Source organism: Plantactinospora sp. B6F1, from assembly GCF_040120695.1.
Classification (GTDB): domain Bacteria; phylum Actinomycetota; class Actinomycetes; order Mycobacteriales; family Micromonosporaceae; genus Plantactinospora.
In genome coordinates, this window is the sequence record NZ_JBEEAC010000009.1 from 1 (window position 1) to 57,064 (window position 57,064).

Here is a 57,064-nt window from a genome sequence, read left to right on the forward strand (position 1 = left end):
ACGCCGGACCCGGGCTGCCGCGTTCATGCCACCACCAGCCGGATACCTCATCACCCCGACCTACCCAAACCATCGACGCGGATCACGCGGACACGTCGAGGGACGTCAGCCTTTCAACCTCTGTAGCAATTGGCGGCTGCCGTACTAGCCATTCCGCGTAACGATGGGTTGCGCTGTATGGTCGACCGTCGGTGGGTGCGGCGACACGCCGGATCCGTTGTGATGCAACGAGAAGACGCAGAACCCCAGTATGAGGGTGTCCCTCATACTGGGGTTCTGCGTCAACCCCGGCCGCGAGCACGACACCACCGCGCTGCGTGCCACGCCGAGATCCTGCCCAGCCTCGTCCAGGCCGGCGATGACCTGCGCGCGCTGGGAGATCTGGGCCACGAAAGGCGGTCCAATACGATCACCGTAGGTTCAGAAAACCTAAGACCGTTGACACTTCACCAAGCTGTATCAGCAGCTCAACAAGGCCCGCAACAGCATCCGGGCGATCGGCGAGTGCGGCAACTCGCTACATGCCGCCGATCGTGCGTGTGGGCCCAGTACGGTCGGCGCCGCGTGTAGGCGGCTGCCGCCGGACCGGGCGTCTCGTCCACCCGGTGAATGCGAATCGCCGGATGCCTCAGCTCAGGGATGGGGGCCTGAGCGGCGCCCGGTGCCGCCGTAGAGGTGTACGCGGTGGTCGGCATCGCGGTTCGGCTGGCCGCGCACGAAGCGGTCGTGGGTCACCTGGCCGTGGCTGACGTGCACCAGCCAATCCTCGTAGTACCAGCTCGGGTCGCAGGCGCAGCCGGTGAACCGGAAGTTGGCCCGGTAGCGGCCAACCTGCCCTGGAGTCAGCGCGAACAGGCGAGTTGACGCAAACGGGCGCGGATAGGCCGCCGAACCGGGTAGCCGATCGACGGTCACCGACGCCTCGTCACGGCCCAGCCAAAGACCGACATTGCGAGCCTGCTCAACACCTCCGGCCAGTACCAGGTCATAGCGTTCGTAGTTGACCGCCTCGTCAGCCAGGACCTCGTGGATGACCACGTCGGTCTCCGGCATTGGCCGGGGCAGGGCCATCGCCTGGTCGAGGCCGCGACGGGCATTCGCGGCCGGCGCACCGCGTGCCGCAGCCGTCCACCGCACACGAACCCGCTGGATGACGATCACACCCCAGCTTCGCCGAGCCCGCGTTCCACACGCTAGCCAGTTTCCGCACATACCACCGATGTACGCTGCCTCGCTGCCGGAGCGCTTGATCAGGTCCACGCCACATGCCGCCGTCCGTGCGCGCCGCCGGAGCTAGAGCCGTTACCGGACGACTTCCAGGATCGCGGATCTGAAGCGTTAGCTGCGCTGTTCGACAACCTAGCGGCAGTCGGGTCGAGCTGCCTACTTCACCATCCGCACCGGCTGACCGGCTAGGATGCCATAACCGACACCAACAAGGGTCACGACGCCGACCGCAGCGAGGACCCCGCCAATCAGCCGTTCCAGCAGGATGAAACGCGCTAGACGCTTCTCGTACGGGACACCTAATGACCAGCGCCACGGTGGCACCCGACGCAACACGCTCGCGGTCGCCATCGACTGCCGCACGTGCCACTCTGTCACGCCACGGAAGTTGGTAGCCAAGGCGACGCCGACGAGACCCACGGCCACGCTCATCGCGGCACCTGCCAGGAGACGCCACATCTGCATCTGACTCCTCTCCGGCGCGGTCACCGGGTCATAGACAGCGATTCCTACCTCGCAGCTGTGCCGCCGCATCCCCCGTTCATCGAACCCGTACTCTCGACAAGCTCGTTCGGCGAAAACTTCAGCCGGAAACTCTGCGTGGCGGGCGGCGCCGAGCACGGCGGACCGCTCTGCCGCCGGATCTTCCGCGACCCGGGCGGTTGCGCAGTATAACCAGCTTCGGGCTGCACCTCCCGTAAGAGCCGTACGGCTCGCCGTAGCGTCGGGAAGTCTCGGGCCTTGACGCATATTCGCATCGGGTGTCCTGCCGCCCGGCGTCCTCCGGCACCCGCGCCTATGCCGAGCCCTCCTGCGCAGGCTCGTCGACTGTGGTCGTCGTCGTACGCGACGACAACGCCTCGGCGATGGCAGTGAACTCGCGCAGAGCCGCCTCCAGGTCCTCCACGATTTCCTGGGCGATCACCTCGGGCGGCAGCAGTGCGTCGGCGTCCTCCAGCGAGGCGTCCTTGAGCCAGGTGATGTCGAGGTTGACCTTGTCGCGGGCGATCAGCTCGTCGTACCCGAAGGCTCGGAACCGCTCGTTCGCGACCCGCTCGGCGCGGTCCTTGCCGGGTAGGTAGCAGTCGACGAAGTCCTGGAGGTGTTCCCGGCGCAGCGGGTTCTGCTTCAGCGTGAAGTGCTGGTTGGTCCGGAAGTCGTACACCCAGAGCTTGGTCGTCCACGGCTCCTCGCGGGCGCGCTTGCGCTCGAAGAAGAGCACGTTGGCCTTGACCCCGCCGGCATAGAAGATCCCGGTGGGGAGCCGGAGCAGGGTGTGCAGGTCGTACTGCTTGAGCAGCCGGCGCCGGATCACCTCGCCCGCGCCCCCCTCGAAGAGCACGTTGTCCGGCAGCACGACGGCGGCCCGGCCGTCGATCTCCAGCAGGGATGCGATGTGCTGGACGAAGTTGAGTTGCTTGTTGGCGGTGGTCGCCCAGAAGTCGTCGCGTTCGATCTCCCGCTCCTCGCGGGTCGCCCGGCCGTCCTCGCCGACCATCCGGATCGAGGAGCTGCGCCCGAACGGCGGGTTGGCCAGCACCAGGCTGGCCCGCCGCTCCGGCTTCTTGCCGAGGGCGTCCCGCACCTCGATCAGCGACGGCCCGTTGGGGGTGCCGATGCCGTGCAGCAGCATGTTCATCGCGGCCAGCCGAGCGGTGCCGTCGACCAGCTCGGTGCCGTGGATCGCGCCGTGGGCGAGCCGGCGCCGCTGGTCGGGCGTGAGCGCGGCGCCGTGGTGGCGCTGGATGTGCTCGTACGCGGCGAGCAGGAAGCCGCCGGTGCCGCAGGCCGGGTCGGTGATCGTGTCGTCCGGGGTCGGCAACATGCAGTCGACCATCGCAGCGGTCAGGGCGCGCGGCGTGAAGTACTGCCCGGCACCGGACTTGGTGTCCTCGGCACCCTTGGCCAGCAGTTCCTCGTAGGCGTCGCCCTTGACGTCGACGCCCGCCTGCGACCACTTCTCCTTGTCGATCAGGTCCACGATCAGCCGCTTCAGCTTCGCCGGATCCTGGATCTTGTTCTGCGCCTTGCGGAAGATGGTGCCGAGGGTGCCGGGCTCGTGCGCCAGCCCGGTCAGGATCTTCCGGTACTGCACCTCCAGGTCGTCGCCGTCGGTGTCCAGCAGGGTCTGCCAGCTCAGCTCGTCCGGGACGATCTGCTCCGGCTTGATCTCCCGCTTGGCCCGCTCGTCGGCCATCTTCAGGAACAGCAGGAACGTCAACTGCTCGACGTAGTCGATTGTAGACACCCCGTCGTCGCGCAGCACGTCGCAGTAGTTCCAGAGCTTCTGCACCAGCCGGCGCGGATCCACATTGCTCACAGCGGCAGCTCTCCCTGCTGGTAGTCGCGGCCGATCACCCTGGTCGGCGGCGCCGGCTTGTCTTTCTGCGTACGGCGCCCGCGCGCCGCCCGCTGCTTAGGTGGTACGGCCGCCCGCTCGGCCCTGATCCGCGCCAACAACTCCGACGCAGGCTCGTCGTTCGGGTCCTGCGGCACGAGGCGCCCGGCGAATGCTGTCGCCAGTAGAGCAGTGCGTAGCCCGTCAGCCTTGAGACGGGCGGACTCGATAGCCTTTTCCATCCCGTCCAACAACGACAGGTATTTTTCTGCCAACTCGACCAGGTAGGACTGCTCGACCAACGGCGGGACAGGGACAGGGAACTCTTTCATTTTGCGCAAGCTAATCGAGGCTAGGTTAACGCTCTGGAGCCCGTTAACCTCGAACCATCGTCGCCCGAAGCCGTTCGCGTGCCACGCTAGCAGTTTGGGATGAAGGACACCCCCGGAGATCCGGGCGCGGAATACATGGTTCTGGTGGATGCAGCCGGGCACCTGATTCTCCCAGATCCACCCTCGCCCAAGCTTGTCCCGATCGCCGCCCTCATTGAGGAGCACGTCCCCTTGCCGAAGCCGCAACTGCTCAGCCTTCTGCGGCGAGACCCGAATATGCGCTACTTCGGTAAGGTCCAGATAGGCCCGTTGTACGTTCGCAACCCGGAGATACGGGACCTCGACGAAACTCGGATCAGATTGCCGTTTGTTGTCCTTCGTAACTCCGCCCACAACGTCAGCGATCTCCCGCAGGCGCATCCATTTCCATGCTTCGGGAATAGGCGGCAGCTCACCGTCATCAACGCCGGCTGGGGCGGGACGGGACGCTGTTACGCGATCGGGCCCCAGGCTGAGCTGACCGGTACTTGCAGCGAGCATAACCTGATCACGAAAGCGGTTTATGCGTCCGGTAAGCGCAGATAGCTGCGCAATCCCCGAATCAACAACCGAGAGGTGATCTTCGAGAGTGGCTACGATGCGGCGCTGCTCGGCGAGTGGCGGAACCGGGATGGGAACCTTACGGATTTCGCCCAACCCAAGGCGGGGCCTGCCGACGCCGCGAATGCGGTTGGCAGCATATCGCCGAGTCGTCGGCGCCATCATGGCGTAGACAACCCACTTCGCCACCACCCCTGAATGCAACCGGACCCGAATACAATCGGCTTTCACTATCGCTGGCCCGTCGAGCGTCGGCGCCAAACACACTCTCGGCAACTCTTGCCCTAAAGATGCGACAAGAAGATCACCCTGGCGCACGTTATGTACGCGCAGCTTCTCGTAGTGATCAAGGCTTATATACGCTCTCTCGTTAACAAACTGACCATCGCCGATATTCTGAAGCCTTATGACTCGTGCGCCTTCATCTGTATAGTGCGCCGAAGTTAGATTCGAACCGAACGGACCGTCTGTGATCGCGCGAGGCTCGGAGGCTTGCAGCTCGTCCAGAGTTGCCCAGACCCAGCCAGAAGGTAGATCGTTCACGCCGACAGCTCCTGGTTGAGTTCGGTGATCAGGGGGGCGGCGCGGGGGCCGAAGGCGTTGACGAAGCCGTCGACGCCGCCGCGTTCGGTGAAGGGGGCGCCGTCCAGGTCGTCGGGGGTGAGTTCCACGCTGACCGCTATCACGTCCTTGATCCTTTCCAGCCACCACACCTGGTCGGCTGTGAACGTAGCCCCGCCCTGCTTCTGCTGGTGCAGCCACCCTCGGAAGCGCTCCTCGACCAGCGACCGGTACGGCTTCAACTCCTGGTCGATCCCCAACTCATACCTGACCAACGAGATCAGGTCGGTGACACCCCGGTGCCCCGGCGCATCCGCCGTCCTCCCCAGCAGCACGTACGCCTGCCAGAGCGAGTCGGGCGTCCACGCCTGCGGGGGCCGGGCGATCCGGGCCGCCAACTCCTTGAGCTGGTCGAAGCCGACCCGCCCCTCCCCCTCGTAGAAAAGCTGCAACGCGGTGATCTCGTCCCGGTGCTGCTCGATGTAGTCGTGCCAGCTTCGCACGGTCACCTGGGCCCGCTCCTCCACCGGTACGCCGCGAGCCTCCAGCAGCGTGTCTACGTTGCCCTCGTCGATGACGATGTCGTGCGCCCGCCGGATCTCCATGATCCGCTCTCGCAGCTCCGGCTTGGCGGCCAGTGGGCGCAGCGCGGTCGCCATCAGTCCGCGTACCGCCTCCGGGCCGGCCTCGCGGGCCGAGTTCAACTGTTCCGGTGCCACGGCGTCGACCAGGCCGCGCACGATCTCGGTCATCGGCTGACCGGCCAGCTCGTCCAGTTCGCGCTTCTCGTCCTCACTGAGCTGCTGGTTGAGCCGCGACAGCCGGGACGCGAGCGTAGCGACCTCGTTCGGGGTGGCGCTGAGCCGGCCGGCCTTGCCGAGCAGTTGGCTCAGCGACACCTGCCGCTCGGTGTGCCGCTCCAGCGGTACGGCCTCGTCCAGGTCGGCATCCGTCACCCCGACCGCGTCGACGATGACGAACCGCTCCTTCACCTCGGCGTCTTCGGTGACCGCCTGGAACTCGGCGGGGTCGATGGTCCGGGCGCCCCGCCCCTTCATCTGCTCGAAGTACGTGGCGCTGCGCACCCGACGGAGGAAGAAGACACACTCCAGCGGGCGTACGTCGGTGCCGGTTGCGATCATGTCGACGGTGACCGCGATCCTCAGCTCCGGGCTGTTCCGGAACGCCTGGATCAGGTCGTCGGGGTTGTTCCCCTCCCGCCGGGAGGCGTAGGTGATCTTCTGCGCGAAGTCGTTGCCCCTGGCGAAGACCTCCCGGACCATCTTCACCACCTCCTCGGCGTGGTTGTCGTCCCGCGCGAAAATCAGCGTCTTCGGCACCTTCGACCGCCCGGGGAAGATCTCGGTGAAGAGCCGCTCCCGGAAGGTCTCCAGCACCAGCCGGAGCTGTCCCCGGGAGATGACCGACCGCCCGACCTGGCCGCCCTCGTACGCGAAATCGTCCTCCAGTTCCTGGTAGCGCTCGGCCCGGGTCCGCCGGTCCCGCATCGGCACCACCGTGCCGGCGTCGATCCGCTCGCCGGCCTCGGTGATGTGCGTCTTGATCCGGTACACGTCGAAGTCGACGTTGACGCCGTCGGCGACCGCCTGCTCGTAGGTGTATTCCGAGACGAGGTTCTGCTGGAAGAAGCCCATGGTCTGCTTCACCGGGGTGGCGGTCAGCCCGACCATGAACGCGTCGAAGTATTCGAGCACCGCCCGCCACTTGCCGTAGATCGAGCGGTGGCATTCGTCCACCACGATCAGGTCGAACGTCTCCGGCGGGATCTCCGGGTTGTAGCCCACCTCGGCCGGCTCGTCCAGGTCGTAGTCGTCGTACGCCTGGTCGTCGGAGTCGACGTCGGGCAGCTCGCGCCCGCTCAGCGCCCCGTAGAGGCGTTGGATGGTGGAGATGACGACCTTGGACGAGCCGAGCATCCCCGCCCCGGAGAGCCGGTCGACGTTGTACAGCTCGGTGAACTTCCGCCCGTCCCCGGGCGTCTGGTAGGCCGCGTACTCCCGGAGAGTCTGCTTGCCGAGGTTGTTGCGATCGACCAGGAACAGGACCCGATGGGCCCGCGCGTGCTTGAACAGCCGGAAGCTGCTGGTCACGGCGGTGAAGGTCTTGCCCGCGCCGGTCGCCATCTGGATCAGCGACCGGGCGCGGTCCTCCGACAGCGACCGCTCCAGGGCCCGGATCGCGTCGAGCTGGGCGGGCCGCAGTCCGTCGCCGTCGAGCGCCGGCATCCGGCGCAGCCGGGCCCGCAGCGTCGGCGTCGCCGGGTCGTCCTCGGCCTCCCGCATCCACCGCGCCAACGTCTCGGGCCGGTGGAAGGCAAAAACCTCCCGGGTACGCGGAGACGGGTCCAACCCGTTCACGAAGGCCGTCTCGGTGCCGGTGGCCAGGTAGCCGAAGGGCAGCGGCTCGTCCCGCCGCCATGCCCGCATCCGCTGCTCGGCGGTCAACCCGCCCCGGTAGCGGTCGAGCTGTGCCTCCGCGCCCCGCGGTGCGGTGCCCTCCCGCTTCGCCTCGATGACGCCGACGAGCTTCTGGTCGACGTACAGCAGATAGTCGGCCCGACCGGTGGCGAGGGTGACCTCGCGGACGGCCACGCCCGGCCCGGCGAAGAGGTTGAGCTGGTTCTCGTGCTGGACGACCCAGCCGGCCGCCGACAGCTGGCGGTCGATCTCCGCCCGGGTCTGCAACTCGTTGAGCGGCTCCCGGGACGCCCGGCGGGCCCGGGAGATGAACTCCTCCCGCTTGGCCGCCGAGACCTTGACCGGCTTGCGGCTGTCGAACTCGCGCTGCGCGTACTCGGCCTGAGCTTCGAGGGTGGCCACCAGGTCGACCGTCGTCTCCCGGCGCGCGTCCGACTCCCGCACCGCCCGGTCCGCCGCCGCGACCGCGTCCGCCTTCGCGACCGCCAGGGACTTCTTGCCGGCGAGCAGCAGTTTCGTCTGCGCGAGTTCCTCCTGGTAGCGGCGCAGCTCGGCGTGCAGGCCATCCACCACGGACTGCGGCACCTGCTGCGGAGGCGGGCTCGGCGGCACGAAACCGATCGGGGTACGGTCTCCGGTCAGGGCGCGGTGGAACCACACGCCGAGGTCGAAGCTGGTACGCAGCAGTTCCAGGGCGCTGCGCAGCTCGTCCAGGTGATCGTGCACCGCCTTGTTGCCGACGTTCCGGAGGCGGTTGAAGGCGGCGAAGATGTGCGGCACCAGCGCCCCACTGGCGTTCAGCGCCTGCACCTGGTGATAGAAGCTCCCGCTCACCGGCTGCGCCCCGGTACGCCGCACCAGTTCCCGGGCCAGTACGTCGCCGAAGGTGCGGGTCTTGAACATCGCCGCCTGGGCGTCCACATAGATCAGTGATTCGGCACTGGCGCCGTACCAGAGCAGCAGTGGGTGCGCCTCCAGGAAGCCGAAGTTGGCGGACTGCTCCGCCAGTTTGCGTGTGTACCGAGGATCCATGAGTCCCACTCGCTCCGTAGCCGTCGGCGAACAGGCCAGGATAAGGGCCGTCGATCGGAGCCGAAGACCCACGAACGACCCACATCTAAGTCGTCTCGGGCCGCCCACTCCTTACCGAAGGAATGAAAAGCACCTGCTCAGACACTTGTTGATCAGTGTCTCGACCGACTCTCCACTGCGACCGTCGGGGCGGAGCAGCACTGTCGAAAAGCTGACACCGGACGGTCCCGACCGATCAGGCACGGCTGACGGGAGTTAGCTCGACAGGGCGAGGAATGGTGTCGATCAAGTCGACGGACGCCATCTCCAGCGGTCGGCCGCCGTGCCGACGGTGAACTCGGGCGACCGGTGCGGGGGTTCACCGTACGTGAGGACGCACCCGGTACGCAGGCCGCTCAGCTTCCGCATCCGAGTTGAGTGCGCTCGATCTCGCCAAGTTGAAGGACGAAATCGTCGCTGCGTGAGCCACCGAGCACGACTCGCGTGCTGCCGGCCTCCATGTGGCCCTGCGTCGCCTCGGTTTTGACCGCGACGACGTTGTGGGCGCCCATCAGCTCGCGGTAGTCGATCGTTGTAGTGCCGGTGAAACTGTCCCACTTCGAGGATTCGACATGCCGCAGGGGATAGTCGACGAGCCATTCGACGGCGGAGATGAACGCCTCGAACTGAGCCCGTGCGTCGCGGACGAATTCGCGGATCTCGTGCACGGCGGGACCGCGGCCGTGCGTCCCCTGGGGTCGGGCGAGCGTCCGTTGACTGGACCTACCGATGCCCGAGCGCGGCGGGGTGGGGACTGTGTCTGCCGCTTGAAGTCGATATGAAACCAGCCGAGCGTAACGTTCCGTCCGCCACCGGGCCCAAATCGTGGCCGTTACCGCGGGCTGACGACTGGCTTGATTCGCTCGCGTTATCGCGGGCCAACACGAAGGGAGGCCGGATTCTGGCCGACTCAACCGCGCCAACAGCGCTGACGAGAGTGTCCGAACCGAGCACATCCGACAGGTCTAGGCCACGAGTTGGTGGACCTGACAAATACGGGAGAGGCACAAGCATGAGGAAAGTAAGAGCCTTGATGTTGGTGGCTGCTGTTCTGGCGTCGATGCTGTCGACGACCGGCACCAGTCACGCCAGCGCGGGCGACGACAGGACCACGCCCACCGCATCGCCACTGGTCCTGGACGCGGCGGCCCCGATTTGCCCGGCTGGGTACGTGTGCCTGTTTGTGGACGTCGATCAGAAAACAGGCGGGTACATGTGGGCGGCTGGTGCTTACCACAGCAACTTCACACAACTTCCGTGTGAACCAGGTTGGAAATGCAAAACCCTCGGTGACTTCAACGATGAGGCCAGCTCCTGGCACAACAATACAAACAGGACCTACTGCGTCTCCTGGGGCATAAACGGCGGCAACCCCGACAACAGCATGCCCCCGGGCACCTACGGGAACTTCACCACCACCGGTTGGAACGACGAGGCTTCGTCGATCGGCTTCATCGGCTGCCCGTAGCCCGGGCGATGCGAGCCCCAGCCAGAGGAACGGCCTCTGCTGGGGCGCGCACTCCGCAGCCCCCGTGTCACCACCAGCAGCCCAGACGGCCTGATCGGATGTAGTCAACACGGCCGGCGCGGTCGAGGACCATCTCATCGGCCAGGGCAGGTGCGGCGAGTTGCCCAGAACGGGACGGAACCCGCACGGGCTGCCAGCTACCCGTGCCGGGGTGCTCCGGACAGCACTCTCGTCACCGATCCTTCCGGCCGAGCCGGACGGCGACGATTCCGATGATCAGTTGGACGACCACGGCGCGGGCGGTGACGTCGAGCAGGCTGTCCGGAACGGTCCGCCACGGCCCGGAGAGGTTCAGGGCCAGAGCCGACAGCCGCATCGCCGCGAGGATCAGCAGGGCCACCCCGGCGGGCACCAGCGCGAACCGCCACGGGTGCCGCGCCAGGTACGAGCCCTGGCCCGCCGCGGCAAGAGCTGCGAAGACACCGCCGACAAGGAAGAAGAGAGTGACGCCGTTCATCAGCGCCGCGATCAGGCCACCGGCGGTCCGGTTGGCGTCGGTGAGCCAGAGGACCAGAAGGATGCCCGCGACGCTGCCCCCCGACAGCCATGCCGTCGACCACGGCCAGTACCGCCACACCTCGCCCCACGCTCTCACGTGCCCTCCCCATCGAGCGCTCCATCGCGGAATCCTTGAAAGACCGACGAATGACGATCATAGGTTCCGGGCCGGCGGAGCCGACCTCAGACGCGGCTCTGGATCGCGGTAGCACCGGGATCAACGGTTGCACCGGAATCAACCGTGTCGCCCATCGCGGCCTCGTACGCCGCACGAAGCTTGTCGCTGGCCCGGGGAGCCTGCGGACCCGGCCCCGGGATGCCGAGATGGAGGTGGCGTAGCTCCTCCATGAACTGGTCGAGAAGTTGGGGGCCACCGTCGCGGAGCACCTCCGCACGGACGCGCAGGCGTCGTTCGCCGTCGCGGTGGGCCAGGCCCCAGGACCCGAGCGCCACCATGATCGGCAGCACCTGGATGCCCGCTTCGGTGAGTGAGTAGGCGACCCGCTGGCCGCGCCGGGCGCTCTGCCGGGTGAGCAGCCCGGCCTCGGTGAGCCGTCGCAGACGGCTGCTCAGGATGTTGGTGGCGATGCCCTCCTCGCTGCCGGCGAGGAGTTCACGGAAGTGGCGGCGGTTGCCGAACATGATGTCGCGCAGTACGAGCATCGCCCAAGGGTCGCCGAGTATTTCCAGCGCCTGGTTGATGGGACATCCGGACCGTGTCCCGGTGTTCGTCCGCGGCTCCTGCATAGTGATTGCAATCTACCATTGCTTACCCTAGTGTCGGCCGTGAGTAGTTGCAGATTCGCATCACCAGGCCGCCGGGTGCCGGCCCGGGAGGAGAAAGATGGCCGCTGGTGGCTTCTCAACGACACGGCTGGTCCGGCTACGCGAGTTGCTCGAGCGGCACGTCGAGTCGGGCTTCGTCCCAGGTGTACTGGTCGTCCTCGCCCGCCACGGCGAGGTGCACATCGAAGCGACCGGCACTCTCGCGTTCGAGGGTGCCGGGTCCCAGACGCCGATGGCAACCGACACGATCTGCCGCCTGGGCTCGATGACCAAGCCGATCGTCGCCGCGTGTGCGATGACGCTCGTCGAGGACTGCACCCTGCGCCTGGATGACCCGGTCGACGATCTCCTCCCGGAGCTGGCGAACATGACCGTGCTCGCCGATCCCGACGGGCCACTGGACGCCGCCGTTCCGGCGGAACGTCCGATCATGGTGCGGGATCTGCTGACCTACACCCTCGGCACCGGCGTGGTTCCCGCCGAGCCGGGAACCGTCCCGATCGCCGACGCGCTGGACACCCTCGGTGCGCAGCCGCCCGACGAATGGATCCGCCGGCTCGGCGCGCTCCCGCTCGTCCACCAGCCGGGTGAGCGCTGGATGTACGACGTCGCCGCCAACGTGACGTCCGTGCTCATCGCCCGGGCCACGGGCAGGTCGTTCGGGGACGCCCTGCGCGAGCGCATCTGCGATCCACTCGGGATGAAGGACACCGCCTTCACGGTGAGCGACGCGAGCATCGGCCGGCTGGCCACGGCGTACGAGCGTGACGATGCCGCCTCCGGCAGGCCGGCGGTCGACGACGGCCCGGACGGGCGGTGGAGCCGGCCACGGGTGTTCGAATCAGGTGGTGGCGGTCTCGTCTCAACCGCCGACGACTACCTCGCCTTCGCCTCGACCCTGCTCGCCGGCGGCACCCACCACGGCGAGCGGGTCCTGTCGCGGCCGTCGGTGACCTTGATGACCAGCGACCACCTGACCCCGGCACAGCGGGCCGTCTCCGGGTTCTGGCCCGGGTACTTCGACCACATGGGCTGGGGTTTCGGCATGTCGGTGCACACCCGCCGCACCCGGCTCGGCCCCTCGGTCGGCAGCTACGGATGGCCCGGCTTCTACGGCACCGCCTGGTACAACGATCCCGCCGAGCAGCTCACGGCGATCGTCCTGATGCAGCGGGCGCACATGGGAAACCAGACGCTGCCGATGTGGAACGACATCTGGACCACCGTCTACCAGGCGATCGACGACTGATCGGGCGGGGCGACAACGACGGGCGCGGCGACAACGACGGGCGGAACCGGCATCAGTCATCAGTCGGGCGGTTTCGCCAACCGCTCCAGCCGGGTCCAACTGGCCCAACCACGCTCGCGCATCAGGTCCAGCATCCGCTGCGCCCGCGGGTCGGTCTCCAGGGCGAGTGCGTCCAACAGCTGCGACGACAGGTCGTCCTGCGTCGCCTCGCCGGAGTTGGCCACGTACTCGGCCAGGCTGGCGGCCATGATGTCGGCGGCCTCCGCCAGCCGTGGATCGTCGTCCTCCGCGTCGCTGTCGATGACCTCGGACAGCACCCGGTAGAGCCGGAGGTACCGCGGGTCGTCGAGCTGTGCGAGTTTTCCGGAGATGTACCCGCGGATCCGATCGGGCGAGTGAGCCCCGACCAGGATCCACCCGTCCCGCTCACCCCGCACGAGCCGCTCCGACACCCCGAGCTCCCGAAGCCGATCAAGATAGTCGATCACCTCGGGTGGAAGCACCAGACTGTCCCCGGCGACGAGTTGCGCCACCTGCTTGCGGCTGTTCTCCAGCCGTTCGATCTCGTCGCGTAGCTGGTGGTCGATCCTCTGTACGGCTTCGGCGAAGGTCGACGCGTCGGCTTCGAGCATCTGACCGATCTCGGACAGCGGCACGCCGGCGTTGGCGAGGGTACGGATCTTGATGAGGGCGACCACAGCCATGGCGCCGTACCGTCGGTAACCCGAAGCGTCCCGTGCCGGCTCGGGCAGCAGCCCGATCTGGTGGTAGTGCCGCACCGCCCGCACCGTCACGCCGGCGTACGCCGCCAGTTGGCTGATCGTCAGCATGCTCTCATCCTGCCCTCAACTCGCCCAACGCCGGTCGGCGCCGGCTCAGGAGATCCTGCGCCGGTAGGTGATGTTCGCGAGGACGTAGGCCACGACGAGGATGCCGACGCACCAGGCGAGGGCGGTCCAGACGTCGGTGCCGACCGGCTGCTCGGTGAAGAGGCCGCGAATCGCGTTGACGATGGAGGTCACCGGCTGGTGCTCGGCGAAGGCGCGCACCGGGCCGGGCATGGTGTCGGTGGGCACGAAGGCCGAGCTGATGATGGGCAGGAATATGAGCGGATAGGAGAACGCGGTCGCGCCGTCTATCGACTTCGCGATGAGACCGGGGATCACGGCGATCCAGGTCAGGGCCAGGGTCAGCAGGACGAGGATGCCCGCGACCGCGAGCCAGGCCAGCACGTCGGCGCCCGAGCGGAAGCCCATCAGCAGGGCGACACCGACGACGAGGACCAGCGAGATCATGTTGGCGAGCAGCGAGGTCAGCACGTGCGCCCACAGCACGCCCGAACGGGCGATCGGCATGGACTGGAACCGTTCGAAGATCCCGCCCTGCATGTCGGTGAAGAGCCGGTACGCCGTGTAGGAGATGCCCGAGGCGATGGTGATGAGCAGGATGCCGGGAAGCATGTAGTTCACGTACGAGACCGACCCGGTGTCGATCGCGCCGCCGAAGACGTAGACGAAGAGCAGCATCATGGCGATCGGTGTGATCGCGGTCGTGATGATGGTGTCCAGGCTGCGTGTGACGTGCCGCATCGTCCGTCCGGTCAGGACGGCGGTGTCGGCGAGGAAGTGCGCGGTCATGGCTGTCCCCCTACGGTGTCGCCGACGACCGCGAGGAAGACCTCTTCGAGGGAGGGCTGCTTCTCGACGTACTCGACCTTCGCGGGCGGCAGCAGTTGCTTGAGTTCGGCCAGGGTGCCGTCGACGATGATCCGGCCGTGGTGCAGGATCGCGATCCGGTCGGCCAACTGCTCGGCCTCGTCCAGATACTGCGTGGTGAGCAGCACCGTCGTACCGCCCTCGGCGAGCTTCTTGACGGCCTGCCACACCTCGATTCGCGCCTCCGGATCCAGCCCGGTCGTCGGCTCGTCGAGGAAGACGACCGGCGGATTCCCGATGAGGCTCATCGCGATGTCTAGGCGGCGGCGCATGCCCCCGGAGTACGTCGCCACCCGCCGGCCGCCCGCCTCGGTCAGCGAGAAGCGTCGCAGCAGGTCGTCCGCGATCGCGCCCGGGTTGTCGAGGTGCCGCAGCCTGGCGACCAGGACGAGGTTCTCCCGCCCGGTGAGGATTCCGTCGACCGCCGCGAACTGCCCGGTGAGGCTGAAGGAACCGCGTACCTCGGCGGGCTGCGCCGCGACATCGAAACCGTTGACCCGGGCGGTCCCGGAGTCGGCCCGCAGCAGCGTGGCCAGGATCCTCACCAGCGTGGTCTTGCCCGCCCCGTTCGAGCCGAGCAGGGCGAAGATGCTGCCCCGGGCCACCTCGAGATCGACGCCGCGCAGTACGCGCAGCTCCTTGTAAGACTTCTCCAGGCCCTGCACCTGGATCGCGGGTCCGTCGGCCCGGTCGGTTGTTCGCGGGATGCTCATGGCAGCCAGCATGGAGGGTTGACGTAGCGTCAAGGTCAAGCCCTTTCGCCACCCGATCATCCCGCTGGTGCCGGGCCACCATGGCGCGGGCGGCAGGCTCGATCAGACCGGGTCAGGGTTCACGGCTACGGCGGACCGCGTGCTCGACCGTGGCCTTCAGCGCCCGCCGGGGTACCGGGCCCAGGTCGTCGACGACGTCGACCAGCAGGGCGAGCTGTTCGAGGGCGGCGAACGCCTGGCTCGCCCCCGCCTGGTCCACCCCCTCGTAGAGTTCGAGGCCGACGAAGGCACCGGAGATCGCCCGGGCCAGCCCGCCGACGTCGGCGATCTCCACGAAGGGGGAGTCCACGAGCAGCCGGCGGAGCACCGACTCGATCTCGTCGACCCAGACTCTCAGGGCGGCCGCGACCGACTCGGCGAGCCGCTGATCGGTCTGGGCGCCGGCCAGGAGTTGGGCGAGGACCGAGACGTGTCCGAGCTCCTTCTCCTGCTCATGCAGCGCCCGGCCGACGTCGAGCAGTTCGCGCAGCGTGCGTACCTCGGCGAACCGGGCGGAGTAGACCGCGACCCGTTCGGCAGTGTTGGCCGTGCAGGCTGCCGCCAGCAGTTCGTCCACGCTGCCGAAGTGGTAGAAGACCAGTGCCTGGTTCACCCCGGCGGCGCTGGCGATGGTCCGGGCGGATATCCCGGCAATGCCGTGCGTGCCGATGGCGGTGAGAGTCCCGTGCAGAAGTCGCTGCTTGGTGTCGGACATTCCGCTCCTCGGGGCCGGGTACCCGGATGGCCTGGCGGGCGGGCCTGGACTCGCGGGCGGGTCAGGTGTGGCGGTGCGATCATCGCATCCGTCACCAGCTGCGCCAGCCAGGCCACTCCCGGCAACCGCAGTGACCAGCCCAGATAGGCCCACCCCAGGGTGACATGGTCCAGTGCGCGGGCAACGGCGGCCACCCCTCGTTCGGGGTGCCCGTCGCCGCCCGCGTACCGGGCTCGGCGCAGCGGGCGGTCGTGCTCGGTTGCCGGCCGGAGGAGGAGCCGGCGAGGTTCACGCCGGTCCAGGAAGGCGCCGACGGCCGCGCACGGTCCGCAGTCGCCGTCGAGCCAGAGCGACGCCGCCGGCCCGCCAGGCGGGTACGGCCGCCACCGGGGCCACCAGTCGCGGACCTGAGCCCGGTACCGGTGCCAGTCCGGCCCGTACCGGTCGGCGAGGTCCCGCCGCTCGTGCGGGCCGGCCACGCTGGCCCCGAAAGCCACGCCGGCCAGCGCCGCGACGGCGAGCCAGCCGCTGCCGGTCGCCACCGCCAGCAGCAGGAGCAGCCCGACGACGCTGATCTGCATCGGGTTGCCGACATAGCCGTACGGCCCGGTGGTGACCAGTCGGCGTGGCGGGTCCCAGGGGTACGGCGTGCCGCCGCCACGCACCGCGAACTCGCGTACCGCCGCCAGCGCCGGTACGGCCAGCAGCAGGCCAAGCTGGGCCAGCACGAACAGCCAGGTCGCGGGCAGCCGACCGAGTCGACTCCACGAGCCGTCGCCGAACTCGAACACCACGGTCGGCAGCAGCCACAGCACCAGCACGGTGAAGGTGCCCAGTTGCAGCAGCACCCGGGCGGGCAGCCGGCGCCGGTCGGCGCTCCACCGGCCGAGCAACTGGGCGGGCAGTGCCACGCAGAGCAGGCCGACGGCCTCGCCGACCAGCCAGGACGGTCCGAGGTGGACCAGCGGGCGCAGCTGCGGCATCGCCACCGCGTCGAGCCAGCAGAGCAGGCCGAGCGCCACCGGCAGCGGCAGCACCCGGCGCAGCAGCACCGGCACCGGCCCCCACAGCAGGGCCCAGCCGAGCCACAGGTCGACCGGCATGCCCCGGAACGTGCCGTCGACCGGGGCGAAGGCGTACCACCCGGTAGGGCGGGCCAGTTCGTTCAGGGCCGCGATCCCGACAGCCGCCGCGACGAAGGCGAGCAGCGCGGCGAACCGGGCCTCACGGCCACGTTCCAGCCTGGCCGCGCCGATGGTCAGCGCCACGGGTATCAGCAGGCAGAGGTATCGGATCGCCGTCAGGCTCATCCCACCACCACCGCTGCCGAAGCTGGCGCTGCCGCCGGTGGCGTCATCGCAGGTCGAGCATGTCGAGCAGGTGGCTGGCGCCCTCGTGTACCAACCCGTCCTGGAGGGGCCCGAAGTACCAGGAGGGGTCGAGACCCCGCCGGTAGGCGACGGTGACCCGTACCTCGGTGTGACCGGCGTCGACGGTACGCCAGTGGATGTCGGCCCGCTGCCAGCTCAGCCACCTGGCGGTGATCGAGGTGTCCTCGACGAGCCGGAAGCCGATCCGGTCCGGCGCCACCGAGTCGACCTCGGCGAGAAGATGACCGCCGGGGCCGTGTGAGGTGCCGTGGTAGCCGAACGCCCACCGATCACCGACGTCCAGCCCGGTCCCGTGGACGTGCTGGGGCAGCGGGACGCCGAGCATCCGCAGTGGAATGGACCGGACCGGGGTCGGTCGTGGGCCGGCGGCCAGCCGGCCGGCGAGTTCACCGGCCGGGACCGGGACCACCCGGACCACCTCGACCGACTGGTCCGGCGCGATTCGCAGCCCGTCGACGCTGCCCTCGACCCCGCCGAGCAGCAGCAGCGGCAACACCAGCACGGCGTAGGTGCGCGAGGACGACTCGTGGAGCCAGCAGACCAGTGCGGTGCTGCCGTGCACGACCGCGTACACCAGGGGGGCGGCGAGCACCACACAGATGGCGCCCTCATGCAGGGCCACCGAAGTCAGCAGCAGCACGATGGTGGTGACCACGAAGACCCGGCCGTGAGTGGTCCGCGGCGGCGTCAGCGCCAGCGCCGCGGCGAGCAGCACCGGCAACCCGACGAAGAGCATGGCGCTGTCGGCCCGCCCGGTCCGCACGGTGAGCACGAAGGCGATCGCGCCGCCCGCGGTGATCAGTCCGGCCAGGATCCAGTTCGCGCCGCTCCGTCGATTTGATGGTCGTCTCCCCGGCTCGTCCAACTCGACACCTCCGTTGCACGCTTTTGAGCGACCGCTCAAAAGCCAGGATAGTCGAGTTTGAGCAATCGCTCAACCGCGTCTGGTCCACCGGGGATACGCCAGCGTCTCGCCCCGACCGGTTTCGCCCATCGGTAGACCCGGCTGCCCGGATCGATCCCGGCGCCGCCTCCCGGAGGGTGGCCGAGACGCACCCCGGGCGGATACGACGGAGTCCCGCCGATCAGATGCGATCGGCGGGACTCCGTCGTGGAATCTGCGGTGGATCAGGCGACCGTGACCGCTACCTCGTTGACGCCCCGGCCGGCGGTGACCGAGAGGTCGCCGTTGCCGTGCCGGGAGAGTGCCCGCAGCGTCCAGGTGCCCGGTGCGGCGAAGAACCGGAACTGCCCGGCCGGCGAGGTGACCACCTCGGCGGTGAACTCACCGGTGGCGTCGAGCAGCCGGACGTACGCCCCGGGGACGACCTCGCCGCTGGCGGCGCTGACGATCCCGGTGATCACGGTTTCCTTCTCCAGGTCGAGGCCCGCCGGCAGCGGAGCCGCCTGGTCGGGCGCCGCGCAGCCGGCGGCGATCGGTGCGGTCATGGTCGTCACACCTGCCCCGGCTCGTCGCCGAGCGCCACCGGCACCCCGACCAGCGAGCCGTACTCGGTCCAGGAGCCGTCGTAGTTCTTCACGTTCTGGTGCCCGAGCAGCTCCTTGAGGACGAACCAGGTGTGCGAGGAGCGCTCGCCGATCCGGCAGTAGGCGATGGTGTCCCGGCTGCCGTCCAGCCCCGCCTCGCCGTAGATCTTGCGCAGCTCGTCGTCGGACTTGAAGGTGCCGTCCTCGTTGGCCGCCTTCGACCACGGCACGCTGAGCGCGGTCGGGATGTGCCCACCCCGCTGCGCCTGCTCCTGCGGCAGGTGGGCCGGGGCGAGCAGCCGGCCGGCGTACTCGTCGGGGGAGCGGACGTCGACCAGGTTCTTGGTGCCGATCGCGGCGACCGTCTCGTCGCGGAAGGCCCGGATCGACAGGTCCGGCTCCTGCGCAATGTATTGCGTGGCGGGGCGGGAGACCGGGTCGGTGACGAGCGGGCGGGCGTCCAGCTCCCACTTCTTGCGACCGCCGTCGAGCAGCTTGACGTCGCGGTGCCCGTAGAGCTTGAAGTACCAGTACGCGTAGGCGGCGAACCAGTTGTTGTTGCCGCCGTAGAGCACGACGGTGTCGTCGTTGGAGATGCCGCGCTCGGAGAGCAGCGCCTCGAACTGGGCCTTGTTCACGAAGTCCCGGCGTACCGGGTCCTGGAGGTCGGTCTTCCAGTCGAGCTTGATCGCACCGGCGATGTGCCCGCCGTCGTAGGCGGTGGTGTCCTCGTCGACCTCGACGAAGACCACGCCGGGGGCGTCGAGGTTCTTCTCGGCCCAGTCGGCCGAGACGAGTGCGGTGTCGCGACTCATCAGATCACTCCTTGGTGAGGATACGTGTGTGAGCCTGCGCGTGGAGATCGACCGGTGTTGTTGTCGCATGTCACGCGCGGGACCCATTGGTAGGACGGATCACGGGTACGTGCGACGGCGCCGCTGCCGGGCGTGAGGTGGGACCAGAAGGGAACGCAGGACAGCCCCGCCGTCAGATGACGGGGCGACACAGGCAGGTGGCCACGCGGCACAGGTCGACCGCGCGCCGTTTGGTGAGGAGCGTCCCCATGAATCGGGAGCCTACCAGCGCAACCGACCCGTTACCCAGGACCAACCACCATCCGGGATCATGCGACCCGGAGTCCGGATCAGCGAACCTCGCTCAACGCCACATCCTGAGCACTGGCGATGACAGCCAATCCATCCGGCAGGGGCCGTACCTCGTGCAGGCGCAGCGCGAACGGCAGCGGCGGCAGCGGCACCCGGACCGAGAGCTGCCGGGCGAAGTTGTTGACGAAGGTCTGGACCACCGGATTGTCCGGCAGGTCGGCAGAGGTGAGCCGGTCGAAGGTGATCACGATGTCGTCGCCGTCGACGGTCACGTTCGCGGTGCCCTGCACGGTCAGCTCCTGCTCCAGGATCGGCACCCGGACCGGCGCGGTCACCCCGAGCTTGCCGTCCTGCTCCCGCAGCTGTACCCCCGGCCGGTCGATCAGCGCCACCACGCTGTCGTAGCTGACGGTGCCGGTGCCCCGAACCGTCTTCGCGGTGACCTCGCCCTGGCCGGAGCGGAGCGTGTCCAACGACGCCGTGACGTCCCGCGCGTCGACCGTCAGCTCCGGCACCTTCACCGCCGCGTCGGTGCCCTGCACCGGCCCCTGTACGTCGCGGAGCAGCACCCTGATCGAGTCGTAGCGGCCCTCGAGCACCTGGGTGAGGAACGGGAAGCCGCCGACCGTCACCTCGGGGGCGGCGGACTGCACGTTCTGCCGGGAGATCTCCTGGTCGATCTGCTCCGCGACGACCCGCTCGGCGACTCCGGCGGCGACCCGGTCGGCCACCACCAGCAGTCCGGCCAGCACCAGGAGCACGATGACCAGGATGATGAGCGCCCGGCGCCCCCTGCGCCGGCGGGGCCGTCCGGCGTACACCCTGCCGTCTGCCGGATAGCTCTCCGCCACGCCGCCTCCCCGATCCGGTGCCGTCGCACCCGGCCACCGCCGTCGTCGTCGGACCACTATCTACCCGAACGGGCACATCTCCAACCACCGAGGTACGCCGCCGGTTCCCACCACCGGGGTACGCCGCCGGCAGCCGGCGGGAAGCCCGGGCACCCGCCACCGCCCAGCGGAACCGCCCGTGCTCAGAGGAAGAAGACGCTCATCGCGTACGCGGCCGGTGCGGCCAGCGCGAAGCCGCCGAGCGGTCCCTGCATGTGCCGGGCGACCCACATCGTCGGCGGCTCCCCGGCCATCAGCCGGCCCGCCTCGGCGTAGCCCACCGCGAGGTCGGCCAGGGCCGCCGCGGCGGCCGCGACCAGCCCGACCAGGGCACCGCTGGTCGGCGTGAAGGCCACCAGATAGCTGCCGAGGATGCCGGCGGCGAGGGTGCCGAGCATCGCCCCGATCACCACACCGGCGGCGCCGCGCGGCACCTGCGGGGCCAGCCTCGGCCAGGGCAGCACCGCGTCGGTCGCCCGGGCGACGGCCAGTGCCACCGCCGCCGCGGTCAGGCAGACGAAGATCGCCTGGGTACCCTTCGGGATCCGGCTGAGCACGATCAGCGTGCCGAAGGCCACCACGCCGACCACGATGAACAGGGTGGCGCCGAGCGACTCGGTAACCCGGGCCCGGTCGGCCCGCCGGACGAGCTGGCCGAGCACCCCGAGCAGGAACCCGCCCGCCGCCACGTACCCGAGCGGGGCGAGCGCGGCGATCTGCGGCAGTACGGCTGCGGCGTCGGCGGCGACCGCCACCGCCACCGCCACCCCGCCGACCAGCGGCAGGGCCGGCGGGCGCATCGCCATGGTCCAGGCGAGGACGAAGAGCAACTGCACCCCGAAGACGACCACGGCGAACGGCAGCCGGGCACCGGGCCCGGCGGTCTGTGCCCCGAAGATCAGGCCGACCCCGAGCAGCGCGGCGAAGCCGGCGATCGCCACCGAGAGCAGCCGGCGGACCGGTACCGGCGGCAACTCCTCCTCGCCGTCGAGATCCCCGTCCACCTCGCCGTCCGGGCGCGGGCCGTCGATGCCCCGGGCACCGTCGCCGGAGCGGTGGCCGTCGACGCTCCGGTGGCCGTCGCCGGATCTGGCCCCGGCACCGTGCCGGGAGGCCTCCGGCCCGCGCGGGCCGTCGAGAGGGCTGCGGGGGTCAGGGCCGGCGGGGCGACCGCGCGGGTCGGGGGCGCGGTGCGGGCCGGCCGGACCGGTGCGGTTCTCCGGCCAGGAGTCGCGGCCGGTCTCCGGCCAGGAGTCGCGGCCGGTCTCCGGTGGCGTCGAGGGGTACACGCCCCGATCGTGCCAGACCGACCGCCCGACGCGCCGGGCCCGGCGCCCCCGAATCGAACCCGGTCCGGAAACATGCCGGTAATGACCGATCACACAGCCCATGAACCGAACATGTGAGAGCGTCCGGCGGAAGTTCCGATAGGGTTGGTCCCTACCTGCCCGTCAGTGACGCCGGGACGACACCCAATCTCCCAGCGGTCCCCCGGAGTCCCCGGCCCCAGCGCCGCTGGCCACCGCGCGGCGCTGCATGCCCGCCGGGACGGAGGTGATGTGTGGAGATCCTGCTGTTGGTGACCGCGCGCGCAGGCGAACCGTCCGTTGTGCTGCCCGCCCTCGACCTGCTCCCCCACTCGGTGCGCACCGCCCCGCGCGACGTCCGCACCCTCGTCTCCGGGCCCAGCCCGGACGCCGTACTCGTCGACGCCCGCTCGGAACTGAGCGAGGCCCGGGCGACCTGCCGGATGCTGCACGCCACCGGGCTCGGTGTGCCGCTGGTCGCGGTGGTGACCGAGGCCGGTCTCATCGCCCTGAACGCGGACTGGGGCGTCGACGACGTGATCCTGGCCAGCGCCGGTCCGGCCGAGGTGGAGGCCCGGCTGCGCCTGGCGGTCGGCCGGCTCAGCAACGCGACCGCGGCGGCCGGCGGGCTGATCCGGGCCGGCGATCTGTCCATCGACCCCGACACGTACGCCGCCAAGCTCAAGGGCCGGCCACTCGACCTGACCTACAAGGAGTTCGAGCTGCTCAAGTTCCTCGCCCAGCACCCCGGCCGGGTCTTCACCCGCGACCAGTTGCTCCGCGAGGTCTGGGGCTACGACTACTTCGGCGGTACCCGCACCGTCGACGTGCACGTACGGCGACTGCGGGCCAAGCTCGGCTCGGAGTACGAGTCGATGATCGGCACGGTCCGGCAGGTGGGCTACAAGTTCGTCACCCCGCCGTCCCGGCAGCTGCCGGAGTCGGAGAGCGTGCCGCTGCCCGCCTGACGGGAGAGCACCCCGACCTCGATCGACCACGAAGGCCACCCGTTCCGCCGGGTGCCCTTCTGGTGTACGGCGCCTGCTGGTGTACCGGTGGCCCGTTGGCATGCCGGTCCGGGTGATGGCGTGGAACGAATACGAGAAAACATAATGATTCGGGCGATATCTACGTAGCCTTGACCGGAAGGGTCCGGAGGAGGCTGAGGTGGCAACAGCGGTTTCGACGGTGGTTGTCGGCGCGGAACGGGCAGCACCTTGCGGGGCGGTCCGCTGATGCCGGCCATGTCCCGAACCCACATGCTCACGGTCGCCACGCTGGTCACCGTCGCGGTACTCGGCGGTGCGTACGCGCTCGGCCACACCCTCGGCCGACCCGGCGGGCCACTGGCCGCGCCCGAGAACCGGGCCCGGCACCAGACCGATCCCCAACCGGACGGCGAACCGGACCAGCGGTCGGGTGACCCGGCCGGCGGACCTGTCGAGGGGCGGGCCGACCCGGGGCAGCGCAGCGGGCCGCCCCCGGGGGGACCGGCGCTTCCGGCTCCGACGGCCACTACGGCACCGGGCGGCACCGGGCAGCCCGCCGACCCGGACCGGCACCGGGGGGACGAGCCGCCGCGGCTCCCGCCCGAGCAGGACGGGCCGTACGGCGCCCGGATCAGCACCGGCGCCCGCTACGTGGCGCTGACCTTCGACGACGGCCCCGATCCCCGGTACACCCCGCAGACCCTTGCCGCACTGCGCGAGTACCACGTCAAGGCCACCTTCTGCCTGGTCGGTGAGAACGCCCGGGAGCACCCCGAACTGGTCCGGGCGATCGTGGCCGAGGGGCACACCCTGTGCAACCACTCCTGGCGGCACGACACCCGGCTGGGCAGCCAGCCCAGTGCCAGCATCCGGTTCGACCTGGAACGCACCAACGAGGCGATCCGGGCCGCCGTGCCCGACGCGCGGATCGGGTACTTCCGGCAGCCCGGCGGTGCCTGGACCTCCCGGGTGGTCTCGGTGGCCCAGCAGTTGGGCATGACCTCGCTGCACTGGGCGGTGGACCCGCAGGACTGGACCCGCCCCGGCGTCGGCGCCATCGTCTCGCGGGTGAACGCCGGGATCGGACCGGGGGCGATCGTGCTGCTGCACGACGCCGGGGGCAACCGGCAGGGCACCGTGGTCGCACTTCGCTGGCTGCTGCCCGACCTCGCCCGGGCGTACGCCCTCGCCGCACTGCCGCCCGGCCCGGTGCCGGCCGGAACCGCCCCGGGCGGGTCACCGTCGGCCGGTACACCGGCACCGGCCTCGCCCGGCCAGCCGGCCGGACAGCCGGCCGGACCACCAGCCGGACAGCCAGCCAGACCACCAGCCGGACAGCCGGCCGGACCGCCCGTGCGGTCCTGAGCGTCCGGCTGGCGGGCACCGGCGGAGCGGGGTCTACGGTGGGAAGATGATCGTCGAGCAGCCGGCGGACCCCCGGGTGACCAGCCTCGACGGGCTCGCCCCGGACGATGTCGAGGCGGTGCTCGCCCTGGCCGGTCTGGCGGGCGCCGCCGACGGCGCCGACCCGCTCTCCGAGCACGTGACGCTACGACTCCGGCAGGGCGGGGAGAGCACCGTCAGCCACCTGATCGTCCGGGGGCCGGCCGGGGCGGTGGTCGGCTACGCGTACCTGGAGCCGCTGGACGGGGCCGCCGAGGTCTCCGCCGAACTCGTCGTACACCCGATGTGGCGCCGGCAGGGCATCGGCCGGGCGCTGGTCACGGCGGCGCTGCAACGGGTACCCGGAACCGGCGCGCTGCTGCTGTGGGCGCACAGCGACCATCCGTCGGCCGCCGCGCTCGCCCTCGACCTGGGGCTGCACCGGGCCCGGGTGCTGTGGCAACTGCGCCGCTCGCTACGGGACCCGCTGCCCGAGCCCGAGCTGCCCGCCGGGGTCTCGCTACGCGCGTTCCGGCCGGGCGACGACGACGAGGCGTGGCTGGCGGTCAACGGGCGGGCCTTCGCCAGCCACCCGGAGCAGGGTCGCTGGGACCGGACCGACCTGCGGCTGCGCCTCGCCGAGCCGTGGTTCGACCCGGCCGGGTTCCTGCTCGCCGTCGAGGAGTCGTCGGGACGGCTGCTCGGCTTCCACTGGACCAAGGTGCACGGCCGGATCGCGGGGCACGGCAACCGGGCCGACGGACACGGCGCCCCCGAGCGGTCCGGCCCGGCTGCGGGGTCCGCGCCGACCGGCCCGGCTGCGGGGTCCGCGCCGATCGGCGAGGTGTACGTGGTCGGTGTCGACCCGGACAGCCACGGGCTCGGGCTCGGCCGGGCGCTCACCCTCGCCGGCCTGCACCACCTGCGCGACCGGGGACTGACCCGGGTGATGCTCTACGTCGACGAGTCCAACACCGGTGCGATGGCGCTCTACACCCGGCTCGGCTTCGCGAACTGGGTACGGCACGTGCGGTACCGGTGGTCACCGGCGGACAGGATGACCGGGGACGGGTCCGAGGCGCACTGACGGCCCGGTCCCACCGCGCGCACCGGCGCACGGTTCACGAAACGGACATCTCGCCCTCAGGATCCGGCCACCCAGCCGGTTCCCCCTGTTCACCCTGAGTTCACCCACGACCGGCGAGCCGGCTACCTGGCGCTCCTAACTTCCCTACTAGCCGATCACCAGTCGGCTCCCGGGGACGCGTCCCGGGCTTGCTTCGTACAAGGTGAAGGGAACCTTTCAGGTGAAGCTCCAGCGGCACGGCACCATTGCCTGCCTCGCTCTGGCCACGGCACTGGCAGTCAGCGCCTGCGGCTCGGACAACAACGAGCCCACCGAGGCATCGGCCGCCGGCTCCACCCCGGCGACCGACTGCGCCACGGGCACGATCAACGCCCAGGGTTCGTCGGCGCAGAAGAACGCGGTCGACGAGTGGCGCAAGGCGTACCAGCAGAAGTGCACCGGCTCGACCATCAACTACGAGCCGAGCGGTTCCGGCGCGGGCATCCAGGCCTTCATCGCCGGTACGGCGGACTTCGCCGGCTCGGACTCGTCGCTGAAGGACGACGAGCAGCCGAAGGCCGACGCCAAGTGCCCCGGCGGCGCGGCGATCCACCTGCCGATGGTGATCGGTCCGGTCGCGGTGGTCTACAACGTCAGCGGCCTGGACGACCTCCAGCTCAAGCCGGCCACCCTCGCGAAGATCTTCGCCGGCAAGATCACCAAGTGGGACGACGCCGCGATCAAGGCCGACAACCCGAGCGCGACCCTGCCGTCGGCGACGATCCAGACCGTGCACCGCTCGGACGAGTCGGGCACCACCGACAACTTCACCGACTTCCTGACCAGGACCGCCGGGGCCGACTGGACCTTCGGCAAGGGCAAGGCCTGGAAGGCGCCGGGCGGCACCGGTGCGGCCAAGTCCGACGGGGTGGCCAGCGCGGTCAAGCAGGCCGAGGGCAGCATCAGCTACGTCGAGATGTCGTACGCCGAGAACGGCGGCCTGAAGATGGCCAAGATCGGCAATGGCGCCGGCGAGTTCGCCGAACTGACCCCGGAGTCGGCCGGTAAGACCATCGCCGGTGCGCAGGTCACCGGCGAGGGCGACGACCTGAAGATGTCGATCGACTTCAACACCAGGGAGCCCGGCGCGTACCCGATCGTCCTGGTGACCTACGAGATCGTCTGCTCCAAGGGCCTCGCCGCCGACAAGCTGGCGCTGGTCAAGGGCTTCCTGGGCCACGCCGCCAGCACCGAGGGGCAGGCCGAGCTGACCGAGCTGGGCTACGCCCCGTTGCCGGAGTCGGTCCGCGGCAAGGTCGAGGCGGCCGTCCGGGCTCTCGCCTGATCCGCCACCAGATCATCCTCACTACTTCGTCAACGGAGCGAGCGAGCAGATGGGCGACACCCCAGACCGCTCGGCCAACGCCGGCACCGGCGGACGTCGGGTGACCATCGGTCACGCCGGGTCCGCCGGTGCCGCGCTGTCGGTCGACGTACCAGTGACACCCGCGCACCCCGCTCCGCCCGGAGCCGGCCAGCCCGGCGGCGGTGGCGGCGGCGGTAGCGGTGGTGGCGGCAGCGGTAGCGGTGCCGGCAGCGGTAGCGGTGCCGGCCTGGACGGTGGCGGGCCGGCCCTAGGCGGCGGTGGCGCGCTGCCCCGGCGGCGGGCCTTCGGCGCCGAGCGGCTCTTCCAGGGGTTCACCATGGCCGCCGGCACGATGGTGCTGGTCATCATCGTGGCGATCGCGGTCTTCCTGATCGCCGAGGCGGTACCGGCGCTGCGCGCCAACACCGCCAGCTTCCTCACCTTCGAGGGCTGGTTCCCCAACGAGGCGCAGCCGAGGTTCGGCATCGGCGCGCTCGCCTTCGGCACCGTACTCACCTCGGTGCTGGCGCTGCTGCTGGCCGTACCTGTGGCGCTGGGCATCGCGCTCTACCTGTCGCACTACGCGCCCCGCCGGATCGGCACCGCGCTCGGCTTCCTGGTCGACCTGCTGGCAGCGGTGCCGAGTGTGGTCTTCGGGCTCTGGGGCCGGGACTACTTCTACGGCCCGGTGCGGGAGTTCTCGGTCTGGCTGAACAGGTACTTCGGCTGGATTCCGATCTTCGGCGGGGACGGGCCGTTCGGCCGGTCGATCCTGCTCGGCTCCCTGGTGCTGGCCATCATGGTGCTGCCGATCATCACCTCGCTCTCCCGCGAGGTGTTCCGGCAGACCCCGACCGCCAACGAGGAGGCCGCGCTGGCGCTCGGCGCCACCAAGTGGGAGATGATCCGGATGGCGGTGCTGCCGTACGGCCGCCCCGGCATCATCGGCGCCACGATGCTCGGTTTGGGCCGGGCGCTCGGCGAGACGATCGCCCTGGCGATGACCCTCGGCATCGTGTCGAGCATCTCGTTCAACATCATCGAAAACGGCGGCAACACCGTCGCCGCCAACATCGCCAACGCGTTCGGCGAGGCCAACGACGTCGGCCGGGGCGCGCTGATCGCCTCCGGCCTGGTGCTCTTCTCGATCACGCTGATCGTCAACATCACCGCGCGGGCGATCATCCACCGGCGCCGGGAGTTCACGGAGGCCGCGGCATGACCACAACCCTCACCCCGGCCCCGCCCTCGGCCGCGCCGGGGCAGAGCCCGCGACTGCGTACCCGGAAACTGCCGGCCGTGGCGGTCCTCGGCATCGCGGCGGCCGCCCTGGCGCTCGCCGCCGCGCTGGTCCACGGCGCCGGGATCAGCGGCGGCGCCACCCTGACCGTCGTCCTCGCGGTGGTCTTCTACCTGGTCGGCCTCTTCCTCGCCAGCCACGCGGTGGAGGGACGGCGGCAGGCGCGCAACCGCACCTGGAGCGCGCTGATCCACTCCGCCTGCGTCCTCGCCCTGCTGCCGCTCGCCTCGGTCAGCTGGACGCTGGTCAGCAAGGGGATGCAGCGGCTGGACGCCGACTTCTTCGGCACCTCGATGAACAACATCGGGGCCCGGGACCCGAACGGCGGGGCGTACCACGCCATCGTGGGCACGCTGGAACAGGTCGGCATCGCCACCCTGATCACCGTGCCGCTCGGCATCGCCTGCGCCGTCTACGTCGTCGAGTACGGCCGGGGGCGGTTCGCCCTCACCATCCGGTTCTTCGTGGACGTGATGACCGGCATCCCGTCGATCGTCGCCGGTCTCTTCGTACTGGCCTTCTGGATCCTGATCGTCTCGCCGTACTTCAACGACGGGCGGCCGGGCTACTCCGGCTTCGCCGCCTCGCTGGCGTTGAGCGTGCTGATGCTGCCCACCGTCGTCCGGTCCACCGAGGAGATGCTCCGGCTGGTGCCGGCGCCGCTGCGCGAGGGGGCGTACGCGCTCGGCATTCCGAAGTGGAAGACGATCCTGCGGATCGTGCTCCCCACCGCGCTGCCCGGGATCGTCACCGGCGTCATGCTCGCGGTCGCCCGGGCCGCCGGGGAGACCGCGCCGGTGCTGCTGGTCGCCGGCGGCGGCGCCTCGATCAACTTCAACCCGTTCGAGAACAACCAGTCGTCACTGGCGCTCTTCGTCTACCAGCAGGCCGGGGACGCCTCCCGGTACGCGCCGGCCCGCGCCTGGGCCGCCGCACTCACCCTCGTCGCACTCGTGCTGATCCTGATGATCGCGGCGAAGTTGTTGGCCCGCCGCAACCGGTTCGGCCGCTGACCCGAAGGAATGATCATGGCCAAGCGAATCGACGCGACCGGCGTCACCGCGTACTACGGCTCGTTCAAGGCGATCGAGGAGATCGACCTCACCGTCGAGCCGAAGACCGTCACCGCGCTGATCGGCCCCTCGGGCTGCGGCAAGTCGACCTTCCTGCGCACCATCAACCGGATGCACGAGGTGCTGCCCGGTGCCCGGGTCGACGGCAGGCTCGCCCTCGACGACCAGGACATCTACGAGCGGGACGTGGACGTGACCGCGGTCCGCCGGATGATCGGGATGGTCTTCCAGCGCCCCAACCCGTTCCCCACCATGTCGATCTTCGACAACGTGGTCGCCGGGCTGCGGCTCAACGGCGTACGGAAGAAGTCGGTCCTGGCCGAGGCGGCCGAACGGGCGCTGCGCGCGGCGAACCTCTGGGACGAGGTGAAGGACCGGCTCGGCAAACCCGGCGCGGGGCTCTCCGGCGGGCAGCAGCAGCGGCTCTGCATCGCCCGGACCATCGCGGTCGAGCCGCAGGTGGTGCTGATGGACGAACCCTGCTCGGCGCTGGACCCGATCTCCACGCTGGCGATCGAGGACCTGATGTTCAAGCTGAAGGACCGCTACACGATCATCATCGTGACGCACAACATGCAGCAGGCGGCCCGGGTCTCGGACCGGACGGCCTTCTTCTCCATCGAGCGCACCGGCGACCCGGGCCGGCTCGTCGAGTACGACGACACCCAGAAGATCTTCAGCAACCCGAGCGTGCAGAAGACCGAGGACTACATCACCGGCCGCTTCGGCTGACCCGCGATCGATCAGGTCTGATCCAGCACGAAGTGCGGGGTGCCATCCTCGGTCTCCGCCAACCGAGGCATCACCGGAGTGGCCGGGGTGCGGGCGGCGGCGGCCACCGGGACCCCGGCCAGATCCGGGCAGGCGCCGAGCTCGGTCAGGGTGACCAGGGTGGGCGGCAGCATCGACATCTCCCCCGCCGCCACCCGGGCCAACGCGTCCGCCGGTCGGATCCAGGTGGTCCGGTCGGCCTCTCCGGAGACGTCCCGGGGCCGCTGCCCCGCCGGCAGCAGCGCCACGAAGAAGTACGTGTCGAAGCGGCGCGGCTCAAACTCCGGGGTGACCCAGCGGCTCCACGGCAGCAGCAGGTCGGAGCGGAGCGTGAGCCGGCAGTCCCGGAGCAGGTCGGCGAAGCGGGTATGCCGGTTCACCAGCGCCTGCCGGGCCCGCTCCCACTCGTCGCCGCTGACGTCGCCGACCACGGTGCCGTGGTCCGGCCCGGCGAGCAGTACGCCCGCCTCCTCGAAGACCTCCCGGGCCGCCGCGCAGACCACCGCCTGGGCCGCCCCGGGGGCCAGGCCGAGCCGGTCGCCCCAACCGGCCGCATCCGGCCCGCTCCAGTCGAGCCGGACCTCCGAGTCGCCCGGGTCGACGCTGCCGCCCGGGAAGGCGTACATGCCGCCGAAGGTCATGCTGGCGGCGCGACGGATCACGTACACCTCGAAGCCCGACCGACCGGACTCGTCCGGCCGGAGCAGCAGCACGGTCGCGGCCGGCCGGGGTGGCACCGGCGTCCCGCCCTCGACGTAGAACCGGCGGGCGTGCGCGGCGATCGACTCCGGGACGGCAAAGCTGGTCATGCAGCGAGCGTAGTGCCCGGCCCCGGCACCAGGATCGTGCGTGCCGGGAGGGTCAGCGGTGGTGGCGGATGCGCTCCCAGGTACTCGGCGGTTCCAGATCGACGCCGGTGCGCAGCGCCGAGCCGACCGGCTCGCCGCCACCGGCGCGGAAAGTGACTCGCCCATGTTCGGTGCCGGCCGCGATCCGCGACGGCACGGCCGGGATCTGGGCGTCGAGCCGCACCTTGAGGCCCGGCCAGCCGACCACCTCGACCTTCTCGACGGCGTTGATGGTGGTGCCGGTGCCCAGCGGACCGCGTACGGTGGCGACCTGCTCGCCGGCCTCGACCAGCGTGTGGACGTCGAGCGCGGCCGCCGTCGACCGCAGCAGCGACCGGGTCACCGCGAACACCCGGTCCAGCTGGATCGGGGTGTTGGCGCCAGGTTGGCCCAGTACGGCACCGACAACGGTGAGCTTCCGGCCGCCGACGTCGACCACCGCCGCGAAGACGAGGCAGCCGCCGGCCTCGTCGGTGGAACCGGTCTTGATCCCCACCACGCCGTCGCGGCCGACCAACTCGTTGTAGTTCCGCACGACACCGGCCACCGGCAGGGTCGCCCGCTCCTGCTTGACGATCTCCGCGAACGCCGGCAACGCCATCGCCTCGCCGGCCAGGACCACCTGGTCCCGAGCCGTGCTCACGGTGCCGGGATCGAGGCCGGACGGATCCGTGTAGTGGGTGCGCGACATGCCCAGCCGGGCTGCGGTCGCGTTCATCTTCTCGACGAACGCGGCCACACTGCCGGAGTCCCAGGCGGCCAGGATGCGCGCCATGTTGTTCGCCGACGGCAGCAGCACCGCCTGCAGCGCCTGCCGCTCCGTGATCACCTCACCGGCCCGCACCTCGACCAGCGACTCGCCGCGCGCCAGCTCCGCCGGGTACGCCGCGGCCTGCTCGGCGCTGACCGTCAGCTCCGGTCCTGGCTCGCCGACGGCGAGTGGATACTCGGTGAGGATGACGTAGGCGGTCATCACCTTCGCCACGCTTCCGATCGGCATCGGCTTCGATCCGCCGGACGTACCGAGCGTGCCAAGTCCCTCGACCGAGACCATCGCCTGACCGGCGCGCGGCCAGGGCAGCCGCGGTGCCTTACCCGGGATGGCCATCGCCCGGGGCAGGGTCAGCTCGACCGCCGGGGCGGGCAGCGGGTGCCACAGCGGCGCGACGGCGTACACGGCGCCGCCGACGAACAGCAGCAGCGCCAGCAGGCCCACCAGCAGCCACGGCGGGCGCCACCGGCTCCGGCGGCCCGGCGGCGCTGGTGCCGACCGTGCCGACGGTGCCGGTGGGATCCGACTGAACTCCTCGGTCGGCATCTCCGTCGGACCAGACATCGTGCTTTCTCCTTCGGGACACGATCATCGCACCAGGGTCATGGCTAGGACCCGCCATCGGCTCGCCGGGCGGCACCCGGCCGGCGGCGCTGCTGTGCCGCGCCACCGGCCGGGTGCCGCAGAGGGTCAGTCCCTGGCGTCGTCAACCGGCGGACTGTCGTTGGTGGCTCCCGCTGCCAGTACCAGGGAATACGAGGAGAGCGACCCCGGCGCCATCCACGAGAATTCGCCCTGCGGCTCCACCACGCGGGTCTCCTCGGCCAGGGGTCGTCCGGTCTCCGGGTCGAAGATCAGCCGTACCTCAAGGCCCTTCCCTGGGGTGACCTGCCCGCGGTCGTAAGCGATTGCCTGCCCACGCCGGCCACGAACGTCATGCACCACTCCCAGCCCCCGCACCCCTGGCACGGTAGCGAGCAGGCGGTATCCGGCGGCGCGGACCTGGTTGCTGACCGGCAGGCCGAACACCACGGCGGAGGCGACGGTGAACAGCCACTGGTCGAGGTCACGGGGCATGTCGACGTTCTCTCCGGTGAACCGGCTGAGCAGCACGCTGCGGAGGGCGGCCGGGTCGGTCGGCAGCGCGTCGAGTTCCGCCTGCGACACGTTCAGGTCGCCGAGCGCGAACTGCTTGTCCGGGTCGACCTTCCAGCGCTCGACCTCGCCCTGGGCGATCTTCAGCTCGGACGGCTTCGGCTTGGTGACCCTCATGACGGCCGGGGAACCGTTGCGGCGCCAGCGGGCCTCATCGGTGGGTGTGGCGGGCTTGGCGCCGAGCTCCTGCGAAATTGCCCAACTGCTGTCAGCGCTGGAGCGGGCCAGCCAATACTGGTCACCGTATCTCTCGAACATGACGTACGTGCCCTCGGCGGTCTCGACCGGTTGTGCGTACCCGCGCTCCGTTTGCACGGTCAGATAGCGTCCGCTGGCCCGCGGGGCCTTGTCGCTGCGTTCGGCTGCCACGAGCAACAACCGCTTGTAGTCCATCGGCGCGTCCAGGGCGGACGACGCGACGCCCGATGCGGCTTCGGGTGCGCTGTCGGGCGCGCCGTTTGGTCCGGCGACGGCCACGACGACGGCTGCTGCCGCGATCGCCCCCACCGCGCCGACGAGAGCCATCCGACGCGGCCCGGGCCTACGGACCTGGCCGAGCGTGGCGGGCCCTTCGGCGGCCGCGGCGTCGGCCACCTGGTTGAGCGTGGCGGGCCCTTCGGCGGCCACAGCGTTGGCCACGATGCCGGCAAGCTCGCCTCGGTTGCCCGGTGCGTTCAGTCGTGCCGGCCGGGCCTTCGCAAGCACGTTCATGACATCCGTTGATCGGCTCATCGGGTCGACTCCTTCGGGATCAGCGTGGTGGTGGGGCGAGGCAACTCCACTTCGGCGGCGGCAGCCAGGGCGTTCCTCAAGCGACGTCGGGCGCGATGCAGGCGCACGTAGTACGTCGCCGTGGAACAACCGAGAACCCGAGCCGCGCGACCTGGCGACAGCCCGTGCCAGGCGACCAGCGTCAACAGTTCGCGGTCGTCGTCGGACAATTGGGCCAGTGCGGTGAGCACCCCGGCCCGCTCGGCGACGCCGTCTGCCACGTCGGCGACGGACACCTCCGCTTCGGTGATCCACGCGCGCATTTCGGCAGCGACAGCCTGCTGTCGTTCCTCCGCGCGGTAGCGCTCACCTACGACGTTGCGGGCGACGGCAAGCAGCCACGGTAGGGGCGCTGCCTTCGGCAGTGCCGGCAGCCGCCGCCACGCCACCAGGAACGTCTCGGCGACAACCTCGTCGGCCAGCCGGCGACCGACGCGCGTGACGGCATACGCATACACCTGCCGGTAGTGCTCTTGATACAGAGAGGTAAATTGATCTTCCGGTGAAGGTGCTGGCACTGGCTTCAGCCTCCCTGTCGGAGTTCGTCCGTCACCAGGAAATGTCTCGCGCACGCCGTTTCTTACCTCGGCCACCATTTCCAGGGAGGGCCGCAGGTTGCCGGTGATGAGGCAAGGCAGGTTGCCGGTGATGAGGCAATTTGGCGGCGGCGGGGTACCAACGCGACGACCGCCTATTCCGGCAGATCACGTCCACGGTAGCGTGAGATCAACTATCGATCCTGTCCGTAGAACCGGGTCAACCCAAGCGTGAAGCTTCCTCCCCCGGCCGTTGACCGCCGGACGTACCCGCCGGCCCACACCTGAAGAGGTTCCATGGCGCAGCAGCCCAGCCCCGACGGCAGGACACGTTGGGGCATCCTGGCCACCGGTTACATCGCCGCCACCTTCGTCGAGGATCTCCGGCTGCTGCCGGACGCCGAGGTCGTCGCCGTCGGCTCCCGTACCGTCGAGACCGCCCGCGCCTTCGCCGACCGGCACGGCATCCCCCGGGCGTACGGGTCGTGGCAGGAACTCGCCTCCGACGACGACCTCGACGTGGTGTACGTCGCCACCCCGCACGCGGCACACTTCGACGCCACGATGACCTGCCTCGACGCCGGCCGGGCCGTACTGGTCGAGAAGCCGATCACCCTGGACCGGGCAGCCGCCCAGCGACTCGTCGACACCGCCACCGCCAACCGGCGCTTCCTGATGGAGGCGATGTGGATGCGGTGCAATCCGGTCGTACTCCGGATCCTGGAGCTGATCGCCGACGGCGCGATCGGCGAGGTGACCGGCGTGCAGGCGGACTTCGGGGTCGGCGGGCCGTTCCCGCCCGAGCACCGGATGCGGGCCCGGGCGCTCGGCGGCGGCGCCCTGCTGGACCTCGGGATCTATCCGATCAGCCTGGCGCACCTGCTGCTCGGCGTGCCCGACCACGTCCGCTCCTGGGCGAAGATCAGCCCGGAGGGCGTCGACGAGAACACCGGGATCATCCTCGGCTACGACTCCGGCGCGGTCGCCACGCTCGGCTGCGGCATGATCGGCGCCACCCGGGTGGCGGCGGTGATCACCGGGCGGACCGGCCGGATCGAGCTGGCACCGCCGTTCTACCGGCCCGGCCAGGTCACCCTGTTCCGGGACGGCGCCGACCCGGAACCGCTGCCGGTCGACCTGACCGGCTCGGGCTACCAGCACGAGGCGGCCGAGGTGCAGCGCTGCCTCGCCGCCGGGCTGCCGGAGAGCCCGCTGGTGCCGCACGCCGCGACCCTGCAGGTGATGGGCCTGCTCGACGACATCCGCGCGCAACTCGGCGTCACGTACCCGTGATCGGCGTCACGCACCCGTGAAAGGAAGGGCCCCGCTTGTCGTTCTCTGTCGTAGCGGGGGCCCTTCCTACCACCCCGGGCTCAGAAGAGCGGGTTGACCAGGAGGTACATCAGGGCGCCGATCGAGCCGGCCGCAGGGAAGGTGAGGATCCAGGCGCCGACGATGTTGCCGGCAACGCCCCAGCGGACGGCGGAGAGCCGCTTGGTCGCCCCGACACCCATGATCGCCGAGGTGATGGTGTGGGTGGTGGAGATCGGGGCGCCGAGCACCAGCGCGTTGAAGTAGAGCACGCCACTGGCCACGGTCTCGGCGGCGAAGCCCTCCGGCGGCCGGAGATCGATGATCTTCCGTCCGAGGGTACGGATGATCCGCCAGCCGCCCGCGTACGTGCCCAGCGCCAGCACCGTCGCCGAGGTCCAGAACGCCCACTCCGGGATGTGCTCGGGACTGTTCTGGTAGCCGCCGACGAAGAGGGCGAGCACCACGATGCCGATCGTCTTGGCGGCGTCCTGCATGCCGTGCCCGATCGACATCGCCGCCGCCGAGGCGGTCTGGGCCCACCGGAAGCCCCGGTTCAGCTTGCCCGGCTGCCCGTTCCGGAAGATCCACTGCACGGCGATCATGACGAGGTAGCCGAGCAGGAAACCGACCAGCGGGGAGAGGATCATCGGGAGTACGACGCTCTCCCCGATGCCCTTCCAGAGCACCGTGCCGGAGGCGGCGAGCGTCGACCCGACCAGCCCGCCGATCAGGGCGTGCGAGGACGACGAGGGCAACCCGAAGTACCAGGTGATCAGGTTCCAGGTGATCGCTCCGATCACCCCGGCGAAGACGATGCCCAGGCTGGAGACGCCGGTCGGCAGGGCGACCAGGCCGGAGCCGACCGTCTTGGCCACGTCCGCACCGAAGTGCGCGCCGATGAAGTTGCCGATCGCCGCCATGCCGAGCGCGACCCTGGGCGTCAGGGCCCGGGTGGAGATGCTGGTGGCGATCGCGTTCGCGGCGTCGTGGAACCCGTTGGTGTAGTCGAAGAGCAGCGCGACGGCGATCACCGCCAGTACGGCGATGAGTTCAGGGCTCACGGGGTCAGCTTTCCTTGACCGCGATGGTCTCGACCGTGTTGGCGACGTGCTCGAACGCGTCGCAGGCCGCCTCCAGCTCGTCGGCGACCTCCTTCATCTTGAGCACGGTCAGCGCGTCGTACTCGCCGGAGAAGAGCCGGACCAGCAGCATCCGGTACGCCTGGTCGCCGTCGTTCTCCAGCCGGTTGCACTCGATCCAGTAGTCCTCGAGGTCCTTCATCGCCCGCAGCCGGGGCATCGCCTCGGCGGTGAGCTTGGCCTGCTGGTCGAGGACGTTCACCAGCTCGTGCATCTCCCGGGGCAGCGACGGCAGCTTGGTCAGCCCGTAGAGGTAGAGCAGGTTGCCGACCGCCTCCAGGTGATCCATCACGTCGTCGAGCAGCGAGCCGAGCCGGTAGATGTCCTCCCGGTCGAACGGGGTGACGAAGGTCGAGTTGATCTTCTTGTACAGGTCGTGGGTGATCTGGTCGCTGTCGTGCTCGACCTCGGTGAGCCGCTCGCTGACCGACTGCACGTCGACCCCGGGCAGCGCCAGCTCGTTCAGCAGCTCGGTACCCCGCACGAGGTTCTGAGCGGCTCTGGTGAACAACTCGTAGAACGCGCCCTCGGAGGGGCGGAGGGAAAACTTCACGGCACAGAACCTCGTTGCGTCGGCGGACGGGTGGCGGGCCGCAGGAGGCTGCCCCTGGGGAATGCTAGGAAACCTCGGATCGGAATATTCGCCCGCCCACCCCTGGTCAGGGGCGATTCACCTGCCATTCATCTGATGTTCACCTTCGTCCGGCGACAGGCCGGCACGAATCCGACCGAACAGGCCGAGAGGCGGCGTCCGGCACGCCGCCGCCCGCGCCGACCACGAGTCCCCGCGCCGACCACGAGTCCCGGCACGGCCGAGGACCACCCTTGCGCTCCCGGCACGGCCGAGGATCATCTTCGGCTCCCGGCACCGTCGGGGGCTACCCTTCGCGGAAGGGACGTACGGCGGCGGGGGAGGCGGCGGTGCGGGATCTGGCCAGCGAGTTCGAGGCCGAACGGGACCACCTCACCTCGGTCGCCTACCGGATGCTCGGCAGCCGGGCCGAGGCGGAGGACGCCGTACAGGAGACCTGGCTGCGGTACGCCGCCGCCCTGGAGACCCCGCGGGCCCGCGCCGAGATCCGCGACCTGCGCGGCTGGCTCACCACCGCCACCGCCCGGATCTGCCTCGACGTGCTCCGCTCGGCCCGGGTACGCCGGGAGGCGTACCCGGGCGAGTGGCTGCCGGAGCCGATCGTCAGCCGGCTTCCCGGCCCCGCCGACGGGACGGAGGGGTTCGCCCCCGACCCGGCCGAGCGGGCCGCGCAGACCGAGCAGGTCGGGATCGCCCTGCTGACCGTGCTGGAACGACTCACCCCGGAGCAGCGGGTCGCGTTCGTGCTGCACGACGTCTTCGCCGTACCCTTCGCGGAGATCGCCACGGTGCTGGGGACCAGCCCGGCCGCCGCCCGGCAGCTCGCCTCCCGGGCCCGGCGCGCGGTCGCCGAGGACGGCCCCCGGCACTCCGCCGACCCGGCCGAACACCAGCGCCTGGTCCGCGCGTTCCTGCACGCCGTCGAGTCCGGCGAACCCGAACGGCTGCTCGAGGTGCTCGCCCCGGACGTGGTCGTCGTCGGAGACGGCGGCGGCCTCTTCCCGACCGCGCGACAGCCGGTGGTCGGCGCGGCCAAGGTCACCCGGTTCGCGCTCGGACTGAAGCGCCGGGTGGGCTCGGACACGCACCACCTGCGGATGCGGCCGGTACTCGTCAACGGCGCGCTCGGCCTCCAGATCGAGGCGGACTACCGGCCCGGGCTGCCGCTGCACGGCGTCATGTGGTTCGCCGTCGCCGACGGCCGGATCACCGCCGCCTACCACCAGCTCAACCCGGAGAAGCTGGCCCGGGTACCGAGGATCAGCGAGGACGAGCGGGCCCGGCCGTCCGCACCCTGACTCCCCGGCCGGAGAGCCGGCTATTCGAGGATCCCCTCGTGCAGTGCCCGTAGCACCGCGTTCGTCCGGTCCCTGGCGCCGAGCTTGGTGAGGATCGCGGAGACGTGGTTCTTGACGGTTCCCTCCGCGAGGAAAAGGATCTCCGCGATCTCACGGTTGCTGTACCCCCGCGCGACGAGCCCCAGCACGTCCTGTTCGCGTTCGGTGAGGCTCTGCACGATCGTCGTCGCCCCCGGCCCCGCCGCGGAGGCCGCGGAGGGATCCGGGCCGGCCGGGGAGGGACCGGAACGGATGGCCCGGAGCATCCGGTCGGTGATCGACGGCGCGATGAGCGTCCCGCCGTCGGCCAGCGTCCGGATCGCCCGGGTGAGCCGTTCCAGCGTCACGTCCTTGAGGAGATAGCCCCGGGCGCCGGCCCGGAGCGCCCCGATCACGAGTTCGTCGTCGTCGAAGGTGGTCAGCACCAGCACCGGAATGTCGATCTGCTCGGCGTGCAGCCGATCGAGCGTCCAGATGCCGTCGTACCGGGGCATCCGCAGGTCGAGCAGGATCACGTCCGGCGAGGTCTCCGCGATCACCGCGAGCGCCGCCTGTCCGTCCCCGGCCTCGCCCACCACCTCGATGTCGGCGACCTCGAGCAGCCCACGGATTCCCTGCCGAACCAGGGTCTGGTCGTCGACGACCACGACGCGGGTCACGACGCCGGCACCCGCGCCGTCACCCGGAACCCGTCGCCGCCATCGAAGGACAGGTCACCACCGAGGGCCCGTAGCCGCTCGCCGAGTCCGCGCAGCCCGTTGCCGGGCACCGGGTCGCGGGCGCCGCAGCCGTCGTCCCGGGCGTCGAGGACGGCATCGCGGTCGTCGGCGGTCACCGAGATCCGCAGCGTGGACGCGTCGGCGTGCCGGATCGTGTTCGTGACGATCTCCTGGGTCGCCCGGACGAACGCCGCACCGGCCTCCTCGCTGACCCGCACGTCGGGCGAGACGTCGATCGTCACGTCGAGCCCCGGCAGGTCGCCCGCCATGCGTCGCAGCGTCTGCTCAAGGTCGGGGGTCTCGGTCCGCAACTGGCCGACAGTGCTCCGGACGTCACCGAGAAGGTCCCGGGCGACCCGGTCGGCACGCTCCACGTGCATCCGGGCAGCCGCTCCGTCGAGGTGCCGGGCGGTCTCCAGCTCCAGGGTCAGCACGGTCAGCTGGTGGCCGATCAGGTCGTGCAGCTCCCGGGAGATCCGCAGCCGTTCCGCCGTCCGGGCCGACTCCGACAGCAGCACGCTGGCCGCCTGCAACTCGACGTGCGCCTCGGTGAGTTCGCGGCGCATCCGTTGTTCCCGCAGCAGGGTGACCGTGCTGAGCAGCGCCGCCGCCTGGATCAGCAGGTAGAAGACCACGAGACCGACGACGTCCGCCGGACTGCGTCGGGGCGCCCCGATGCCGAAGGAGATCACCAGGGTGTTGAGGCCGACGACGATCAGGCCCACCCACGGCGGGACCACGTACGCACTCGCGGCCACGGTCAGGACCAGCAGGACCGGCAGCAGTCCCTGGCCCGGCGTCGTGAGTACGACCGTCCAGGCCGCGACGACGGCGGCGGCGTAGGCCGCATACCGGCGTGGACGCGGCACGGGGGTGTAGGCCGCAACCAGGAAAGCCGCCATGAACAGCACGAACAGAGCGATCCACCAGCCGTGCGGGATCGCGGTGTCGAAGGCGCCGAGGAGGCCCGGCGCCGCGATGACGACCGCGACCACCAGCATGGCGATCCCGCTCCACTCCTCCGTCCCGATGCCCCGGCGCACGGCTCCTACTCTAGGTGACGGGATCGGCCGGGTACCCGTGCCGAAAGTAACGGCCACGAGTGGTGACTTCTGGGACAGGACATCGCGCCCGACCTGCTCGTAGCGTCGACACATGCCCAGCGCCGAACCGGCGATCCTCGCCGAGAACCTTGCCAAGAGCTACCGCCGGACCCGGGCGGTCGTCGACGTGAGCCTCCGGGTCGACGTCGGTGAGGCGGTCGGCATGGTCGGTGCCAACGGGGCGGGCAAGACGACGACGGTCGAGATGATCGCCGGGCTGCGGGTACCCGACCGTGGCCGGGTGCGCGTCCTCGGCCTCGATCCGCGCCGGGACCGTACCCGGCTCCGCCAGGTCCTCGGCGTGCAGTTGCAGCACGCCCACCTGCACGGCGCGCTGCGGGTCACGGAACTGCTCGACCTGTACCGAAGCTTCTACCCGGCCCCCCGCTCCAGCGAGGAACTGCTCGACATGGTCGAACTCACCGCGGAGCGTCGGACCGCCTTCCAGAAGCTCTCCGGTGGCCAGCAACAGCGGCTCTCGATCGCCCTTGCCCTCGCCGGCCGCCCGCGGGTCGTGATCCTCGACGAGCTGACCACCGGCCTGGACCCGCACGCACGGCGGCGGATGTGGCGCACGGTGGAGCGGCTCCGAGGCGAGGGCGTCAGCGTGCTGCTCGTCAGCCACGCCATGACGGAGGTCGAGCGACTCTGCGACCGGGTCGCCGTGCTGGACGCCGGCCGGATCGTCGCGCTCGACACCCCGGCGGGGCTCGTCGCCCGGGCCGGCACCGACACTCTCGACGACGCCTTCGTCGCGCTGACCGGACAGGAACTGGAGCAGGCCGGATGAGGGGTACCGCCGTCGAGGCCCGCCGCCCGGGGATGCGGTCCCTGCTCACGCTCGTCGGCTGTGAGGCGAAGATGGTCGCCCGGGACACCTCCGGGCTGATCGTGCCGCTGGGCCTGCCCCTGCTGATCCTGCTGACCAGCGCCTCCTCGGCCAGCGACCTGGTCGTCGACGGCGGGCGCACGGCGCTGGACGTGTTCGTCCTGCCGCTGGTGCTCACGATGGTCATCGCGATGGTCGGCATCATCAACATGCCGAGCTTCCTGGCCTACTACCGGCGATCCGGGATCCTGCGCAGGCTCGCGGTCACCCCCGCGTCGCCCGTCATGGTCCTGGCCGCCCAGGTGGTCGTCAGCGTTCTCCAAACCGTCGTCGGCCTCGCGGCCGCACTGGTCGTCGCGTTCCTCGCGTTCGGCGTCGACCCGCCCGGCGACACCGGCGCCACGTTGGGTGTGGTCGTCCTGGCGATGGCGGCGATGTACAGCACCGGCATGGTCGTCGCCGCGATCGCACCCACCCCGAACTCCGCCGTCGCGATCGGCCTGGTCGCCTTCTTCGTCCTCGGCGCCCTCGGCGGCATGTTCGGCGGCCGACAGGCGCTGCCCGGGCCGCTCGCCGAGATCGGCGGATGGCTGCCCTTCGGGGCCGCGGTCGAAGCCGTCTCGTCGGCCTGGGCCGGCACGCCGGTCGAAGCGGCACAGTTGCTCGGCCTCGGCGCGACGGTCATGGTCGGCACCCTGCTCTCGGCGGCATTCTTCCGCTGGGAATAGCGCGCGCCGGCTCACCGCCGCTGGGAGGAGCGCCGGCTCAGACCACCAGCGCCAGCCATTTCCGGTACGCCGACGCGAACGGCTCGGTACCGTCGCCGAGCGCGACGTAGAGCCACTCCGCCGCCGCCCGGGCCCGCCCCACCGTCTCCTCCGGATAGCCGAACCGGGCCCGGTGCTCGGCGAACTCGTCCTCGTCGCGCAGCTCCACCAGGCCGGTGCCGCGTCGGCGCACCACGTCGAGGTCGAGGTCGATCAGGTGGACGGTCTCCCCCTCCCAGCGGGCCGGGCTCGCGATGTCGCAGTAGACCTCACTGGTCCGCGGCGGCGGGTTGAACATCGCGCTCCACCACGCGTCGTGCGGCACCAGCAACACGAACGGGATCTGTTCCACCGACGGGCGGCCGTGGTAGACCGACTCGGTACCGGCGGTGACGCCGAGCCACACGCCCAGGTCGTCTTCGGTCAGTCTGCGGGCGGGGTAGTCCCGGTGTGCGGCGCCGTCGTACTTGCGGTAGACGACCCGGACCACATCGCTCGGCATGTCCGCACCCTAGCGGATGGCACCCGTTACGCGCGGTGCGCGAGGCCCCTGGGTCCGTGCGCCGATCCGCCCCGCCGGGTGGACCCGCCGGGGCGGCGGCGTGGCGGTGTCGGGCTCGGCGGGTACGGTCGCACGGTGACCGTGCCCGCCACCGACGCCAGCGTCCCCACCCTGATCGACTCCGCGGCGGCGGACTCCGGCCGGCCGGCAGGGCCGCGCTCCGGCAGACGGCGTCGAGGGGACCGCCCCAGCGGGACGGAGCTGCTCGCCGCGGCGGTCGGCGCGGTGCCGGGCGGCAGGGCCCGACCGGGCCAGCAGCAGATGGCGACCGCGATCGAGCAGAGCATCCGCTCCGGCGAGCACCTGCTGGTGCAGGCCGGCACCGGCACCGGCAAGTCACTGGCGTACCTTGCCCCGGCGCTGACCGTCGACGGCCCGGTGGTGGTCTCCACCGCCACCCTCGCGCTCCAGTCCCAGCTCGTCGACCACGACCTGCCCCGGCTCGCCGACGCGGTCACCCCGCTCCTCGGCCAGCCGCCGACCTTCGCGGTGCTCAAAGGCCGGCACCACTACCTCTGCCTGGCCCGCCTGGAGAACTCCACAGAGGACGAGCCGGAGGACACTCTCTTCGACGCACCCGGCCGGGGCGCTGGCGGGACGAAGTGGCTCGGCGAGGCGGGCCGGCTGGGCAAGCAGATCGAGCGGCTCCGGGACTGGGCGATGGAGACCGGTACCGGCGACCGCGACGAACTCGACCCGGGCGTCGACGACCAGGCGTGGCGGCTGGTCTCGATGCCGGCCCGGGAGTGTGTCGGCGCCGCCCGCTGCCCGTACGGGACCGAGTGCTTCGCCGAGGCGTCCCGGGCCCGGGCCCGGGAGGCGGACGTGGTGGTGACCAACCACAGCCTGCTCGCCGTCGACATGCTCGCCGGCCGGCACATCGTGCCGCCGCACAAGCTGCTGGTGATCGACGAGGCACACGAGCTGGCCGACCGGGTCTCCTCGGCGGCCCAGGCGGAACTGATCCCGGAGCTGATCGACCGGGCGGCCCGGCGGAGTCGGCCGCTGCTCACCCCGGAGCTGGCCGAATCGCTGACGGCGGCCGGTGACTCGCTGGCGGTCGGGCTCGCCGAGGCGCCCGGCGGCCGGATCACCGGCGAGCTGCCGGGGCCGCTGCGTGCGGCGTGCACGCTGCTCGACGCCGCCACCCGGGCCGCGTTGGAGAAGATCGGCGACGTCAAGGCCGACGACCCGGACCCGGTGCGCAAGCAGCAGGCCAAGGCCGTACTCGACGACCTGTCGAAGACCGCCCAGCGACTGCTGGAGGAGGCCGACCACGACGTGGCCTGGGTGGAGAAGCCCGACGGCGGCGGCGCCGGGCGGCGGGCTCTGGTCGTCGCCCCGCTCTCCGTGGCCGGCACCCTCGCCACCCACCTGTACGAGGACCGTACCGTCGTCGCGACCTCGGCCACGCTCGCCCTCGGCGGCCGCTTCGACACCGTGGCCCGGGCCCTCGGGCTGGCCGCCCCGGCGGGAGTCGACCCGACCCGGCCGCATCCCCGGGCGGCGGCGCTGGGCACCGTAGGACCCGACGAGGCACGGTCCGGTGCCGGGGCGGACACCCCGACAGCGGACGCGTCAAAGACGGACCGGGCGAACGCGGACGGGCCGGCGGCGGACCCGGGCTGGCGCTCGCTCGACGTCGGGTCCCCGTTCGACTACCCGCGCCAGGGCATCCTCTACGTCGCCGCGCACCTGCCCCGGCCCACCGCCTCGGGCCTGCCGGCGGCGGCCGGCGAGGAACTGCTCGCGCTGGTGGGCGCGCTCGGCGGTCGTACCCTGGGGCTCTTCTCGTCCCGCCGGGCGGCGTTGCAGGCCGCCGAGCTGCTCCGGGCGCGTACCGACCTGCCGATCCTGCTCCAGGGCGAGGAGGCGCTGCCGCTGCTGGTCCGCCGGTTCCGGCAGGAGCGGGCGAGCTGCCTCTTCGGGGTGATGTCGCTCTGGCAGGGCGTGGACGTGCCCGGCGACGCCTGCCAGCTCGTGGTGATCGACCGGCTGCCGTTCCCCCGCCCGGACGAGCCGCTGGCGGCCGCCCGGGCCGCCGCCGTGGACGCTTCGGGCGGCTCGGGCTTCGCCTCGGTGAGCGTGCCGATCGCCGCCGTCCGCCTCGCCCAGGGGGTCGGCCGGCTGATCCGGTCCACCGGCGACAAGGGCGTGGTGGCGGTGCTCGACTCCCGGTTGGAGACCGCCCGGGGGTACGGCGCGTTCCTGCGGAAGTCGCTGCCGCCGTTCTGGTACACCACCCGGCCGGAGGTCGCCCGGGGCGCGCTGGAGCGGCTCGGCCGGGCGTAACGGACGGGTACGGCCAGCCGCCCGGGCGGTCACGGGGCCTTCGCGGCGACCACCACGGCGTCCGGCGGCACCTCCGGCGGCCGGCGGTGCGCCAGTCGACGGATCGCGGTGTTGAAGACCGCGATCAGCGGTACCGAGACCAGGGCGCCGACGATGCCGGCCAGCACCACACCGGCGGCGATACCGACGATCACCGCGAGCGGATGGATCGCCACCGCCCGGCCCATGATCAACGGTTGCAGGATGTGCCCCTCCACCTGCTGCACCCCGATCACCACGAGGAGGATGACCAGCGCCCGCAGCCAGCCACTGTCGACCAGCGCGACCAGCACCGCCACCGCGCCGGAGAGGGTGGCGCCGACGATCGGGATGAACGCGCCGAGGAAGACCAGCGCGGCCAGCGGGAACGCGAAGGGGACGTCGAAGATCACCAGGAAGATGCCGATCCCGACCGCGTCGATGAACGCGACGAGTACGGTCGCCCGGACGTACGCGACCAGCGTCGACCAGGAGGCCCGACCGGCGTCGTCGACCCGCCACCGGGCGGCCAACGGAAGCAGCCGCACCATGAAGCGCCAGATCTTCTCACCGTCGCGGAGGAAGAAGAAGGTGGCGAAGAGCACCAGCAGCGCCCCGGTGAGCAACTCGGCGACGGTCGCGGCCGTGGAGACCGCCCCGCTGGTCAGCGACTGGGTGTTCTCGTTGATCCACTTCTCGCCCTGCTCGATGTACGAGTTGAGCTGGTTGTCGGACATGTGCAGCGGGCCGGTCTTCAGCCACTCCTGTATCTGCCGGATACCTCTGGTGGCGTTGCGACTCAGGTCGGGTACGCCCTGGATGAACTCGTTGACCACCAGGGTGAGCGTGCCCACCACCGCCGCCAGGCCGGCGACCAGCACCAGCGCGGTGGCCAGGGACCGGGGGAAGCGGGCCCGGAGCAGCAGTCCGACCAGTGGGGCCAGCAGGGCGGAGAGCAGCAGGGCGATCGCCAGCGGGATGATCACGATCCGGATGGTGCCGACCACCCGCAGCAACGCCCAGGCGACGATACCGATGACGATCAGACGCCACGACCAGGCGGCGGCGATCCGCAGCGCGTGCGGTACGTCCGCGTCGTCCCGGCTCGACGTCGACGGGTGCACCTCCCGGGCCGGTTCACCCCCGACCGGCGCCGTCCCGGGCACCGGCTCGGGCACGGCCGCCGGGTGGCCCTCCGCCGCCTCGACCGCGCCGGCCGGACTCGACGACCGCCCGGACAAGTACGCGCGACGGATCCTTGCTCGTAGCTGCTCGAAACGGCGCAAGCGCACCTCCCACGGCGGAATCGGCCCTCCTACGGTAGCGGCACCGGCGCTGGCCGGCTCGGAGCGGCCGGCGGGGCGGCGGGCACCCAACCTGCCTGGTGGCCGCACACGGTACCGTTCCGTCGTGACCGCCGAGGAAACCAACGACAACGGCCTGCCCATCCGCCTGCTACACGACCGGGTGCTGGTCCGGGCGGACAACGGCGAGGGCGAGCGCCGCTCGACCGCCGGCATCGTCATCCCGGCGACCGCCTCGATGGGCCGGCGACTGGCCTGGGCGACCGCGGTGGGTGTCGGTCCGAACGTGCGCTCCATCGTCTCCGGTGACCGGGTGCTGTTCGACCCGGACGACCGCTCCGAGGTCGAGCTGCACGGCCGGGAGTACGTCCTGCTCCGCGAGCGCGACGTGCACGCCGTGGCCGCCCGGCGGGTGGAGACCGACTCCACCGGCCTCTACCTGTGACCCGCCACCACTGACAACCGCCCCCGCTCCGCCTCCCGACCGTCGACGGAAGGCAGTTCAGCGGTGGTACGGACCCGGCCAGGGCCCGGCCGGTCCGGAGCCGGGCGTGGACGACCCGTCGTACGTACCCGGCGGGCCGGCATCCGGGGACCGTGACCCGGCGTACGGGGCCGGTGGCCCGGCATACGGACTCGGTGGCCCGGCGTACGGGGCCGGTGGCCACGCGTACGGACTCGGTGGGCCCGCGTGCCGGGCTGGCGGGCCCGCGTACGGACTCGGTTGGCCGACGTACGGGCCGTGGTAGCCGGGTAGCGGTGGATGACCGGGCCTGACCGGAACCATCGGGCGCGGCGGCGCCACCAGGACGACCGGGATCGGCACCACCGGCTCGGCCGGCGCCGGCAGGGTGCGGCGTGAGCCGTCCGGGAACGACAGGTGGTAGCGGGAACCGTCCCAGACTCCGGCCGGCGCCTGCGGATCGCGCCCCACGAAGACCCTGCGGGCCGCCTGGATCGCGTCGAGCAGCCGGCGTTCCTCGTCGACCTGCCGGGCCAGCCGCCCCGGCTGCCGCTCCAGCCCGCGCACCAGTCCGTCGCGGAGCAGGGCGAGCCGGGTCGCCGAGGTCTGGAATGCCCGCATCGCCTTGACACCCTCGTCACCGGCGACCCGCCGGGCCCAGCGGCCGGCCGCGTGTCGCCGCCCGAGGGTGCCGAGCGCGGCCAGCTCGGGCGGGGTGAGCCAACCCGTCGACACGTACTCGGGAAGCCGGCGCTGGGTGAGCCGCCCCTCCCAGCTCCGGACCCAGACGGCCAGCCCGACGACGCCCAGGAAGATCGGCACCATCAGCCCGACGTAGCTGTAGAGCAGGATCAGCGGCTCTCCGGCGAGCTGGGTGAGGGTGGCGGCCAGGTTCCAGGCGCCGTGCAGGATCATCGCCAGCAGCAGGCCGGCGAGCGGGGCGACGATCCGGATCGGGCGACTGGCCGACCGGACGGCGATGCCCAGCCCGATGCCGGTCATCGCGGTGAAGAGCGGGTGGGCGAAACCGCTGATCAGGACCCGCAGGATGAAGATCCCGAAGACGTTCTGCGCACCCGTGGCCGGGCCGTACTGGTCGGCGCCCTCGGCATAGCCGTGCAGGCCGAAGTAGAGGATGTTCTCGACCATCGCGAACCCGACCGCCGACAGGCCACAGTAGACGATTCCGTCGGTGATCCCGGACCACTTGCGGCGCTGGTAGAGCAGGAGCAGCAGTGGCCCGAGCGCCTTGGTCAGCTCCTCGATGAAGGGCGCGACCAGCACCCCGACCAGCGGGAGGGGCAGCTCCAGTGTGTCTGCCGCGAACGTGTTGGTGCGCAGCGCCGCGTAGGTGGAGACCGCCGCGCCCCAGCCGAGGCAGAAGGCGAGATACTTGACCGGCTCCGGGTCGTACCGGTCGAGCCAGAGGAAGCAGGCGACCAGCACCGGCACCGGCAGCGCCGCCGCGACCAACCCGATCAGCGGCGGCGTGACCCCGGCCGGCGACACGAGCTCCCACGCCATCAGCACCGCGCAGACGACGATGAGCGTGATCGCCCCGATCGCGATCAGCAGGCGGGCCCGGCTCCGCCGCTCGGGCGCCGCCGGCTGCGGCGCGTTGCCTGCCGGCTGCGGTCCGCCGTCTGCGGACTGCGGCGCGTTGCCGTGCGGCGCACCGCCCATCGCCTCCGGCACGCTGCCTGCCGGCTGCGAGAGTTGCCACGCCGGGGCGGTCGGCCACGGCGGGGTCGGCGACGGCGGCTGGGGTGCCGCCGCACCGGGCGGGGTGTCGGCCATGCGATCAGCGTAGTTCCTCCGGACAGCCTGGCCGGACCGCATCCGGCTTGGTTATGCTTCCCGGCAGGTCACGAGTGCCAGCGTCCAAGCCCCGGCTTGCTGGCCGGCAACCCTCGTCGAGGTTCGCGGTGGGGTGCCCCGGGTGATGACCGGGCCTGGTGCGGTTCCGCACCGGGCAAGCGCGGACCCCGTTCCCGCCCGCTCCGGGGTCCCTGACCTTCGGAGGTATGCGCGATGAGCACCGGTCTCTTCCCCGCACCCGCCCGCTCTGCCGGCGTAGCGACGCCGACCGCACCGGGGCCGGTGGTCGGCTCCGGGGGCACCGCCAGCGGTCCGCTCGGCGTACTCGGGGTGCCGGGCCAGGTCAACCTCGACTACGCCGCCACCGCGCCCTGCGCGCGAGCCGCCGCCGACGCGGTGGCCGAGCTGCTGCCCTGGTACGGCAGCGTGCACCGGGGCGCCGGAGCGCTCTCCCGGCGCAGCACGCTGGCGTACGAGCGGGCCCGGCAGGACGTCGGTGACTTCCTCCGGGTACGCCCCGACGACCACGTCGTCTTCACCCGCAACACAACGGACGCGCTCAACCTGCTGTCCCGGGCACTGCCGCCGGGCACCCGGGTGGTGACCTTCGCGGCCGAGCACCACGCCAACCTGCTGTCCTGGCCCGCCGGTGCGGTCCGGTTGCCGGTGCCCGGCTCGGCCGGGGAGGCCGTCCGGGCGGTCGACGCGGCACTGCGGGAACTGCGCCGGGGCAGCGGCGGCGGCGCACCGATCCTGGTCGCGGTGACCGGGGCAAGCAACGTCACCGGCGAGTGCTGGCCGGTCGCCGAGCTGGCCCGGATCGCCCACCGGTACGGCGCTCGGATCGCACTGGACGCCGCCCAGCTCGCCCCGCACGCCGAACTGGACATCGCCGCCCTGACGGTCGACTACGTGGCCGTTTCCGGACACAAGCTGTACGCGCCGTTCGGGATCGGCGTACTGGCCGGACGGGCGGACTGGCTGGACGCCGCACCGCCGTACCTGGCCGGCGGCGGGGCGACCCTCGGGGTCGGGGCGGCCACCCACGACGTGCGCTGGGTCGACGGGCCCGCCCGGCACGAGGCCGGCACCCCCAACCTGCTCGGCGCGGTGGCGCTGGCCGCGGTCTGTGTCGCCCTGGCCGAGGCGGACCGCGAGGCGCTGTACGCGCAGGAGCAGTCCCTGCTCGGCCGGCTGCGGTCCGGGCTCGCCGCCCTGCCGGACGTGGTCGAACTGCGCACCTTCGACCCGAGCGCACCCCGGGTCGGCATCGTGTCGTTCGTGGTCGCCGGCCGGGACTCGGCGGCGGTCGCGGCCGATCTCGCCCAGCACTGGCAGATCGGGCTGCGAGACGGGCTGTTCTGCGCGCATCCGCTGGCCCGACGGCTGCTCGCCGAGGCTGCCACCCGGAGCGGACGGCGGGACCTGCCGCCGACCGCGCTGCGCGCGAGCATCGGGTTGGGCAGCACCGCCGCACACGTCGACCGCCTGCTGACCGCCCTGTCGACCCCCCGCTGACCCGGCCGTCCCGGCTACCCGGCCGGGCCGGGGTCCGATCGCCGGGCTACCGGGCCCGGCCGGGGTCCGAGGAGGTGCGCTCGGCGGGCCGGTCCGACGACGAGAATTCGGGCTGCTGGGCGGCCTCCGTGACGGCGGCGTCGGCGTGCCCGCCCGCCGCCCGGCGGACGAGCTGGTTCGCCTCCAGCCGCTCGATGCCGGTGGCCCGGAGCAGGTCACTGCCGGTGGTACGCAGCTGCGCGATCACCACGCTGCCGGAGAACCCGACCCCCTCGGCGTACGCCCGGCCGGCCTGGCCGATCGCCTGCAGCGCCTGCTCCCGGGCGGCGTCCGGGCGTACGCCCTGCCCGAGTTCCCTGCGCAGCAGCTGTACCGCCTCGGCAAGCGACGCCACCGCGTTGGACATCACCTCCGGAATCGACTCGTCGTCCTCCAGCGCGGTGACCGCCCGCCGGATCAGGGTTCCGCTGTTGTGCACGGCGTGTTCGATGTACTCGGAACTCTCCACGTACCGGAACAGCGCGCCCCGGCGGTGCCAGCGCAACGGTGCCAGCAGCGCGGTCTCCCGGCCGCCCTTGAGCGCCTCCTCGAAGCCCTGAAGGTGCGCCTCCACCTGGCGGAGCCGGTCCAGCGCGGCCTGTGCCCGGGGCGCGTCCCGAGCCTTCAGCGCCTCCGCGGTCTCGGAGAGTTCGTCGGCGAGTTGGCCCAGCGCCGGCCGGGCCGCCCGGTCCACCACCCGCAACGGGTTCAGCGGCAGCAGCAGCGCGAGGACCACGAGCCCGGAGAAGCCGCCGATCAGCGCGTCGATCACCCGGGGAGACTCGATGGTGCCCCGCAGCGGCGCCTCGATGGTCACGATCAGCACGGCGGTGGCCGCCGCCTGGCTGATCACGGCCGGGCCGCCGCCGAGGAAGATGGTGACCACGATCGACAGGAAGACGATCAGACCGAGCTGCCACGGCCCGCTGCCGGCGCCGTAGACCAGCGCGTCGCCGATGCCGATGCCGATCGCGATACCAAAGATCATTTCGACGGTCCGGCGGAATCGCTGACCGACCGAGGAGGCGAGGGTACCGATCGCGGAGATCGGTGCGAAGACCGGCGACGGGTTGCCCAGGAACTCGTGCGAGCCGATCCAGGCCAGCGCGGCCGCCACCGCGGCCTGGAGGGCCAGGATCAGGTTGAACCGTACGGCGTACCAGCGGTCCCGTATGGTGGCCCGGGACCGGTTCCGAAGCTCCTTCGCCAGCTTGGCGATCCGCTCCCGATCCAGCTCCACGGGCGTTTTCGCCACGGTGGTCCGGACAGAGCGCATGGCGGGGACTACCCGCTGACGTACCCGCCGAACCCGTCCGGACCGCGCGGTGCACCTCGACCCCGTTGTCCGAGGTGTTCCCCTGCCGGCCGAAAACGACCATGGTCGGCGTACGTGTCGACGACTAGCCTCCCAGGCATGCCGGATCTTCTCGACGACCTGCGGGCGGCGCTCGGCGAGTCCGCCGTACTGACCGACCCCGACCTGCTCCGCGGCCACCAACGCGACGAGGCGGACCTCTGCGCTGCCGGTACGCCGGCCGTGGTGGTCCGGCCCCGGACCACCGGGGAGGTGGTCGCCGTGGTCCGGGCCGCCGCCGCGCACGGCGTACCGGTGGTGCCGCAGGGGGCCCGGACCGGGCTGGCCGGGGCCGCCAACGCGGTCGACGGGGCGGTGCTGCTCTCCACCGCGCTGATGGACGAGATCCGTGAGGTCGACCCGGTGAACCGGATCGCGGTGGTCCAGCCCGGGGTGGTCAACGCGATGCTGGCCGCCGCCGTCGCCAAGCACGGCCTGCGCTATCCGCCCGACCCCGGCTCCTGGGAGTCGTCCACCATCGGCGGCAACGTGGCGACCAACGCGGGTGGGATGTGCTGCGTCAAGTACGGCGTCACCACCGAGTACGTCCTCGGCCTGGAGGTGGTGCTGGCCGACGGCGAGGTACTGCGCACCGGACGGCGTACCGCCAAGGGGGTCGCCGGGTACGACCTGACCCGGCTCTTCGTCGGCTCCGAGGGCACCCTCGGGGTGATCACCGAGGTGACCGTCTCGCTCCGCCCGGCCGCCGAGGAGTCGCTGACCCTGGTCGCGGTCTTCCCGTCCACCGCCGCCGCCGGCCGGGCGGTCGGGGAGATCTCCGCCCGGGGACTCAGCCCGAGCCTGCTGGAACTGCTGGACCGCACCCATCTCGGCGCGATCGAGGCGTACCGGCCGATGGGGTTGCGGACCGACGCCGAGGCGCTGCTGCTGGCCGCCGCCGACACCGGGACCCGGGCCGCCGCCGACCTGGCGGTGCTGGCCGAGGTCTGCACCGCGAGCGGCGCCGACGAGGTCTTCGCGGCCACCGACGCGGAGGAGGCGGCCGCCCTGCTCCAGGCCCGCCGGCTGGCGCACCCGGCGATGGAACGGTTCGCCGCCGCCAGCTATCCGGACGGCAACGGCGGGCTGGTCATCGACGACGTCGCGGTACCCCGGGACGCGTTGGCGGCGCTGCTCGACGGCGTCACCCGGATCTCCGCCGAGTACGACGTGCCGATCGGCGTGGTCGGGCACGCCGGTGACGGCAACATGCACCCGAACATCGTGGTGGACCGGGCCGACCCGGCGAGCCTGGAGCGGGGCCGGCGTGCGTTCGACGCGATCATGCAACTCGGTCTCTCGCTCGGCGGCACCTGCACCGGCGAGCACGGGGTCGGCCTGCTCAAGCGGGACTGGCTGGCCCGGGAGATCGGGCCGGTGGGCCTGCGGGTGCACCGGGCGATCAAGGACGCGCTCGACCCGACCGGGCTGCTCAACCCCGACAAGGTGCTCCCGGCCGGCGGCTAGGGTCGCCGACCTCCTGCCGGGTGACTTCGCCCTGGTGCACCTTGTCGAGCGGTCGGTGGTGGTCGGACCGGGGCGTGCCAGGGGTGATCACGACGACGAAGTCGGCGAGGGATGCGGAGCGGATGGCATTGGAAGCCACTGGGCAAGCAGGAGTGACACGGCCCTCAGCCGACCCGGTCCGGCCACCGATCACCCCTCCGGGACATGTTCCGCTAGTAGGGAGTCGCCTCCGACAACAGCGAGTAGATCGCCCCGGCGATCTTCGGTGCCGGCCCGCAGGAGTACCACATGACGACGATGGAGCGCCCATCGGTGACCGAGTGCTTAACCCGGTCCTCGCACTCCCGCTTCAGCGGTCGCACCTCGGACTCGGTGGTCAGCCCCGGATCGGCCAGCAGCGCCAACAGCCCGCTGTGCTGCGCCTCGGTCAGCACGCCCCGGGTCGTCGTTTGCGCCTTTGCCATGTCGATGTAGACCCAGTCTCCGGACTTGGTCACCACCAGGTTGCGCAGCAGGGGCCCGTCAAGGCCACCGACGCGGGTCAAGCTGACCAACAGGTTCTCCACGCCGGTCGGCAGATCTCCACCGTCCGGGCCGGCGTCCGCCGGGTCCGCGGACCCGGCGGGTTCGGTTGTCGCCACCGGTCCGGCGGCACCGGAGGGCGGGCCGGCGGCGCCGCCCTGCGGTCCGCACCCGGTGGTCGCGATTATGCCCACCACCACCAGCACCACGCCGGTCCGCCGGCATCGAGATTTCACGGTTGCAGGGTAACGCAAGGCCCATAGTGGACACTGTCCCGTCGCCGGTATCCACCGGGCAGGTCAGCCGGGCAACTCCGCCCCGTCCAGGCCGGCGCCCCGGTCGGCCGCGAAACCCCGGACGTCCGGCGCACCCATCCGGGCCGCGTCGGCGGTGGCGTCGTCCGGCATCCGCTGCGACTGCCGTTCCGCCTGCACCCGGGCCAGGTAGTGCTCGATCTCGCGGGCCCGGACCGGGGCGTCCCAGCCGAGCACCCGGCCCATGATCTCGGCCGCCTGCTCGGCCGACTCGGCGCCCCGGTGCGCCGTCTCGAACGAGATCCGGGTACGCCGGGTCAGCACGTCGTCGAGGTGCAGCGCCCCCTCGGCCCGAGCCGCGTACGCCACCTCGGCGGCGAGGTACTCCGGTGCTCCGGCCAGCGGAGAGCCGAGCAGCGGGTCGGCGTCGACCATGTCCAGCAGGTGGGTGGCGAGGTTGCCGTAGCGCTCCAGCAGGTGTTCGACCACCCCGGCCTGCACCCCGTGCCGGCGGGCCAGGTCGGCCCGGTCCCGCCACAGCGCGGCGTACCCGTCGGCGCCGACCAGTGGCAGGTCGGCGGTGCGGGACGGGCGTACCCCGCCGAGCCGGCGGGCGGCCCGGTCGACCACGTCGGCGGCCATCACCCGATAGGTGGTGTACTTGCCGCCGGCCACCAGTAGCAGCCCGAGCATCGGCTCGTACACGGCGTGCTCGCGGGAGAGTTTCGAGGTCGAGTCCGCCTCGCCGCCTAGCAGCGGGCGCAGCCCGGCGTAGACGCCCTCGATGTCGGCGGTGGTCAGCGGCCGGTCCAGCACGGTGTTGACCTGGGCGAGCAGGTAGTCGATGTCCCGGGCCGAGGCCGCCGGGTGGGCCCGGTCGAGCCGCCAGTCGGTGTCGGTGGTGCCGATGATCCAGTGCCCGCCCCACGGGATCACGAAGAGCACCGAGGTCGGGGTACGCAGGATCAGCCCGGCGTCGCCGGTGATCGCCGAGCGGGGCACCACCAGGTGCACTCCCTTGGATGCGCGTACCCGCACGCCGCGCCGCACTCCGACGTCGCCGAGGAGTTCGGACATGTCGTCGCTCCACACCCCGGTGGCGGCGATGACGGTGCGGGCCTGCACCTCGAACTCGGCGTCCGGTGAGCCGGGCGGCGCCTCCATGTCGCGGATCCGTACCCCGGTCACCTCGCGGGCCTGCCGGAGCAGGCCAACAACCCGGGCGCTGGTCACCATCGCGGCGCCGAGGCTGGCCGCGGTGCGGGCCAGGGTGACCACCAGGCGGGCGTCGTCGACCTGGCCGTCGTAGTAGCGGATGGCCCCGGAGATGGCGTCGGCGCGCAGGCTGGGGAAGGTCCGCCGGGCGCCCTCGCGGGTGAGGTGCCGGTGCAGCGGCATCCCCCGCCCGCCGCCGAAGATCCCGGCGAAGGCGTCGTAGGCCGCGACCCCGGTGCCGTAGTAGGAGCGCCGCCAGGCCCGCCCGGCGAGCCCGGCCGGACCGCTGCCGGGCGGCAACGGCACCAGGATCGGCACCGGGCGGACAAGGTGCGGGGCGAGCCGGGTGGCGAGCAGGCCGCGCTCGGTGAGCGCCTCGTGGACCAGGTGGAACTCCAGTTGTTCCAGGTAGCGCAGCCCGCCGTGGATCAGTTTGCTGGACCGGCTGGAGGTCCCGGCGGCGAAGTCGCGGGCCTCCACCAGGGCCACCTTGAGCCCACGGGAGGCCGCGTCGAGTGCGGCGCCCGCGCCGGTCACCCCACCACCGATGACGAGTACGTCGAACCGCTCGCTCCGCAGCCGACGCAGGTCGGCGGCGCGGCGGGACGGGGAGAGCCGGCTGGCCGTGTTCCGGGAAAGGCTGGGATCACGCACCCGTCAACGGTAGCCGCAGCGATGTCCGGGGCGCGTTCCCCGGTGTCACTTCCGACGGAGTCGCCGGCGGAGGATTGACAGTGGCCATATGCTTTGCATTGCAGAGTAACGCGCTGATGCAAAGTCGATACCGCCGCAAGGTCGAGGAGGTTGTGATGGGTTCCACCGACAAGTCGTACGCCTTCTGGTTCGTCGGCACCCCGCTGCTGTTCGCCGTGACCGCCGCCTGGTACACCATGCGCGCCCGGCGGCTCGGCTTGCGGGTCTCCTGGCCACTCTTCGCCGGCGCCGGTCTCGGGGTGCTGCTGTTGCTCGCGGTCCTCGCGGCGGTACCGGAAACGGAGGTCCGGCCCGACATCCTTGCCCCCGCACCCGACTGGATCTGGCAGGGGTTGTTGAGTACGCCGCTGCTGCCGGTCGCGGTGGCCGTGCTGGCGCTCGCCTGGGCCGAGCGCAGTCCGGGTCTGGCCGCCGCCGGGACCTGGATCGTCCTGCTCACCGCCTGGCTGTGTTGCGCCTCCCCGCTGGGCTACCTGCCACCCTGGGCAACCAACATCCTCGGCGGCGCCTCCGGCTCGCTCGGCGGCCAGCTTTCGCTCCGCCCCGGGCACTACCTTGTCCTTATGGCGCTGCCGCTCGTCGTCTTCGCCGCCGTACGCGCGGCCCGCACCAGACGCCTCCCAAATGCCTGACGACCGGCCGACTCCCGCGCATCCGGCACTGGCCCTGGACGACACCGTGCACCAGCGGGTCCGCCTCGGCATCCTCACCGTGCTGAGTGAGACCCGGGAGTGCAAGTTCGCCACCCTCCGGGACGAGCTGGGGCTGACCGACGGCAACCTCAACCGGCACCTGCGCATCCTCGAACAGGCCGAACTGCTCCGGGTGATCAAGGGGTACGAGGGACGCCGCCCCTGCACCTGGCTGCGGCTCACCCGACAGGGCCGGGCCGCCCTGCGCGCCGAGGTCGCCGCGCTGGAACAGTTGGTGAGCCGGCTGCGCAACGCCACCGCCGAGGCGGCGGAGGCGGCGGAGGCGGCGGAGGCGGCGGAGAACTGAACGCGGCGTACGCGCGGCGGCCGAGGTCGGCGCTGCGCCGCGCGACGTCGTACTGTTCCGACATGCAGGATGGTCCGCCACCGCCGCCCGACGAACCGTCCCGGCCGGCGCCACCGTCGCCGCCAGGACCGCAGCAGCCGTTGCCGCCTACACCGCACCACCCCTGGCCGCCGGCCGCGCACCAGTCGCCGTCGGCTCCGTACCAGCCGTGGCCGGCGGGCCCACCGCAACCCTGGCCGCCGCGCCAGGTGTGGCCGGCGCCCCCGGCCCGGCCGGTGCCGGGGGCCGGGGGCGGGGTCTGGCCGGTGGTCGCCGCCGCACTGGTCGGGGTCTGGGCGGTCGGCGCGACCGTCGGCAGCCAGAGCGTCGCCTGGCTCGTCGAACAGGTCCTGCTCGTCTCCGGCCTCGATCAGCAGGTCTGGCTCTGGCCGGTGACCGGGGTGGTGACCGCGCTGCTCGTCGGGGTACCCGCCGGACTGCTGGCCGTGCTCCCCCGCTCTGCGGCCGTCCGGGCCGCCGGCCGCGCCTGGCTGCTCGGCGCGATCGCGCTCGGCACGCTCGGGCTGCTCCGGGCGGTGCCGCTCACCCTGCCGGAGGCCTATCTCGGCGGGCTGGCCGCGCTGGCCGGACTGGGTGCCCTGCTGATCCGGCGCCTCGGCGGCCGGCCGGAGCGGGTCCGCGCCGAGCCTGCGGCGACCGGTCT

At 71.2% G+C, this 57,064-nt stretch carries 52 protein-coding genes, 1 pseudogene and 1 riboswitch (1 of these 54 cut by a window edge); of the genes and pseudogenes, 20 read left to right on the forward strand and 33 right to left on the reverse strand.

Going from position 1 to position 57,064, the window contains the following annotated elements:
* Nucleotides 1-633 precede the first annotated feature (633 nt).
* The 6 genes from ABNF97_RS14240 to ABNF97_RS14265 all read right to left on the reverse strand — a co-directional run bounded on the left by ABNF97_RS14240 (nucleotide 634) and on the right by ABNF97_RS14265 (nucleotide 9,235).
* Nucleotides 634-1,161, reverse strand: a complete 528-nt coding sequence (locus ABNF97_RS14240; protein WP_349338812.1) for a hypothetical protein — start codon at nucleotides 1,159-1,161, stop codon at nucleotides 634-636.
* Nucleotides 1,162-1,383: 222 nt separating this feature from the next.
* Nucleotides 1,384-1,659, reverse strand: a complete 276-nt coding sequence (locus tag ABNF97_RS14245; RefSeq protein ID WP_130465229.1) for a hypothetical protein — start codon at nucleotides 1,657-1,659, stop codon at nucleotides 1,384-1,386.
* A gap of 364 nt (nucleotides 1,660-2,023) precedes the next feature.
* Nucleotides 2,024-3,547: a type I restriction-modification system subunit M gene (locus tag ABNF97_RS14250; protein ID WP_349338813.1), complete on the reverse strand. Its 1,524-nt coding sequence runs from the start codon at nucleotides 3,545-3,547 to the stop codon at nucleotides 2,024-2,026.
* Nucleotides 3,544-5,040 (reverse strand): restriction endonuclease subunit S, encoded by a 1,497-nt coding sequence (locus tag ABNF97_RS14255; RefSeq protein WP_349338814.1) that lies wholly within the window; start codon nucleotides 5,038-5,040, stop codon nucleotides 3,544-3,546. The genes ABNF97_RS14250 and ABNF97_RS14255 overlap by 4 nt, the downstream gene beginning before the upstream one ends.
* Nucleotides 5,037-8,528: a DEAD/DEAH box helicase family protein gene (locus ABNF97_RS14260; RefSeq protein WP_349338815.1), complete on the reverse strand. Its 3,492-nt coding sequence runs from the start codon at nucleotides 8,526-8,528 to the stop codon at nucleotides 5,037-5,039. Before ABNF97_RS14260 ends, ABNF97_RS14255 begins: the two co-directional genes overlap by 4 nt.
* A 395-nt stretch (nucleotides 8,529-8,923) precedes the next feature.
* Nucleotides 8,924-9,235, reverse strand: a complete 312-nt coding sequence (locus ABNF97_RS14265; protein WP_130465233.1) for a hypothetical protein — start codon at nucleotides 9,233-9,235, stop codon at nucleotides 8,924-8,926.
* 371 nt (nucleotides 9,236-9,606) lie between these two features.
* On the opposite strand from ABNF97_RS14265, the gene ABNF97_RS14270 reads away from it, so the two are divergent.
* A complete protein-coding gene (locus ABNF97_RS14270) occupies nucleotides 9,607-10,035 on the forward strand; it encodes a peptidase inhibitor family I36 protein (RefSeq protein ID WP_165436882.1) in 429 nt (142 codons plus the stop codon).
* A gap of 232 nt (nucleotides 10,036-10,267) precedes the next feature.
* Here the strand turns inward: ABNF97_RS14270 and ABNF97_RS14275 are convergent, their stop codons facing one another.
* Nucleotides 10,268-10,690, reverse strand: a complete 423-nt coding sequence (locus tag ABNF97_RS14275; RefSeq protein WP_130465235.1) for a hypothetical protein — start codon at nucleotides 10,688-10,690, stop codon at nucleotides 10,268-10,270.
* Nucleotides 10,691-10,776: 86 nt separating this feature from the next.
* Entirely contained in the window at nucleotides 10,777-11,340 is a 564-nt protein-coding gene (locus ABNF97_RS14280; RefSeq protein WP_349338816.1) for a winged helix-turn-helix transcriptional regulator, read from the reverse strand.
* A 97-nt stretch (nucleotides 11,341-11,437) separates the two neighbouring features.
* On the opposite strand from ABNF97_RS14280, the gene ABNF97_RS14285 reads away from it, so the two are divergent.
* Entirely contained in the window at nucleotides 11,438-12,628 is a 1,191-nt protein-coding gene (locus ABNF97_RS14285) for a serine hydrolase (RefSeq protein ID WP_130465237.1), read from the forward strand.
* A 59-nt stretch (nucleotides 12,629-12,687) separates the two neighbouring features.
* Here the strand turns inward: ABNF97_RS14285 and ABNF97_RS14290 are convergent, their stop codons facing one another.
* From ABNF97_RS14290 to ABNF97_RS14340, 11 genes are all read right to left on the reverse strand, one after another.
* Nucleotides 12,688-13,458, reverse strand: coding sequence for a MerR family transcriptional regulator (locus tag ABNF97_RS14290; RefSeq protein ID WP_349338817.1), 771 nt, complete (start codon nucleotides 13,456-13,458; stop codon nucleotides 12,688-12,690).
* A gap of 45 nt (nucleotides 13,459-13,503) precedes the next feature.
* Nucleotides 13,504-14,265 (reverse strand): ABC transporter permease, encoded by a 762-nt coding sequence (locus ABNF97_RS14295; RefSeq protein WP_349338818.1) that lies wholly within the window; start codon nucleotides 14,263-14,265, stop codon nucleotides 13,504-13,506.
* Nucleotides 14,262-15,056, reverse strand: coding sequence for an ABC transporter ATP-binding protein (locus ABNF97_RS14300; protein WP_349338819.1), 795 nt, complete (start codon nucleotides 15,054-15,056; stop codon nucleotides 14,262-14,264). The genes ABNF97_RS14295 and ABNF97_RS14300 overlap by 4 nt, the downstream gene beginning before the upstream one ends.
* A 112-nt stretch (nucleotides 15,057-15,168) precedes the next feature.
* Nucleotides 15,169-15,810, reverse strand: a complete 642-nt coding sequence (locus tag ABNF97_RS14305) for a TetR/AcrR family transcriptional regulator (protein ID WP_349338820.1) — start codon at nucleotides 15,808-15,810, stop codon at nucleotides 15,169-15,171.
* Nucleotides 15,705-17,114, reverse strand: coding sequence for an isoprenylcysteine carboxylmethyltransferase family protein (locus tag ABNF97_RS14310; protein ID WP_349338934.1), 1,410 nt, complete (start codon nucleotides 17,112-17,114; stop codon nucleotides 15,705-15,707). Before ABNF97_RS14310 ends, ABNF97_RS14305 begins: the two co-directional genes overlap by 106 nt.
* A gap of 49 nt (nucleotides 17,115-17,163) precedes the next feature.
* Complete coding sequence (locus tag ABNF97_RS14315) at nucleotides 17,164-18,066, reverse strand: hypothetical protein (protein ID WP_349338821.1); 903 nt, start codon at nucleotides 18,064-18,066, stop codon at nucleotides 17,164-17,166.
* A 263-nt stretch (nucleotides 18,067-18,329) separates the two neighbouring features.
* Nucleotides 18,330-18,650 carry a DUF1416 domain-containing protein gene (locus ABNF97_RS14320; RefSeq protein ID WP_130465241.1) on the reverse strand — a complete coding sequence of 107 codons (321 nt, stop codon included), beginning with the start codon at nucleotides 18,648-18,650 and terminating at the stop codon, nucleotides 18,330-18,332.
* A 5-nt stretch (nucleotides 18,651-18,655) separates the two neighbouring features.
* Nucleotides 18,656-19,504 (reverse strand): rhodanese-like domain-containing protein, encoded by an 849-nt coding sequence (locus tag ABNF97_RS14325; protein WP_130465242.1) that lies wholly within the window; start codon nucleotides 19,502-19,504, stop codon nucleotides 18,656-18,658.
* Nucleotides 19,505-19,676: 172 nt separating this feature from the next.
* Nucleotides 19,677-19,754, reverse strand: a complete 78-nt coding sequence (locus ABNF97_RS14330) for an Ms5788A family Cys-rich leader peptide (RefSeq protein WP_311202345.1) — start codon at nucleotides 19,752-19,754, stop codon at nucleotides 19,677-19,679.
* Between the two features lie 79 nt (nucleotides 19,755-19,833).
* On the reverse strand, nucleotides 19,834-20,646 hold the full coding sequence (locus tag ABNF97_RS14335) for an LmeA family phospholipid-binding protein (protein WP_349338822.1): 813 nt from the start codon (nucleotides 20,644-20,646) through the stop codon (nucleotides 19,834-19,836).
* Nucleotides 20,647-20,828: 182 nt separating this feature from the next.
* Nucleotides 20,829-21,974: a collagen-like domain-containing protein gene (locus ABNF97_RS14340; protein ID WP_349338823.1), complete on the reverse strand. Its 1,146-nt coding sequence runs from the start codon at nucleotides 21,972-21,974 to the stop codon at nucleotides 20,829-20,831.
* A gap of 272 nt (nucleotides 21,975-22,246) precedes the next feature.
* On the opposite strand from ABNF97_RS14340, the gene ABNF97_RS14345 reads away from it, so the two are divergent.
* The 7 genes and pseudogenes from ABNF97_RS14345 (at nucleotide 22,247) to pstB (ending at nucleotide 29,901) form a co-directional block, all read left to right on the forward strand.
* Nucleotides 22,247-22,960: a winged helix-turn-helix domain-containing protein gene (locus ABNF97_RS14345; RefSeq protein WP_130465245.1), complete on the forward strand. Its 714-nt coding sequence runs from the start codon at nucleotides 22,247-22,249 to the stop codon at nucleotides 22,958-22,960.
* A 267-nt stretch (nucleotides 22,961-23,227) separates the two neighbouring features.
* Nucleotides 23,228-24,193, forward strand: a pseudogene (locus tag ABNF97_RS14350) (polysaccharide deacetylase family protein); the annotation flags it as partial.
* 199 nt (nucleotides 24,194-24,392) lie between these two features.
* Entirely contained in the window at nucleotides 24,393-25,451 is a 1,059-nt protein-coding gene (gene mshD / locus ABNF97_RS14355) for a mycothiol synthase (RefSeq protein WP_130465246.1), read from the forward strand.
* Between the two features lie 220 nt (nucleotides 25,452-25,671).
* Entirely contained in the window at nucleotides 25,672-26,775 is a 1,104-nt protein-coding gene (gene pstS / locus ABNF97_RS14360) for a phosphate ABC transporter substrate-binding protein PstS (protein WP_349338825.1), read from the forward strand.
* A gap of 49 nt (nucleotides 26,776-26,824) precedes the next feature.
* A complete protein-coding gene (gene pstC / locus ABNF97_RS14365) occupies nucleotides 26,825-28,018 on the forward strand; it encodes a phosphate ABC transporter permease subunit PstC (protein ID WP_349338826.1) in 1,194 nt (397 codons plus the stop codon).
* Nucleotides 28,015-29,109, forward strand: coding sequence for a phosphate ABC transporter permease PstA (gene pstA, locus ABNF97_RS14370; protein ID WP_349338827.1), 1,095 nt, complete (start codon nucleotides 28,015-28,017; stop codon nucleotides 29,107-29,109). Before pstC ends, pstA begins: the two co-directional genes overlap by 4 nt.
* A 15-nt stretch (nucleotides 29,110-29,124) precedes the next feature.
* A complete protein-coding gene (gene pstB, locus ABNF97_RS14375) occupies nucleotides 29,125-29,901 on the forward strand; it encodes a phosphate ABC transporter ATP-binding protein PstB (RefSeq protein ID WP_349338828.1) in 777 nt (258 codons plus the stop codon).
* A gap of 11 nt (nucleotides 29,902-29,912) precedes the next feature.
* Here pstB and ABNF97_RS14380 read toward each other — a convergent pair whose 3' ends face one another.
* The 4 genes from ABNF97_RS14380 to ABNF97_RS14395 all read right to left on the reverse strand — a co-directional run bounded on the left by ABNF97_RS14380 (nucleotide 29,913) and on the right by ABNF97_RS14395 (nucleotide 34,004).
* Complete coding sequence (locus ABNF97_RS14380) at nucleotides 29,913-30,749, reverse strand: NUDIX hydrolase (RefSeq protein WP_130465250.1); 837 nt, start codon at nucleotides 30,747-30,749, stop codon at nucleotides 29,913-29,915.
* A 52-nt stretch (nucleotides 30,750-30,801) separates the two neighbouring features.
* Entirely contained in the window at nucleotides 30,802-32,124 is a 1,323-nt protein-coding gene (locus ABNF97_RS14385) for a D-alanyl-D-alanine carboxypeptidase family protein (RefSeq protein WP_349338829.1), read from the reverse strand.
* A 126-nt stretch (nucleotides 32,125-32,250) separates the two neighbouring features.
* The gene (locus ABNF97_RS14390; RefSeq protein ID WP_349338830.1) at nucleotides 32,251-33,447 is read right to left on the reverse strand and encodes a CU044_5270 family protein; all 1,197 of its coding nucleotides are present in this window, start codon (nucleotides 33,445-33,447) and stop codon (nucleotides 32,251-32,253) included.
* Nucleotides 33,444-34,004 carry an RNA polymerase sigma factor gene (locus tag ABNF97_RS14395; protein WP_349338831.1) on the reverse strand — a complete coding sequence of 187 codons (561 nt, stop codon included), beginning with the start codon at nucleotides 34,002-34,004 and terminating at the stop codon, nucleotides 33,444-33,446. Before ABNF97_RS14395 ends, ABNF97_RS14390 begins: the two co-directional genes overlap by 4 nt.
* Nucleotides 34,005-34,319: 315 nt before the next feature.
* Here ABNF97_RS14395 and ABNF97_RS14400 point away from each other — a divergent pair, with 315 nt between their 5' ends.
* Nucleotides 34,320-35,315: a Gfo/Idh/MocA family protein gene (locus ABNF97_RS14400; RefSeq protein ID WP_349338832.1), complete on the forward strand. Its 996-nt coding sequence runs from the start codon at nucleotides 34,320-34,322 to the stop codon at nucleotides 35,313-35,315.
* Nucleotides 35,316-35,395: 80 nt separating this feature from the next.
* On the opposite strand, the gene ABNF97_RS14405 is transcribed toward ABNF97_RS14400, so the two are convergent.
* Nucleotides 35,396-36,397 carry an inorganic phosphate transporter gene (locus tag ABNF97_RS14405; protein ID WP_130465253.1) on the reverse strand — a complete coding sequence of 334 codons (1,002 nt, stop codon included), beginning with the start codon at nucleotides 36,395-36,397 and terminating at the stop codon, nucleotides 35,396-35,398.
* A gap of 4 nt (nucleotides 36,398-36,401) precedes the next feature.
* Nucleotides 36,402-37,028, reverse strand: coding sequence for a DUF47 domain-containing protein (locus ABNF97_RS14410; RefSeq protein WP_101369324.1), 627 nt, complete (start codon nucleotides 37,026-37,028; stop codon nucleotides 36,402-36,404).
* A 368-nt stretch (nucleotides 37,029-37,396) separates the two neighbouring features.
* On the opposite strand from ABNF97_RS14410, the gene sigJ reads away from it, so the two are divergent.
* Complete coding sequence (gene sigJ, locus ABNF97_RS14415) at nucleotides 37,397-38,365, forward strand: RNA polymerase sigma factor SigJ (protein WP_349338833.1); 969 nt, start codon at nucleotides 37,397-37,399, stop codon at nucleotides 38,363-38,365.
* 20 nt (nucleotides 38,366-38,385) lie between these two features.
* Here the strand turns inward: sigJ and ABNF97_RS14420 are convergent, their stop codons facing one another.
* Nucleotides 38,386-39,063 (reverse strand): response regulator, encoded by a 678-nt coding sequence (locus ABNF97_RS14420; RefSeq protein ID WP_130465255.1) that lies wholly within the window; start codon nucleotides 39,061-39,063, stop codon nucleotides 38,386-38,388.
* Nucleotides 39,060-40,166, reverse strand: coding sequence for a sensor histidine kinase (locus tag ABNF97_RS14425; RefSeq protein ID WP_349338834.1), 1,107 nt, complete (start codon nucleotides 40,164-40,166; stop codon nucleotides 39,060-39,062). Before ABNF97_RS14425 ends, ABNF97_RS14420 begins: the two co-directional genes overlap by 4 nt.
* Before the next feature lie 112 nt (nucleotides 40,167-40,278).
* Between ABNF97_RS14425 and ABNF97_RS14430 the strand changes: the two genes are divergently transcribed.
* The gene (locus ABNF97_RS14430) at nucleotides 40,279-41,016 is read left to right on the forward strand and encodes an ATP-binding cassette domain-containing protein (RefSeq protein WP_130465256.1); all 738 of its coding nucleotides are present in this window, start codon (nucleotides 40,279-40,281) and stop codon (nucleotides 41,014-41,016) included.
* The gene (locus ABNF97_RS14435; protein WP_349338835.1) at nucleotides 41,013-41,783 is read left to right on the forward strand and encodes an ABC transporter permease; all 771 of its coding nucleotides are present in this window, start codon (nucleotides 41,013-41,015) and stop codon (nucleotides 41,781-41,783) included. The genes ABNF97_RS14430 and ABNF97_RS14435 overlap by 4 nt, the downstream gene beginning before the upstream one ends.
* Before the next feature lie 37 nt (nucleotides 41,784-41,820).
* On the opposite strand, the gene ABNF97_RS14440 is transcribed toward ABNF97_RS14435, so the two are convergent.
* The gene (locus ABNF97_RS14440) at nucleotides 41,821-42,324 is read right to left on the reverse strand and encodes a DUF402 domain-containing protein (RefSeq protein ID WP_130465258.1); all 504 of its coding nucleotides are present in this window, start codon (nucleotides 42,322-42,324) and stop codon (nucleotides 41,821-41,823) included.
* A 261-nt stretch (nucleotides 42,325-42,585) separates the two neighbouring features.
* On the opposite strand from ABNF97_RS14440, the gene ABNF97_RS14445 reads away from it, so the two are divergent.
* Entirely contained in the window at nucleotides 42,586-44,676 is a 2,091-nt protein-coding gene (locus ABNF97_RS14445; RefSeq protein ID WP_502930487.1) for an ATP-dependent DNA helicase, read from the forward strand.
* 29 nt (nucleotides 44,677-44,705) lie between these two features.
* Here ABNF97_RS14445 and ABNF97_RS14450 read toward each other — a convergent pair whose 3' ends face one another.
* The gene (locus ABNF97_RS14450) at nucleotides 44,706-45,935 is read right to left on the reverse strand and encodes an AI-2E family transporter (RefSeq protein WP_502930484.1); all 1,230 of its coding nucleotides are present in this window, start codon (nucleotides 45,933-45,935) and stop codon (nucleotides 44,706-44,708) included.
* Between the two features lie 169 nt (nucleotides 45,936-46,104).
* Here ABNF97_RS14450 and ABNF97_RS14455 point away from each other — a divergent pair, with 169 nt between their 5' ends.
* Nucleotides 46,105-46,443 (forward strand): co-chaperone GroES, encoded by a 339-nt coding sequence (locus ABNF97_RS14455; RefSeq protein WP_130465260.1) that lies wholly within the window; start codon nucleotides 46,105-46,107, stop codon nucleotides 46,441-46,443.
* A gap of 57 nt (nucleotides 46,444-46,500) precedes the next feature.
* Here the strand turns inward: ABNF97_RS14455 and ABNF97_RS14460 are convergent, their stop codons facing one another.
* On the reverse strand, nucleotides 46,501-48,144 hold the full coding sequence (locus ABNF97_RS14460; protein ID WP_502930488.1) for a PrsW family intramembrane metalloprotease: 1,644 nt from the start codon (nucleotides 48,142-48,144) through the stop codon (nucleotides 46,501-46,503).
* Nucleotides 48,145-48,324: 180 nt separating this feature from the next.
* Nucleotides 48,325-48,446, forward strand: a riboswitch (SAM riboswitch).
* A gap of 46 nt (nucleotides 48,447-48,492) precedes the next feature.
* On the opposite strand from ABNF97_RS14460, the gene ABNF97_RS14465 reads away from it, so the two are divergent.
* Nucleotides 48,493-49,797, forward strand: coding sequence for an aminotransferase class V-fold PLP-dependent enzyme (locus ABNF97_RS14465; protein WP_349338837.1), 1,305 nt, complete (start codon nucleotides 48,493-48,495; stop codon nucleotides 49,795-49,797).
* Between the two features lie 46 nt (nucleotides 49,798-49,843).
* On the opposite strand, the gene ABNF97_RS14470 is transcribed toward ABNF97_RS14465, so the two are convergent.
* Nucleotides 49,844-51,091, reverse strand: coding sequence for an FUSC family protein (locus tag ABNF97_RS14470; RefSeq protein WP_349338838.1), 1,248 nt, complete (start codon nucleotides 51,089-51,091; stop codon nucleotides 49,844-49,846).
* A gap of 159 nt (nucleotides 51,092-51,250) precedes the next feature.
* On the opposite strand from ABNF97_RS14470, the gene ABNF97_RS14475 reads away from it, so the two are divergent.
* A complete protein-coding gene (locus tag ABNF97_RS14475; RefSeq protein WP_349338839.1) occupies nucleotides 51,251-52,657 on the forward strand; it encodes an FAD-binding oxidoreductase in 1,407 nt (468 codons plus the stop codon).
* Nucleotides 52,658-52,869: 212 nt separating this feature from the next.
* Here ABNF97_RS14475 and ABNF97_RS14480 read toward each other — a convergent pair whose 3' ends face one another.
* Together ABNF97_RS14480 and ABNF97_RS14485 are read right to left on the reverse strand one after the other, a co-directional pair.
* Nucleotides 52,870-53,415, reverse strand: coding sequence for a hypothetical protein (locus ABNF97_RS14480; RefSeq protein ID WP_349338840.1), 546 nt, complete (start codon nucleotides 53,413-53,415; stop codon nucleotides 52,870-52,872).
* A gap of 63 nt (nucleotides 53,416-53,478) precedes the next feature.
* Nucleotides 53,479-55,302, reverse strand: a complete 1,824-nt coding sequence (locus tag ABNF97_RS14485) for a glycerol-3-phosphate dehydrogenase/oxidase (protein WP_349338841.1) — start codon at nucleotides 55,300-55,302, stop codon at nucleotides 53,479-53,481.
* A gap of 155 nt (nucleotides 55,303-55,457) precedes the next feature.
* Here ABNF97_RS14485 and ABNF97_RS14490 point away from each other — a divergent pair, with 155 nt between their 5' ends.
* The 3 genes from ABNF97_RS14490 to ABNF97_RS14500 form a co-directional block, all read left to right on the forward strand.
* Entirely contained in the window at nucleotides 55,458-55,994 is a 537-nt protein-coding gene (locus ABNF97_RS14490; protein ID WP_349338842.1) for a hypothetical protein, read from the forward strand.
* Nucleotides 55,987-56,361 carry a transcriptional regulator gene (locus ABNF97_RS14495; RefSeq protein ID WP_130465267.1) on the forward strand — a complete coding sequence of 125 codons (375 nt, stop codon included), beginning with the start codon at nucleotides 55,987-55,989 and terminating at the stop codon, nucleotides 56,359-56,361. The genes ABNF97_RS14490 and ABNF97_RS14495 overlap by 8 nt, the downstream gene beginning before the upstream one ends.
* 248 nt (nucleotides 56,362-56,609) lie before the next feature.
* A protein-coding gene (locus ABNF97_RS14500) for a S8 family serine peptidase (protein WP_349338843.1) crosses the window boundary here: on the forward strand, nucleotides 56,610-57,064 show its 5' portion. Its footprint extends 2,116 nt past the window's final position; only the first 455 of its 2,571 coding nucleotides appear in the window; it begins with the start codon at nucleotides 56,610-56,612; its stop codon lies off the right edge, out of view.

Bases quoted from the DNA above. Each gene is read 5' to 3' on its own strand.
- ABNF97_RS14430 (WP_130465256.1), top strand. From the start codon at position 40,279: ATGCCCAGCGCCGAACCGGCGATCCTCGCCGAGAACCTTGCCAAGAGC.
- ABNF97_RS14435 (WP_349338835.1), top strand. From the start codon at position 41,013: ATGAGGGGTACCGCCGTCGAGGCCCGCCGCCCGGGGATGCGGTCCCTG.
- ABNF97_RS14260 (WP_349338815.1), bottom strand. From the start codon at position 8,528: ATGGATCCTCGGTACACACGCAAACTGGCGGAGCAGTCCGCCAACTTC.
- ABNF97_RS14320 (WP_130465241.1), bottom strand. From the start codon at position 18,650: ATGACCGCACCGATCGCCGCCGGCTGCGCGGCGCCCGACCAGGCGGCT.
- ABNF97_RS14440 (WP_130465258.1), bottom strand. From the start codon at position 42,324: ATGCCGAGCGATGTGGTCCGGGTCGTCTACCGCAAGTACGACGGCGCC.
- ABNF97_RS14285 (WP_130465237.1), top strand. From the start codon at position 11,438: ATGGCCGCTGGTGGCTTCTCAACGACACGGCTGGTCCGGCTACGCGAG.
- pstC (WP_349338826.1), top strand. From the start codon at position 26,825: ATGGGCGACACCCCAGACCGCTCGGCCAACGCCGGCACCGGCGGACGT.
- ABNF97_RS14390 (WP_349338830.1), bottom strand. From the start codon at position 33,447: ATGAGCCGATCAACGGATGTCATGAACGTGCTTGCGAAGGCCCGGCCG.
- ABNF97_RS14490 (WP_349338842.1), top strand. From the start codon at position 55,458: ATGGGTTCCACCGACAAGTCGTACGCCTTCTGGTTCGTCGGCACCCCG.
- pstB (WP_349338828.1), top strand. From the start codon at position 29,125: ATGGCCAAGCGAATCGACGCGACCGGCGTCACCGCGTACTACGGCTCG.
- mshD (WP_130465246.1), top strand. From the start codon at position 24,393: ATGATCGTCGAGCAGCCGGCGGACCCCCGGGTGACCAGCCTCGACGGG.
- ABNF97_RS14325 (WP_130465242.1), bottom strand. From the start codon at position 19,504: ATGAGTCGCGACACCGCACTCGTCTCGGCCGACTGGGCCGAGAAGAAC.
- ABNF97_RS14400 (WP_349338832.1), top strand. From the start codon at position 34,320: ATGGCGCAGCAGCCCAGCCCCGACGGCAGGACACGTTGGGGCATCCTG.
- ABNF97_RS14280 (WP_349338816.1), bottom strand. From the start codon at position 11,340: ATGCAGGAGCCGCGGACGAACACCGGGACACGGTCCGGATGTCCCATC.
- ABNF97_RS14495 (WP_130465267.1), top strand. From the start codon at position 55,987: ATGCCTGACGACCGGCCGACTCCCGCGCATCCGGCACTGGCCCTGGAC.
- ABNF97_RS14290 (WP_349338817.1), bottom strand. From the start codon at position 13,458: ATGCTGACGATCAGCCAACTGGCGGCGTACGCCGGCGTGACGGTGCGG.
- ABNF97_RS14475 (WP_349338839.1), top strand. From the start codon at position 51,251: ATGCCGGATCTTCTCGACGACCTGCGGGCGGCGCTCGGCGAGTCCGCC.
- ABNF97_RS14305 (WP_349338820.1), bottom strand. From the start codon at position 15,810: ATGTCCGACACCAAGCAGCGACTTCTGCACGGGACTCTCACCGCCATC.
- ABNF97_RS14380 (WP_130465250.1), bottom strand. From the start codon at position 30,749: ATGACCAGCTTTGCCGTCCCGGAGTCGATCGCCGCGCACGCCCGCCGG.
- ABNF97_RS14460 (WP_502930488.1), bottom strand. From the start codon at position 48,144: ATGGGCGGTGCGCCGCACGGCAACGCGCCGCAGTCCGCAGACGGCGGA.
- ABNF97_RS14385 (WP_349338829.1), bottom strand. From the start codon at position 32,124: ATGTCTGGTCCGACGGAGATGCCGACCGAGGAGTTCAGTCGGATCCCA.
- ABNF97_RS14465 (WP_349338837.1), top strand. From the start codon at position 48,493: ATGAGCACCGGTCTCTTCCCCGCACCCGCCCGCTCTGCCGGCGTAGCG.
- pstA (WP_349338827.1), top strand. From the start codon at position 28,015: ATGACCACAACCCTCACCCCGGCCCCGCCCTCGGCCGCGCCGGGGCAG.
- ABNF97_RS14295 (WP_349338818.1), bottom strand. From the start codon at position 14,265: ATGACCGCGCACTTCCTCGCCGACACCGCCGTCCTGACCGGACGGACG.
- ABNF97_RS14245 (WP_130465229.1), bottom strand. From the start codon at position 1,659: ATGAGCGTGGCCGTGGGTCTCGTCGGCGTCGCCTTGGCTACCAACTTC.
- ABNF97_RS14300 (WP_349338819.1), bottom strand. From the start codon at position 15,056: ATGAGCATCCCGCGAACAACCGACCGGGCCGACGGACCCGCGATCCAG.
- ABNF97_RS14330 (WP_311202345.1), bottom strand. From the start codon at position 19,754: ATGGGGACGCTCCTCACCAAACGGCGCGCGGTCGACCTGTGCCGCGTG.